At 36.6% G+C, this 57,671-nt stretch carries 58 protein-coding genes and 1 pseudogene (1 of these 59 only partly in view); 49 read left to right on the top strand and 10 right to left on the bottom strand.

Features of this window, described 5'->3' with window-relative positions:
* On the bottom strand, positions 1 to 2,527 hold the 5' portion of the coding sequence (locus tag ACXAGJ_RS16535) for a VCBS repeat-containing protein (RefSeq protein WP_474841237.1). Its footprint begins 782 nt before the window's first position; the window shows 2,527 of its 3,309 coding nt (coding positions 1-2,527); it begins with the start codon at positions 2,525 to 2,527; the stop codon falls past the left edge of the window.
* Positions 2,528 to 2,814: 287 nt separating this feature from the next.
* Between ACXAGJ_RS16535 and nagB the strand changes: the two genes are divergently transcribed.
* The 12 genes from nagB to ACXAGJ_RS16475 all read left to right on the top strand — a co-directional run bounded on the left by nagB (position 2,815) and on the right by ACXAGJ_RS16475 (position 25,453).
* Positions 2,815 to 4,782, top strand: coding sequence for a glucosamine-6-phosphate deaminase (nagB, locus tag ACXAGJ_RS16530; RefSeq protein ID WP_474841236.1), 1,968 nt, complete (start codon positions 2,815 to 2,817; stop codon positions 4,780 to 4,782).
* 27 nt (positions 4,783 to 4,809) lie between these two features.
* Entirely contained in the window at positions 4,810 to 6,837 is a 2,028-nt protein-coding gene (locus tag ACXAGJ_RS16525) for a beta-N-acetylhexosaminidase (protein WP_474841235.1), read from the top strand.
* Between the two features lie 180 nt (positions 6,838 to 7,017).
* Positions 7,018 to 12,885 carry a glycosyl hydrolase family 18 protein gene (locus ACXAGJ_RS16520; protein WP_474841234.1) on the top strand — a complete coding sequence of 1,956 codons (5,868 nt, stop codon included), beginning with the start codon at positions 7,018 to 7,020 and terminating at the stop codon, positions 12,883 to 12,885.
* Between the two features lie 103 nt (positions 12,886 to 12,988).
* Positions 12,989 to 16,621 (top strand): cellulase family glycosylhydrolase, encoded by a 3,633-nt coding sequence (locus tag ACXAGJ_RS16515; RefSeq protein ID WP_474841233.1) that lies wholly within the window; start codon positions 12,989 to 12,991, stop codon positions 16,619 to 16,621.
* A gap of 28 nt (positions 16,622 to 16,649) precedes the next feature.
* A complete protein-coding gene (locus tag ACXAGJ_RS16510) occupies positions 16,650 to 18,347 on the top strand; it encodes a carbohydrate-binding protein (protein WP_474841232.1) in 1,698 nt (565 codons plus the stop codon).
* A 65-nt stretch (positions 18,348 to 18,412) separates the two neighbouring features.
* Positions 18,413 to 20,506 carry a beta-1,3-glucanase family protein gene (locus ACXAGJ_RS16505; RefSeq protein ID WP_474841231.1) on the top strand — a complete coding sequence of 698 codons (2,094 nt, stop codon included), beginning with the start codon at positions 18,413 to 18,415 and terminating at the stop codon, positions 20,504 to 20,506.
* Positions 20,507 to 20,591: 85 nt separating this feature from the next.
* Positions 20,592 to 21,896 carry a lytic polysaccharide monooxygenase gene (locus tag ACXAGJ_RS16500; protein ID WP_474841230.1) on the top strand — a complete coding sequence of 435 codons (1,305 nt, stop codon included), beginning with the start codon at positions 20,592 to 20,594 and terminating at the stop codon, positions 21,894 to 21,896.
* A 169-nt stretch (positions 21,897 to 22,065) separates the two neighbouring features.
* Positions 22,066 to 23,085 carry a M12 family metallopeptidase gene (locus ACXAGJ_RS16495; RefSeq protein ID WP_474841229.1) on the top strand — a complete coding sequence of 340 codons (1,020 nt, stop codon included), beginning with the start codon at positions 22,066 to 22,068 and terminating at the stop codon, positions 23,083 to 23,085.
* A 138-nt stretch (positions 23,086 to 23,223) separates the two neighbouring features.
* Positions 23,224 to 23,583: a DoxX family protein gene (locus tag ACXAGJ_RS16490; RefSeq protein ID WP_474841228.1), complete on the top strand. Its 360-nt coding sequence runs from the start codon at positions 23,224 to 23,226 to the stop codon at positions 23,581 to 23,583.
* A 95-nt stretch (positions 23,584 to 23,678) separates the two neighbouring features.
* On the top strand, positions 23,679 to 24,212 hold the full coding sequence (locus ACXAGJ_RS16485) for a DUF4442 domain-containing protein (RefSeq protein WP_474841227.1): 534 nt from the start codon (positions 23,679 to 23,681) through the stop codon (positions 24,210 to 24,212).
* A gap of 52 nt (positions 24,213 to 24,264) precedes the next feature.
* Positions 24,265 to 24,789, top strand: a complete 525-nt coding sequence (locus tag ACXAGJ_RS16480) for an STM3941 family protein (protein ID WP_474841226.1) — start codon at positions 24,265 to 24,267, stop codon at positions 24,787 to 24,789.
* Between the two features lie 205 nt (positions 24,790 to 24,994).
* Positions 24,995 to 25,453, top strand: a complete 459-nt coding sequence (locus ACXAGJ_RS16475; protein WP_474841225.1) for a hypothetical protein — start codon at positions 24,995 to 24,997, stop codon at positions 25,451 to 25,453.
* Positions 25,454 to 25,484: 31 nt separating this feature from the next.
* On the opposite strand, the gene ACXAGJ_RS16470 is transcribed toward ACXAGJ_RS16475, so the two are convergent.
* Complete coding sequence (locus ACXAGJ_RS16470) at positions 25,485 to 25,664, bottom strand: type II toxin-antitoxin system antitoxin (protein ID WP_073314726.1); 180 nt, start codon at positions 25,662 to 25,664, stop codon at positions 25,485 to 25,487.
* 2 nt (positions 25,665 to 25,666) lie between these two features.
* Entirely contained in the window at positions 25,667 to 26,521 is an 855-nt protein-coding gene (locus ACXAGJ_RS16465) for an SPFH domain-containing protein (RefSeq protein ID WP_474841224.1), read from the bottom strand.
* A 167-nt stretch (positions 26,522 to 26,688) separates the two neighbouring features.
* Here ACXAGJ_RS16465 and ACXAGJ_RS16460 point away from each other — a divergent pair, with 167 nt between their 5' ends.
* Together ACXAGJ_RS16460 and ACXAGJ_RS16455 are read left to right on the top strand one after the other, a co-directional pair.
* A complete protein-coding gene (locus ACXAGJ_RS16460; protein WP_474841223.1) occupies positions 26,689 to 27,084 on the top strand; it encodes a hypothetical protein in 396 nt (131 codons plus the stop codon).
* A gap of 115 nt (positions 27,085 to 27,199) precedes the next feature.
* Complete coding sequence (locus ACXAGJ_RS16455) at positions 27,200 to 27,598, top strand: DUF4345 domain-containing protein (RefSeq protein WP_474841222.1); 399 nt, start codon at positions 27,200 to 27,202, stop codon at positions 27,596 to 27,598.
* 44 nt (positions 27,599 to 27,642) lie between these two features.
* Here ACXAGJ_RS16455 and ACXAGJ_RS16450 read toward each other — a convergent pair whose 3' ends face one another.
* A complete protein-coding gene (locus ACXAGJ_RS16450; RefSeq protein WP_474841221.1) occupies positions 27,643 to 28,818 on the bottom strand; it encodes an alpha/beta hydrolase-fold protein in 1,176 nt (391 codons plus the stop codon).
* A gap of 206 nt (positions 28,819 to 29,024) precedes the next feature.
* On the opposite strand from ACXAGJ_RS16450, the gene ACXAGJ_RS16445 reads away from it, so the two are divergent.
* The 4 genes from ACXAGJ_RS16445 to ACXAGJ_RS16430 all read left to right on the top strand — a co-directional run bounded on the left by ACXAGJ_RS16445 (position 29,025) and on the right by ACXAGJ_RS16430 (position 31,687).
* A complete protein-coding gene (locus tag ACXAGJ_RS16445) occupies positions 29,025 to 29,543 on the top strand; it encodes a GNAT family N-acetyltransferase (RefSeq protein ID WP_474841220.1) in 519 nt (172 codons plus the stop codon).
* A 391-nt stretch (positions 29,544 to 29,934) separates the two neighbouring features.
* Entirely contained in the window at positions 29,935 to 30,519 is a 585-nt protein-coding gene (locus ACXAGJ_RS16440) for a Crp/Fnr family transcriptional regulator (protein ID WP_474841219.1), read from the top strand.
* A 97-nt stretch (positions 30,520 to 30,616) separates the two neighbouring features.
* Positions 30,617 to 31,165 carry a carboxymuconolactone decarboxylase family protein gene (locus ACXAGJ_RS16435; protein ID WP_474841218.1) on the top strand — a complete coding sequence of 183 codons (549 nt, stop codon included), beginning with the start codon at positions 30,617 to 30,619 and terminating at the stop codon, positions 31,163 to 31,165.
* A gap of 12 nt (positions 31,166 to 31,177) precedes the next feature.
* Positions 31,178 to 31,687: a DUF1440 domain-containing protein gene (locus tag ACXAGJ_RS16430; protein ID WP_474841217.1), complete on the top strand. Its 510-nt coding sequence runs from the start codon at positions 31,178 to 31,180 to the stop codon at positions 31,685 to 31,687.
* Between the two features lie 123 nt (positions 31,688 to 31,810).
* On the opposite strand, the gene ACXAGJ_RS16425 is transcribed toward ACXAGJ_RS16430, so the two are convergent.
* On the bottom strand, positions 31,811 to 32,200 hold the full coding sequence (locus ACXAGJ_RS16425; protein ID WP_474841216.1) for a Fur family transcriptional regulator: 390 nt from the start codon (positions 32,198 to 32,200) through the stop codon (positions 31,811 to 31,813).
* A 269-nt stretch (positions 32,201 to 32,469) separates the two neighbouring features.
* Between ACXAGJ_RS16425 and ACXAGJ_RS16420 the strand changes: the two genes are divergently transcribed.
* The 5 genes from ACXAGJ_RS16420 (at position 32,470) to ACXAGJ_RS16400 (ending at position 36,552) form a co-directional block, all read left to right on the top strand.
* Entirely contained in the window at positions 32,470 to 33,378 is a 909-nt protein-coding gene (locus tag ACXAGJ_RS16420; RefSeq protein WP_474841215.1) for an NAD(P)/FAD-dependent oxidoreductase, read from the top strand.
* 67 nt (positions 33,379 to 33,445) lie between these two features.
* Positions 33,446 to 34,405, top strand: coding sequence for an alpha/beta hydrolase (locus tag ACXAGJ_RS16415; RefSeq protein WP_474841214.1), 960 nt, complete (start codon positions 33,446 to 33,448; stop codon positions 34,403 to 34,405).
* Between the two features lie 128 nt (positions 34,406 to 34,533).
* On the top strand, positions 34,534 to 35,367 hold the full coding sequence (locus ACXAGJ_RS16410) for a sigma-70 family RNA polymerase sigma factor (protein ID WP_474841213.1): 834 nt from the start codon (positions 34,534 to 34,536) through the stop codon (positions 35,365 to 35,367).
* Positions 35,368 to 35,424: 57 nt separating this feature from the next.
* The gene (locus tag ACXAGJ_RS16405) at positions 35,425 to 36,042 is read left to right on the top strand and encodes an FMN-dependent NADH-azoreductase (RefSeq protein ID WP_474841212.1); all 618 of its coding nucleotides are present in this window, start codon (positions 35,425 to 35,427) and stop codon (positions 36,040 to 36,042) included.
* On the top strand, positions 36,043 to 36,552 hold the full coding sequence (locus ACXAGJ_RS16400) for a cupin domain-containing protein (protein WP_474841211.1): 510 nt from the start codon (positions 36,043 to 36,045) through the stop codon (positions 36,550 to 36,552).
* Positions 36,553 to 36,677: 125 nt separating this feature from the next.
* Here ACXAGJ_RS16400 and ACXAGJ_RS16395 read toward each other — a convergent pair whose 3' ends face one another.
* A complete protein-coding gene (locus ACXAGJ_RS16395; protein ID WP_073314698.1) occupies positions 36,678 to 36,869 on the bottom strand; it encodes a cold-shock protein in 192 nt (63 codons plus the stop codon).
* 317 nt (positions 36,870 to 37,186) lie between these two features.
* Positions 37,187 to 37,387, bottom strand: coding sequence for a 30S ribosomal protein S21 (gene rpsU / locus ACXAGJ_RS16390; RefSeq protein ID WP_474841210.1), 201 nt, complete (start codon positions 37,385 to 37,387; stop codon positions 37,187 to 37,189).
* Between the two features lie 362 nt (positions 37,388 to 37,749).
* Between rpsU and ACXAGJ_RS16385 the strand changes: the two genes are divergently transcribed.
* On the top strand, positions 37,750 to 38,382 hold the full coding sequence (locus ACXAGJ_RS16385) for a LysE family translocator (protein ID WP_474841209.1): 633 nt from the start codon (positions 37,750 to 37,752) through the stop codon (positions 38,380 to 38,382).
* A gap of 21 nt (positions 38,383 to 38,403) precedes the next feature.
* Here the strand turns inward: ACXAGJ_RS16385 and ACXAGJ_RS16380 are convergent, their stop codons facing one another.
* On the bottom strand, positions 38,404 to 39,087 hold the full coding sequence (locus ACXAGJ_RS16380; protein WP_474841208.1) for an ArsR/SmtB family transcription factor: 684 nt from the start codon (positions 39,085 to 39,087) through the stop codon (positions 38,404 to 38,406).
* Positions 39,088 to 39,156: 69 nt separating this feature from the next.
* Here ACXAGJ_RS16380 and ACXAGJ_RS16375 point away from each other — a divergent pair, with 69 nt between their 5' ends.
* The 16 genes from ACXAGJ_RS16375 to ACXAGJ_RS16300 all read left to right on the top strand — a co-directional run bounded on the left by ACXAGJ_RS16375 (position 39,157) and on the right by ACXAGJ_RS16300 (position 49,933).
* Entirely contained in the window at positions 39,157 to 39,555 is a 399-nt protein-coding gene (locus ACXAGJ_RS16375) for an amino acid-binding ACT domain-containing protein (protein ID WP_474841207.1), read from the top strand.
* Between the two features lie 8 nt (positions 39,556 to 39,563).
* Positions 39,564 to 40,052 (top strand): OsmC family protein, encoded by a 489-nt coding sequence (locus tag ACXAGJ_RS16370; RefSeq protein WP_474841206.1) that lies wholly within the window; start codon positions 39,564 to 39,566, stop codon positions 40,050 to 40,052.
* Positions 40,053 to 40,070: 18 nt separating this feature from the next.
* On the top strand, positions 40,071 to 40,541 hold the full coding sequence (locus tag ACXAGJ_RS16365; RefSeq protein WP_474841205.1) for a DinB family protein: 471 nt from the start codon (positions 40,071 to 40,073) through the stop codon (positions 40,539 to 40,541).
* Positions 40,542 to 40,762: 221 nt separating this feature from the next.
* Positions 40,763 to 41,857, top strand: a complete 1,095-nt coding sequence (locus ACXAGJ_RS16360; protein ID WP_474841204.1) for an L-dopachrome tautomerase-related protein — start codon at positions 40,763 to 40,765, stop codon at positions 41,855 to 41,857.
* A 61-nt stretch (positions 41,858 to 41,918) separates the two neighbouring features.
* Positions 41,919 to 42,779, top strand: coding sequence for a DUF4437 domain-containing protein (locus tag ACXAGJ_RS16355; protein WP_474841203.1), 861 nt, complete (start codon positions 41,919 to 41,921; stop codon positions 42,777 to 42,779).
* Between the two features lie 105 nt (positions 42,780 to 42,884).
* On the top strand, positions 42,885 to 43,757 hold the full coding sequence (locus ACXAGJ_RS16350) for an RNA polymerase sigma factor (RefSeq protein ID WP_474841202.1): 873 nt from the start codon (positions 42,885 to 42,887) through the stop codon (positions 43,755 to 43,757).
* A 125-nt stretch (positions 43,758 to 43,882) separates the two neighbouring features.
* Positions 43,883 to 44,395 carry an SRPBCC family protein gene (locus tag ACXAGJ_RS16345; RefSeq protein WP_474841201.1) on the top strand — a complete coding sequence of 171 codons (513 nt, stop codon included), beginning with the start codon at positions 43,883 to 43,885 and terminating at the stop codon, positions 44,393 to 44,395.
* 53 nt (positions 44,396 to 44,448) lie between these two features.
* Positions 44,449 to 45,063 (top strand): SRPBCC family protein, encoded by a 615-nt coding sequence (locus ACXAGJ_RS16340; protein ID WP_474841200.1) that lies wholly within the window; start codon positions 44,449 to 44,451, stop codon positions 45,061 to 45,063.
* An 8-nt stretch (positions 45,064 to 45,071) separates the two neighbouring features.
* Positions 45,072 to 45,428 (top strand): SnoaL-like domain-containing protein, encoded by a 357-nt coding sequence (locus tag ACXAGJ_RS16335; protein ID WP_474841199.1) that lies wholly within the window; start codon positions 45,072 to 45,074, stop codon positions 45,426 to 45,428.
* 18 nt (positions 45,429 to 45,446) lie between these two features.
* Entirely contained in the window at positions 45,447 to 45,953 is a 507-nt protein-coding gene (locus ACXAGJ_RS16330; protein WP_474841198.1) for an SRPBCC family protein, read from the top strand.
* Between the two features lie 93 nt (positions 45,954 to 46,046).
* The gene (locus ACXAGJ_RS16325) at positions 46,047 to 46,343 is read left to right on the top strand and encodes a DUF1905 domain-containing protein (RefSeq protein ID WP_474841197.1); all 297 of its coding nucleotides are present in this window, start codon (positions 46,047 to 46,049) and stop codon (positions 46,341 to 46,343) included.
* A gap of 15 nt (positions 46,344 to 46,358) precedes the next feature.
* The gene (locus ACXAGJ_RS16320; RefSeq protein ID WP_474841196.1) at positions 46,359 to 46,706 is read left to right on the top strand and encodes a VOC family protein; all 348 of its coding nucleotides are present in this window, start codon (positions 46,359 to 46,361) and stop codon (positions 46,704 to 46,706) included.
* 32 nt (positions 46,707 to 46,738) lie between these two features.
* Positions 46,739 to 47,239 carry a GNAT family N-acetyltransferase gene (locus tag ACXAGJ_RS16315; protein ID WP_474841195.1) on the top strand — a complete coding sequence of 167 codons (501 nt, stop codon included), beginning with the start codon at positions 46,739 to 46,741 and terminating at the stop codon, positions 47,237 to 47,239.
* Positions 47,240 to 47,357: 118 nt separating this feature from the next.
* A complete protein-coding gene (locus tag ACXAGJ_RS16310; RefSeq protein ID WP_474841194.1) occupies positions 47,358 to 48,215 on the top strand; it encodes a helix-turn-helix domain-containing protein in 858 nt (285 codons plus the stop codon).
* Between the two features lie 67 nt (positions 48,216 to 48,282).
* Positions 48,283 to 49,152 (top strand): SDR family oxidoreductase, encoded by an 870-nt coding sequence (locus ACXAGJ_RS16305; RefSeq protein WP_474841193.1) that lies wholly within the window; start codon positions 48,283 to 48,285, stop codon positions 49,150 to 49,152.
* A 7-nt stretch (positions 49,153 to 49,159) separates the two neighbouring features.
* Positions 49,160 to 49,933, top strand: coding sequence for a hypothetical protein (locus tag ACXAGJ_RS16300; RefSeq protein WP_474841192.1), 774 nt, complete (start codon positions 49,160 to 49,162; stop codon positions 49,931 to 49,933).
* Between the two features lie 81 nt (positions 49,934 to 50,014).
* On the opposite strand, the gene ACXAGJ_RS16295 is transcribed toward ACXAGJ_RS16300, so the two are convergent.
* Positions 50,015 to 50,971: a nucleoside hydrolase gene (locus ACXAGJ_RS16295; protein WP_474841191.1), complete on the bottom strand. Its 957-nt coding sequence runs from the start codon at positions 50,969 to 50,971 to the stop codon at positions 50,015 to 50,017.
* Positions 50,972 to 51,050: 79 nt separating this feature from the next.
* On the opposite strand from ACXAGJ_RS16295, the gene ACXAGJ_RS16290 reads away from it, so the two are divergent.
* From ACXAGJ_RS16290 to ACXAGJ_RS16250, 9 genes and pseudogenes are all read left to right on the top strand, one after another.
* The gene (locus tag ACXAGJ_RS16290) at positions 51,051 to 51,623 is read left to right on the top strand and encodes a Crp/Fnr family transcriptional regulator (RefSeq protein ID WP_474841190.1); all 573 of its coding nucleotides are present in this window, start codon (positions 51,051 to 51,053) and stop codon (positions 51,621 to 51,623) included.
* Between the two features lie 120 nt (positions 51,624 to 51,743).
* Entirely contained in the window at positions 51,744 to 52,655 is a 912-nt protein-coding gene (locus ACXAGJ_RS16285; protein WP_474841189.1) for a hypothetical protein, read from the top strand.
* A gap of 121 nt (positions 52,656 to 52,776) precedes the next feature.
* Positions 52,777 to 53,841 carry an alpha/beta hydrolase family protein gene (locus tag ACXAGJ_RS16280; protein ID WP_474841188.1) on the top strand — a complete coding sequence of 355 codons (1,065 nt, stop codon included), beginning with the start codon at positions 52,777 to 52,779 and terminating at the stop codon, positions 53,839 to 53,841.
* 38 nt (positions 53,842 to 53,879) lie between these two features.
* Positions 53,880 to 54,443, top strand: a complete 564-nt coding sequence (locus ACXAGJ_RS16275) for a Crp/Fnr family transcriptional regulator (RefSeq protein WP_474841187.1) — start codon at positions 53,880 to 53,882, stop codon at positions 54,441 to 54,443.
* Between the two features lie 133 nt (positions 54,444 to 54,576).
* Positions 54,577 to 54,993: a DoxX family protein gene (locus ACXAGJ_RS16270; protein ID WP_474841186.1), complete on the top strand. Its 417-nt coding sequence runs from the start codon at positions 54,577 to 54,579 to the stop codon at positions 54,991 to 54,993.
* A gap of 18 nt (positions 54,994 to 55,011) precedes the next feature.
* Positions 55,012 to 55,206 (top strand): 2-hydroxymuconate tautomerase family protein, encoded by a 195-nt coding sequence (locus tag ACXAGJ_RS16265; protein ID WP_473286237.1) that lies wholly within the window; start codon positions 55,012 to 55,014, stop codon positions 55,204 to 55,206.
* Between the two features lie 3 nt (positions 55,207 to 55,209).
* Entirely contained in the window at positions 55,210 to 55,578 is a 369-nt protein-coding gene (locus ACXAGJ_RS16260) for a nuclear transport factor 2 family protein (protein WP_474841185.1), read from the top strand.
* A gap of 121 nt (positions 55,579 to 55,699) precedes the next feature.
* A complete protein-coding gene (locus ACXAGJ_RS16255) occupies positions 55,700 to 56,548 on the top strand; it encodes a helix-turn-helix domain-containing protein (protein ID WP_474841184.1) in 849 nt (282 codons plus the stop codon).
* 82 nt (positions 56,549 to 56,630) lie between these two features.
* A pseudogene (locus tag ACXAGJ_RS16250) lies at positions 56,631 to 57,186 on the top strand (YbhB/YbcL family Raf kinase inhibitor-like protein).
* Positions 57,187 to 57,280: 94 nt separating this feature from the next.
* On the opposite strand, the gene ACXAGJ_RS16245 reads toward ACXAGJ_RS16250, so the two are convergent.
* Complete coding sequence (locus tag ACXAGJ_RS16245; RefSeq protein ID WP_474841458.1) at positions 57,281 to 57,616, bottom strand: winged helix-turn-helix transcriptional regulator; 336 nt, start codon at positions 57,614 to 57,616, stop codon at positions 57,281 to 57,283.
* Positions 57,617 to 57,671 lie beyond the last annotated feature (55 nt).

The raw sequence follows: 57,671 nt of genomic DNA, 5'->3' as shown, positions 1-57,671 counted from the left end.
TTTCTAGAATTGTAGGCGGAGACCATTCGCCAACAACCATAAGATCTAGATCACCATCATTATCATAATCAGAAAATAGTGCATCATTGATTTGATTAAGGTTTGACAAGTCTTTTGCTATATCCTGAGTAGCATCAATAAACTTTCCGTTTTCGTTTTTCAAAATATAGGAAGGATAAGCAGAAGGATACTTACCAGGTATAAAATCTCCTCCGATGAAAATATCTTCATCTTGATCGTTGTCAAAATCTCCAATAGCAATTCCTCCTGATACCGTTTGAATTTTAGGTAATAGATTTTCTTTTCGTGTAAAATGACCTTGACCATTATTCTCATAAATTCTATCCTGCAGATAAGAACTATTGATAGCGTCTTCATAACTTCCGGAGGCAACATACAAATCTAAATCTCCATCGTTGTCATAATCAAAAAACAGCGCTTTTCGATCTTCGAAATAACTATCCTGCTCAAAAGTGTTTTGACTCATGATAGAAAAAGAACCCGAATTATTTTGGATATAGAGCATGGCACTAGCTCCCTTTGCATTCCCTACAAAGAAATCTTCTAAGCCATCGTTATTTACGTCGGCTACTGCAATTGGAGTTCCTTTTTCGCTTTGTTTTTGGGGGAGCAATAATTGTAGTGTATAATCATCAAATTGGGTTTCCTGATGTTTGTAGGTTACTCCAAATGCATTACTGAGGTGGACTTTGATTGCAACCGTCTCTGTCGTTTGTGGTTTTGAGAATGCTTCTTTCTTTTTATAGTCAATATTAAGTTTTTGATTCGCCGCAACATTTTTTAGAAAACTGGATTGGTCGTTAGGCCAATCAATCACAATACTGTCTACTATTTCAGTTTTGCCCAAACCAAAATGTAGTCTGTTGGTTACCGAAGATTGAAAACCTCTACTGGTATAATACGCTTTCATCTGTTGATGTTGATTGGTGTATACCTTAATGCGAGTTCCGAAAAGTGTATTCTTGTTTTCAGGATTAGACAATGTGATACTTATATAATTGTTGGATTGTTGATTCTGGTAAATACTGGCAATGTCATCTTGATTGTTTAATACAATATCCAAATCACCGTCGTTATCAAGATCCACATAGGCAGCACCATTTGAGTTTATTTTGTGATGTAACCCCCATTCTTGATTTTTGTTTTGAAATTGATACGTGCCAGCATTCGAAAATATTTTGTTTTCCAAAGTGACTTTCTTTTGATTGAGGATATTGTTTCGCATACGATTTCTAAAATCCTGATTAGAAAGATCATGTTTGATACCATTGGTAACCAAAAGATCGTTGTGCCCATTGTTGTCAAAATCCGCAATCAAAGGTGCCCAACTCCAGTCGGTTTTGGCCATACCTGATAACTGCCCAATTTCACTATAAGATCCATTTCCCAGATTCAACTGAAGCATATTAGACATGTATTGATGATGATATCCAATATCCACCAAATACTTGAAGTTATCAGTGCTCATGGTTGCCATGTTTTCTTTACTTCTTTGATGATCTTCGGCAAGCATGTCTAAAACGATAAGATCTGGTTTTAGGTCATTATTGATATCTGCATAGTCTGATCCCATGCTATTGGCAGAAATATGGTCAAAAGTTTCAAGAATCCGATTAGTAAAAGTTCCATCCTTATTGTTGATATAAAGGAAATCAGGTTCCAAAAAATCATTGGCCACATAAATATCCGGCCATCCATCTTCATTGAAATCACCAATTGCTGCGCTGAGTCCCCAGGCTTTATTTAGAATTCCGGAGGTTTGTGTGACGTTTTTAAATTTTCCGTTTACATTTTCAAAGAGCTGATCTGTACTTTCTGGATCAATATTATTCTGTATTCTGGGATCAACAACCACATTGTTGTTAAAATCAGCACGATGATTGACCAAGTATATATCGACATCACCGTCTTTATCGTAATCCAGATAGTAAGCTTGAGTAGAATAGGCTTCGCTATCCAATCCATAGAATTTTGCTTGCTCTAGAAAAGTTCCGTCTCGTTGATTGATATATAATTTGTTTTTCCTTTTTTCAGAATCATGTAATGAACCCGATTTGCATACATAAATATCCATCCAGCCATCATTGTTGATATCTATCATCGATACACCGGCAGTCCAACCAGTAACATCTTCAACTCCAGCTTTTTCAGTAATGTCTTCAAAAACAAAATTGCCTTTGTTTAGGTATAATTTGTTACTGTTTTGATTAGAGCTAAAATACAGATCTTCTAATCCATCATTATTGATATCTCCCACTGCAATTCCTCCACTGTTGTATATGTACGCATAGTTTAAGAAGTTAAATGATAAGGTTTCGGACACTTCATTTTTGAAATAAATTTTAGAAACAGAAGGATCAATCATTTTGAATAGTGATTCCTTTTCTTGGATTTTCTTATCATTACTGTTTTGATATTCTGTATTGCAATGTGCAAGAAGTAGGAATAGTAAAATCCAGAATTTTCTAAAGACCATTTTCGAAGACAAATTTCTATAAGAATTCAAAGTAATCAACTTTGTGTCAATTCCCGAATTTATGCTCTATATAGCATGTTTTTGTCGACATACAACCAGATTTTGAATATAGGTGTTTTTAAGGGGAAAGAACCCCGTTTGCACAATCATAGAGTATCTAAGGAAGTATTGGTGTTTTTTTGCTTCACCATCTGGTGCAATTTTATTGTCATTTGTGATTGCTTTCATGTCATCTGTCGAAAAACTTTTCATAAAAGCCATATAGGTAATAGTTTCATTTTCGATAAGCCATTAAACAACATAACTTAAGTTACGCAATGAGTACACAAACAAAGTACGATTCCTCGATCAATAATAGCAACGGACCTTACTACAAGGATATTAGCTATCGCGAAGCCGGAAAATTTGAAGAAACACGGTTTGAAAAAATCCATAATGTAATTTTTAAAAGTTCGGATTATGCTTCGATTATTATTGCACAAGAAATAGCAGGATTAATCAAAGAAAAACAAGTACAACAAGAATCTTGTGTTTTGGGATTAGCTACGGGTTCTTCACCAATAAAAGTATATGAAGAACTAGTACGAATGCATAAGGAAGAAGGTCTAAGTTTTGCCAATGTGGTTACGTTTAACCTGGATGAGTATTTCCCAATGGAAAAAGGCAATGTACAGAGTTACCACTATTTCATGCACGAACACCTGTTTAATCATGTAGATATTTTACCAGAAAATATTCATATCCCTGATGGGACTATTCCTCAAGAACAGATCCACCAATATTGTATCGATTACGAACTAAAAATAAACTCTTTTGGTGGATTGGACTTTCAATTATTAGGAATCGGTAGAACCGGGCACATTGGATTTAATGAGCCAGGGTCTCATTATAATTCTGTGACTCGAAGTATCACTCTGGATCACCTTACACGATCGGATGCTGCTCCCGCTTTTTTTGGTATCGAAAATGTTCCGAAAAAAGCGATTACGATGGGTATTGGGACCATTAAAAAAGCAAAACGCATTGTCATTATGGCTTGGGGACATAAAAAAGCCGAGGTGGTAAAGGAAACTATAGAAGGAATGGTTTCTTCAGAAGTACCTGCTTCGTATTTGCAGCGTCATGAAAATACCACATTTGTTCTGGATAAAGAGGCTGCAGAAGAGCTCACAAGAATCAAAACTCCTTGGTTAGTTGGCCCTTGCCGTTGGAACGAAAAAAACAAGAATAAAGCCATTATCTGGTTGAGTCAAAAGGTGCAAAAACCAATTCTAAAATTAACGGACAAGGATTATAATGACCATGGAATGTCAGGGCTTTTGGCAGAAGAAGGTTCGTCATATGAACTAAATATCAGAATGTTTAACACGTTACAGCATACCATTACCGGATGGCCAGGTGGAAAACCAAATGCTGACGATACTTATAGACCAGAGCGAAATACTCCACATAAAAAGAGGGTGTTGATCTTAAGCCCTCATCCCGATGATGATGTGATTTCTATGGGGGGAACATTTCTTCGGTTAATAGAACAAGATCATATTGTACATGTAGCGTATCAGACCTCAGGGAATATTGCAGTGTCTGATGAAGAGGCCATAAAATATGCAGAGGTGATACAAAATATGTTACCTGGAACTGATAAGGAAAACATCGGTTCAATCATTTTGGAACTCAAAAAGAAACAGGAACGGATGATAGATTCTGAATCAACGAGATCTTTAAAAGGATTGATCCGTAGAGGAGAATCTTATGGAGCGACACGATTTTTGGGCTTGCCAGATGCATATGTACATTTTCTTGATCTTCCTTTTTACGAAACTGGAACGGTAAAGAAAAATCCATACGGACCAGAAGATAAAAAAAGACTAACCGACCTTATCAAAAAAGTCAAACCCCATCAAATCTATGCGGCAGGAGATCTTGCAGATCCTCATGGAACACATAAAGTATGTTTGGATGTGTTATTTGAAGTGTTAAATGATCTGAGAGAAGAAGAATATATGCAGGATTGCTGGGTATGGCTATACCGAGGAGCATGGCAGGAATGGGATATTCATGATATAGAAATGGCAGTTCCTTTAAGTCCTGATGAGGTACTAAAGAAACGCAAGGCCATATTTTTCCATCAGTCTCAAAAGGATGGAGTAATGTTTCAGGGAGATGACTCTAGAGAATTTTGGGTAAGAGCAGAAGAACGCAATCAACAAACAGCAGAAAAATATCACAAATTAGGTTTAGCAGAATACGAAGCCATAGAGGCTTTTAAGCGATATCATTTTTAAAAAAAGTTAATGAAAAAAATATATTGGATGGCCCTAATACTTGGGACAATGCAATTAGTTACAGGACAAACAACGGATCAGTATTCATATAATTTAATGCCTTGGCCAAAAGAAATCCGTCAAGGTGCAGGAAGTTATGTAATAAAAGAGGATTTTACCCTTTTTATAGAAAATGTATCTTCTAAACGATTGCATAATGGGGCTACTCGGTTTTTAAGACGATTAAGTGGAAGAACAGGGGTGTTTTTTGAAGAAGGATTTCCACAAAAAGCAAAAAATGCTCCATCATTTGTTATTGAAGTTGAACGAGAAGGAAGTTTACAAAACTTTGATGATGAGTCGTATTCGCTTCAGATAACAGATAAAACTATTTATCTCAAATCGATAACTGATATTGGCGCTCTAAGAGGCTTGGAAACCTTGTTGCAATTAGTAACCCCCAGTGCTAACTATTTTTATATTCCTGCATTGAATATTGAAGATGCACCAAGGTTTCCTTGGCGTGGTTTGATGATCGATGTAGCTCGGCACTATCAACCTTTGGACGTGCTAAAACGAAACCTTGATGCCATGGCAGCTGTTAAACTCAATGTTTTTCATTGGCATTTGACAGATGATCAGGGGTTTAGATTGGAATCAAAACGACACCCGAAATTGCATGAACTTGGTTCGGATGGAGAGTACTACACACATCAGGAAATAAAAGAGATCATTCAATATGCTGCAGAGAGAGGGATTAGGGTAATACCAGAAATAGATGTTCCCGGGCATGCATCTGCTTTGCTTACCGCATATCCTGAGTTGGGAAGTAAAAAAGATACCTACACTATTGAACGTTATGCCGGTATTTTTGACCCTACTTTGGATCCTACCAACGAGAAGACATATCAAATCCTGGAGGATGTATTTACGGAAATAGCCGAACTATTTCCTGATCCTTATGTTCATATTGGAGGTGATGAAAATGAAGGGAAACACTGGGACGAAAATCCGGTGATCAAAGCTTTCAAAAAGGAACACGGTTTTCAATCAAATCACGATTTACAAACCCATTTTAATCTCAGATTACAAAAGATATTAGAAAAACTAGGTAAAAAGTTAGTAGGATGGGAAGAGATTATGACGCCACAAATGCCAACAACTGCATTAATTCATTCATGGAGAGGCGTAGAGGAAGGGCTACAACCCGGTGAGTCATTGGCTAAAGCGGCGCAAAAAGGACATTATTCTATTTTATCTACAGGGTATTATATCGATCGTATGCATGATGTAAATAACCATTATTTAGTAGATCCATTACCAAAATCATTTAGCTTAACAAAAGAGGAGCAAAAGAAAATTTTAGGAGGAGAAGTTACCATGTGGGGAGAATTGGTAACACCGCTTACTATTGATTCCAGGATCTGGCCAAGAACTGCTGCAATTGCCGAACGGTTTTGGTCACCTGCTACCGTTACTGATATACAACACATGAGAAAACGACTCACTATGATCAGTTTTCGACTAGAAGAACTTGGACTTACTCATCTCAAAAATCAAAATGTGATCCTAAGAAATATCTCCAATGGATATCAGACAGATGCACTTCAGAAATTAACCAAAGTCTGTCAGCCTTTACAAAAATACAGCCGCAATAAGGGAGGAACGGAGTACAAATCGTATTCGCCCTTTACCTTATTTGCAGATGCTTGTACTACAGATGCACCGGATGCTTATCAATTTAATCAGCTAGTGGATACATTTATTACAAATGCTGAAGTAGCTCAAAAACCATTAGAATCCATGTTTCATCAATGGATAGGAAATCACGAAGAATTACTTGTTCTGCAAGGAGAAACGCCTTTGGTTTCAGAAGTATTGAAATTATCATCTGCGCTAAAAGATGTTTCAGCTTTTTTTCTGAAAATTATGAAACAAGAAGGGGTGTCCAAAGCAGATGCAAATGATTTCTCTTCCTTGATGAACACAGTCAAAGAACCTCGAGCAGATGTTGAGATTGTGACTTATGACGCTTTTATGAAATTGTTTGAGCATTTAAAGAAAAATGAATTGTAATACTTGATACGATATTAACCAGTTTCTTCCGGTTTTGTTGAATTTTTGATGTACATGCTATTAGTGATAAAAATAAGGCTGTTTAGCTATTATTTGACTCCCTCCGTATAAAAAATTACACATTGAGTATTAGTGTTAATATTTTTATAAAGACTTAATACAAACACAAATCTTTAACTCATGAAACCAATCAATCTTTGGGACTGGTTAGAGGGGATTATACCCAAAAAATCAATCCGAGTTTTCAACTTTTTAGCGATTATTAGCGTACTTCTTATCGGTAACTTGTGTCAGGCACAAGTGAATACCGGAGGAAGCGCAACTACGTCTAATCACAACAAGCAAATTATTGGATATATTACCAATTGGGATGCTTGGAAAGCCGCTAGTGCGGGAGTACCTTCCGCAGGTGCTTTAACGCAATTGAATATAGATTATTCAAAATACACAATTCTTAATTTTTCCTTTTTTGGAGTGGCAGTCGACGGGTCATTGCATAGTGGAGATTTAAGAAATAAACAGATCTATCAAGAGGGGCAAGTACAGCAACCAGGAGATTTATTATATGGAGATGTCTATAGTAGTTGGGATTTCTATATTCTTTTTGGAGAAATAGAGCCCATTCAGTGGATCAACGAAGATGTCAAACAACGCGCTGAAGCTTTAGGTTTTCAGGTAGAAGTTGGCGGAAATACATGGACACATCCCGAATGGGGATTAAGCGGGGTATTGCCACTTCCATTACCAAAAGAAGGTAGCGGAGCCAAAGGACTCCTAGAACTTGCTCATGACAATGGAGTAAAGGTAATGGCTTCTATTGGTGGCTGGAGTATGTGTAAACATTTTCCTGAAATGGCAGCAGATCCGGTAAAACGAGCTCGCTTTATCGAAGACTGTAAAAAGCTGATCAATATGGGCTTTGATGGTATCGATTTGGATTGGGAATACCCAGGCCCTTATGCTGGGATGAACTTTACAGGTACCAATGCTGATTTTGCCAATTTTGCAACTCTGGTTCAAGAGATTAGAACGGCTATTGGCCCAGATAAATTAATCACCGCAGCAATGTCTGCAGATCCTGTAAAATTGGATGGATTCAACTGGCCTCAATTAGTGAGTAGCATGGATTACTTCAATATGATGACTTATGATTTTAATGGAGGATGGTCAAATATTGCAGGACATAATGCACCTATCTATCCATATGATGGAGCCGAAGCGCCAGATTTCAATTGGCAATCTACACTTAACAAACTACTTTCTTTAGGAGTTCCATCGACTAAAATCAATTTTGGGATTCCTTTTTACGGTAGAGGAGTAGTTACCGAAGGTACAGCTACTCTCAACGCACCTACTTCTAAAAGAAATGTAACTATACAACCTGATGGACCAGTAAGTACATCTGCAGATTATACCAACTGGCCTTTGGATGTATATGATGGAACACCAAACCACTTTTTTATCAAACAAAAAACTGGAGCAGGTAGTGGATGGACCCGACAATGGGACGATCAGGCCAAAGTACCTTATATGACCAAAGGAAATTTCTTTTTGAGTTATGATGATGAAGAGTCTATTGGAATTAAAGCACAATATATAAACGAAAATAACCTCGGTGGAACTATCGTATGGACTGTTTTTGGAGACCTCGAAATATCAGGTACAGCCCAGTCTTTTGGAAATAAACTAAAACGATGGTCAAATGTGAAATCACCTTTAGTGAATAAGGTAAATGAAGTTTTTGCTACTGGTGGAGGAAATATTAATCCTACGGTATCTATAAAATCCCCAGCCAACAATACCGAGTTTTCTGCTGGAGATGATATTGCAATAACTGCCAATGCTAACGATAGTGATGGTAGTATTACTAAAGTAGAGTTCTATGCGGGTACAGTTTTGTTAGGAGAAGATTCGTCTGCTCCATATGCCTATACATGGCAGAACGCACCACTGGGACCTAATTCAATCATTGTAAAAGCTTATGATAATGACGGAGCGAGTGCAACAGCAACCGTATCTGTTATTGTTGGTGATATCGACGTAGAAAATCAACTGCCTCAAGTAGCTATTACTGCTCCTCAGGATGGGGCTTCATTTGCATCTGGAGCTACAATTGGTATTACTGCTAATGCTTCAGATTCTGATGGTACCGTAACCAAGGTGGAGTTTTATGATGGCAATGTGCTTTTAGGTGAAGATAAAACAGCGCCATATAGCTATGATTGGACAGGAGCTTCTTCAGGAAGTCATACGATACAAGTAAGAGCTACTGATAATAGAAATGGAACAAGCCAGGTAGCAGTTGCTATTACGGTTACCGGAGGAGACAACTGTTCTGTACCAGCATATGTTCCTGGTCAAGTGTACACAGGAGGGGATAGAGTGTCTTATCAAGGAAATGAGTACGAAGCCAAATGGTGGACACAAAATAATGATCCCGTAACGAATCGCGAAAATGTTTGGAAATTGATTGGTCCATGTGGAGATGGTCAAGCGGCCCCACAGGTATCCATCACCTCACCTTCAAGCGGACAAACATTTACCGAAGGTAGTACAGTAACCATAAATGCTACCGCATCTGATGCGGATGGAAATATTACTAAAGTAGCATTCTACGTAGATGGAAATTTGATTGCCGAAGATACTACGGCACCATATACTACAAACTGGAATAGTACTCTGGGAAGTCATAGCATCACTGCTATTGCAACAGATAATGCTAATTTATCGACTACTTCATCCGCAGTATCCATTTCTGTAAATACCGATGGAGGTTGCGGAAACAATAATTTTAAAGTTGTAGGGTACATGCCTAGCTGGCAAGGAGCAGCAAACGGAATTCAATATGATAAGCTAACTCATATTAACTATTCTTTTCTACTACCAAACAGTGATGGTAGTTTACGACCACTCGAAAATGCTGCAAAAATGCAAGAAATCGTTACTTTGGGGCATGCACAAGGTGTAAAAGTATTGATTGCTGTAGGAGGATGGATGGATGGTAATGACTCTCCATTTACTACATTGGCAGCAAATCCAACTACGAGAACAGCTTTTGTAAATAATCTGGTCAACTTTGTAAATCAATATAATCTTGACGGAGTTGATATGGACTGGGAATATCCTCGAGAAGGGAATGAACCACAACACTTCGAATTGTTAATGCAAGAATTAGGTCAGGCTATGCATAGTCGTGGAAAACTATTGACTGCTGCAGTTGTGGTTTCCGGATGGAATGCCGATGGCGTACTTAACGGTGTTTTTGATGATGTAGATTTCTTAAATATCATGGCCTATGATGGTCCGGAGCACTCTACAATGGCTCAAGCCGAAGGAGGGTTAAACTATTGGTTAGGCAGAGGATTACCAAAAGAAAAAGCAGTATTGGGAGTTCCTTTTTACAGCCGCCCACAAGCGCAGAGCTATGCTTCATTATTAGCACAAGGTGCTAGCCCGAATAGTGATTCTTTTCAAGGAAATAATTATAATGGAATTCCAACCATCAAAGCGAAAACGCAAATGGCATTAGATCGAGCAGGAGGAATCATGATGTGGGAGCTATCTCACGATACTTCAGATCCGAACACCTCTTTATTGGCAGCTATCAATCAGGTAGTTGGTGATCCATGTCAGCCCGATAATGTAGCACCACAAGTATCTATTACTTCTCCTCAGTCCGGAGCAACATTTGTAGTGGGTAATGCTGTTAATATCGCTGCAACGGCATCAGATAGTGATGGTAGTGTCGCAAAAGTAGTGTTCTATGTGGATGGAAATATGATTGCAGAGGATACAACAACACCTTATGCGGCCAATTGGACGGCGGTTCAAGGCAATCATACGCTTACTGCAATCGCCACCGACGATAAGGGAACTTCAACTACATCTTCTACGATAAACATCGTAGTAAATGCTGATGGAAATACCGTTTCTGGAGGAACAATAAGTGGTGGGCCCTTTGTGTTTACAGTAGGAGATGGTATTGCTGATAATGTTTCGGGAGTTACTCTAAGCGGAAATAGCGGAACCAACTCTCAATGGGTGGTTACCGATGATATGGGGATTATACTTGGGTTACCTGCAGCTCCAGAGGATGTGAATTTCGACGAAGCCCCTGCGGGGATCTGTTTGATCTGGCATTTAAGCTATGAAGATGGATTAGTAGGTCTTGCTGCCAACAGTAATACTGTGAATTTACAGGGAGATTATGATTTCTCAAACTCGATAACTGTTACTAGAAATCCAGCTGATGGAGGCGAGTGTAATGACCCACAATATGTAGAAAATGGTGGGTACGAAGCAGGTAGTGTGGTGCAGAACAATGGTAATTTGTATGAATGTAAACCATATCCATTCTCTGGATGGTGTAATGGTGCTGCTTGGGCATATGCTCCAGGAGAAGGAACGTATTGGGAAGATGCCTGGACCTTGGTAGGAGCATGCGATGGAGGTAATCCTCCGGGTAACGAAGCACCAACAGTTACGATTACACAACCGGCAAACGGACAAACATTTACAGCAGGAAGTACTATAACTATTAATGCATCTGCATCAGATAGTGATGGTACAGTGACCAAGGTTGAGTTCTTCAGTAATGGCACCAAAATAGGAGAGGATACCAATAGCCCTTACAGTTATACCTGGAGTAATGTGTCTACAGGGAATTATACCTTAACTGCCACAGCAACTGATAATGAAAATGCTACAGGTGATGCCACTGCGGTAAATATTTCTGTGGGATCTACAAATTCACCAAATCCAGGAGGAGATTTACCAAGAAGGATTTTGGTAGGGTATTGGCATAATTTTGACAACGGTTCTTCGATACCAAAGCTAAGAGATGTATCTGATAAATGGGATGTGATCAATGTATCTTTTGCCATCCCGACGGTACCTAATGGAGCTACAATGGTTTTTACTCCGGATCCAGCGATCTATTCAAGTGTTCAGGAGTTTAAAGATGACGTTGCTTTATTACAAAGTCGAGGTAAGAAAGTATTAATCTCTATGGGTGGTGCAACCGGAGCTGTAGATGTAGATAGCCCGGCAGATGCTCAAGCTTTCAGTAATTCGATGATCAGTATTCTCAACGAATATGGTTTTGATGGAATGGATATTGATTTTGAAGGTTCTTCAATTTCGTTGGCCGCGGGAGATACTGATTTTAAAAATCCAACATCTCCTAAGGTGGTTAATTTAATCAATGCCTTTAGAACAATCCTAAGTCAATATAACTCTGATTTTATATTGTCTATGGCTCCTGAAACGTTATTTGTACAAGGAGGATTTAGTGGATATGGAGGACCAAGTGGAGCTTATCTTCCATTAATCTATGCACTCCGAAACGATATGGATTATATTCATGTGCAACATTACAACACTGGATGTATGTTAGGGTTGGATGGATTGTGTTATGGATCAGGAAATGCAGATTTCCATGTGGCCATGGCCGATATGTTGCTGCAAGGATTCCCAGTAGGGGGTGGACAACAGTTCCCTGCTTTGCGTCCGGATCAGGTTGCTATAGGATTACCAGCAAGCCCATCTGCAGCTGGTAGTGGATATACAGAGGCTTCAGAGGTGCATAAGGCATTAGATTATATTATCAAGGGGCAATCATTTGGAGGACGCTATACGTTGCGTAACCCTTCTGGATATGCTAATTTCAGAGGATTGATGACTTGGTCCATCAACTGGGATATTGTAGCAGGTTTCGGATTCTCTAATCCACACAGAGCGTATCTGGATGGTTTGGATACCAGAGCAAGCCTCGTTCAAGAAGAGGAAACTACCGAAGTTACCCTTTCTCCAAACCCAGTTAAAGGAGATGTGATCAACTTAAAATTAGATAATCAAGTATCTAACAGCACTTTTGATCTACAAATTTTTAATGCCACAGGTATACAGGTATTACAATACCAGAATACTAAACTACAAAAGGGAAGTAACCTAGCCACTTTTGATGTAAGTCAACTAGAAGAAGGATTATACTTCTATACGATTACCACCACAAAAGGTAAGACCACAGAAAAGCTTATTAAGCGTTAAGCTCTCATTTTTTTGATCACCCGATGATATTAGAATTGCTGTCATCGGGTGATTTTTTCTTTCTCTATTTGGGAATCCTAATTCCCCTCTTAAAACATCAACTATGAAAACACAAAATATATTAGCCAATTATATTGTTTTGATTACTCTTGTGTTCTGCATATTGTTTAGTACAAAGACCATCGCTCAAAACACCCCTGTATCCCAAAATGGTCAACTAAAAGTATGTGGAACACAACTTTGTAACCAATATAATCAACCCGTACAACTGCGTGGAATGAGTACCCATGGTATACAATGGTATGGATGGGGAGATTGTTTAACCGAAGCTTCGCTGGATGCCTTGGCATACGATTGGGAAGCAGATATCCTTCGTATTTCTTTATATGTACAGGAAGGTGGATATGAAACCGATCCGGCTGGATTTACCGCACAAGTAAGTCGACTGATTAATGAAGCAACAGAAAGAGGAATGTATGCGCTAATTGATTGGCATCAACTCAGTCCCGGAGATCCAAATGTCAATCTCGAAAATGCTAAAAGATTCTTTACTGATATAGCCAACGAACACAAGAATAAGAATAATATTATATATGATGTGTGCAATGAACCCAACGGTACTGGGGTGAACTGGAATCGTATCAAAACATACGCAGATCAGATCATCCCGGTAATTCGTGGGATTGATAACGATGCAGTGGTTCTGGTAGGTACTCAAGGATGGGCAACATTTGGAGTGTCTGGAGAAGGGAACCTACAGGATGTACTCGATAACCCGTTGTCTTTTGATAATGTCATGTATACATTTCATTTTTATGCAAAGAGTCATCAGGATGCATATCTAAATGTTTTGGATCAAGCTTCTAGTCAATTGCCTGTTTTTGTCACCGAATTTGGAAGTCAGGAATTTACAGGAGATGGACCGAATGATTTTGTTATGACCCAACGTTTTATTGATTTGATGCGCCAAAAGAAAGTTAGTTGGACCAGTTGGAATTACTCTGATGATACCCGTTCTGGAGCTGCATGGCAGGCAGGAACATGTTCTGGAGGTCCATGGACTACCAATCGATTAAAAGAAGCCGGTAGTTGGATACGTGATAAAATTAAATTTCCGGCCGATGATTTTCCAGGGGGTGATCCGGGAGAAACCCAAAGTCCGTATTTAGGGACTCCAGCTGTAATTCCTGGAATTGTAGAGGCAGAGAATTATGATCTTGGCGGTTCTGGTATTGCCTACAACGATCTTAGTTCTGCAAATCAGGGAGGGTCATATCGCACTGATGAGGTCGATGTAGAACCCTGCTCCGAAGGAGGATATAATGTGGGGTGGATCAATGCTGGCGAGTGGTTGGAGTATTCTGTAGATGTACAAGAGACAAAAACGTATGCTCTTGAAGTTCGTGTAGCTGCTATATCCACAGGGGAACAATTTCATTTGGAAGTCAACAATCAAGATGTTAGTGGCCCTATGATTGTTCCTAATACAGGAGGGTGGCAAGTTTGGCAGACTATTTCAGCTAATGTTTCCCTTACTGCAGGACCACAGATTATACGGGTAGTTATGGATAGCGGTGATTTTAATATTCATCGATTTACATTTACTTCTGAAACAACCCCCGATAATCAATTGCCGATTGTCACGATTACCGCACCCCAACAAGGAGAGACATATACAGCAGGACAAACCGTAACTATTTCTGCAAATGCATCCGATGCAGATGGTAGTGTAACCCGTGTAGAGTTTTTTGTCGATGGAAATAAGATAGCAGAGAATACTTCGGCTCCTTTCGATGCTAGTTGGGTATCAACTACAGGGAGTCATTCAATTTCCGCAGTAGTTATCGATAATGATAATGCCAGTAGTACATCTTCTGCTGTTACTATTTCCGTAGAAAACGATACTGGGGGTACGACCTGTACTGATCCACAATATATTGAAAATGGAGGTTATGTTGCAGGTAGTGTGGTTCAAAATAATGGAAATACATATGAATGTAAACCTTATCCGTTTTCGGGATGGTGTAATGGAGCCGCATGGGCCTATGCACCAGGAGAAGGAACCTATTGGCAAGACGCCTGGACTTTGATTGGTGAATGTGGTGGAGGGAATCCACCAGATGGAAATGAAGCTCCTACCGTAACTATTACACAACCTAATATTGGGCAATCTTTTGTTGCGGGAAGTACTATTAACATTACGGCTTCAGCTTCAGATACGGATGGAACAATTAGTTTGGTAGAGTTTTTTAGAAACGGTATTAAAATAGGAGAAGATTCTACAGCACCTTATGAATCGACTTGGACCAATGCCACTACAGGCACTTATACGCTAACCGTCAAAGCAACCGATAACAATAATTCAACCACTGAATCTACAGCGGTAACCGTCACAGTAGGTACTATTACTCCACCACCTACCACAGGATTACCGGCCAGAATTTTGAATGGATATTGGCATAATTTTCAAAATGGATCTGGGTTAATCAAATTACGAGATGTATCTGCTAACTGGGATGTGATTAACGTATCCTTTGCAGTGTCTAAAATTTCTCCTACCGATGGTGAAATAGGTTTCGAGTTGGATCCTGTTTTTGGGACTATTAATTATGATGTTAATGAATTTAAGTCCGATATTCAATGGTTACAAAGTCAGGGTAAAAAAGTAATCATCTCTATCGGTGGTGCTGAAGGACAGGTGCAATTGAATACCACTTCGGCAAGAGACAAGTTCATTACCTCCATGATTTCGATTATTGAAGAATACGGATTCGATGGGATGGATATTGATTTTGAAGGACAATCTCTTTCATTTAACCTGGGAGATACTGATTTTGAAAATCCCACCACCCCGGTAATTGTGAATACCATAAATGCGGTGAGAGATGTATGCAACTATTTTGGAGACGATTTTATCCTTACGATGGCACCAGAGACCTTTTTTGTGCAGTTAGGGTATTCTTTTTATGGAGGAATTTCTGCAGGAGCAGATCGCAGAGTAGGGGCTTATTTGCCGTTAATTCATGCGTTGCGTGATAAGCTTACTTTTTTGCAGGTACAGTATTATAATTCTGGGTCGATAACCGCATTGGATGATCAGTTTTATGGTATGGGTAATTCAGATTTCTATGTGTCTTTGGTGGATATGTTACTCAAAGGTTTTCCGATCACCAGAGATCAAAGTAAGTTCTTTCCGGCCTTAAGACCTGATCAGGTTTTGATTGGAGTTCCTGCAACAGTAAATGCTGGTAATGGTCACACAGGAGCACAAGGTGTAATTACAGCTCTTGATTACCTGATCAAAGGAAATGGATTTGGAGGGCAATACAATCTTACACAAACCTATCCGGCGTTGCGCGGTGTGATGAGTTGGTCTATCAATTGGGATGCGTTCGAGAATAAAAACTTTTCAAATACAGTAAGAGCCTACCTAGATGGGTTAGGAAGTCGAAGTAATGAAGTAGCTACATCGCTAAAAGTTAGTACAGAAGAGCTTAGCATATTTCCGAATCCAATACAAAGATATGTACACTTCACTCTAGAAACACCAATTCATAATTTCTATATCGAGATCTACAATATGGTGGGGATGAAGGTATATCAAAAAGGTGATTTTAATAATGAGAAAACTAATACATCGGTGAGAATAGATTTGGAACATGTAACTCCCGGAATGTATTTTTATAAGAGTAGGGTAAACGACAAAAGATATACAGGAAGATTGATCAAGGAATAATAGTAAGTAACTCTTAAAACTAACAATTATGAAAACGATCAAAACACAAACGATCCTGCTTTTATTTACATCCTTATGTTGCCATTTGGCAATTGCCCAAAACTGGACTTTGGTTTGGCAAGACGAATTTACAAACGGAATGAGTACAGACTGGGTTTTCGAAACCGGAAATGGAAGTTCTGGATGGGGTAATAATGAACTTCAGTATTATCAACAACAAAATGCAACTGTTGAAAATGGCAATCTGGTCATAACGGCCCGGCAAGAATCTGTAGGAGGTTACACTTATACCTCGGCAAGAATGAAAACCCAGGGAAGAAAATCCTGGAAGTACGGTAAGGTTGAAGCTCGTATTGCAATGCCTTCTTTTACGGGTTCCTGGCCTGCGTTTTGGATGTTGGGAGATAGTATTTCATCAATAGGCTGGCCTGCTTGCGGTGAAATAGATATTATGGAGCATGTAAATACCGAAACACAAACTCATGGAACCATCCATTGGCAGGATCATAATAATCTATATGCTAATTATAGTGGGGCTGCTCCTGTCGGCAATGTTACCGATTTTCATGTGTATACCATAGAATGGGATGCCAATGCTATCAAATGGTATGTGGATAACACCCTGTATCACGAAGCTAGTATTGCCAACGGAGTAAATGGAACCTCGGAGTTTCATGAAAATTTTTTCATTTTACTCAATATGGCGATAGGAGGAAATTGGCCTGGATTTGTGGTGGATAATACCGCTTTTCCTGCCAGGATGTTAGTAGATTATGTTCGGGTGTATCAACAAACAAATGCTCCTTCAGGACCTGTAACTCTTTTTCAGCATTGTGATTACGGTGGTTATAGCATACCTCTAAATGAAGGTAACTACTCTATGAATCAATTGCAGGCACTTGGGTTGGTGTATAATGATATTTCCTCAGTTCAAGTTCAGGAAGGATATCAAATTACCATGTATGAGCACGATAATTTTACGGGAGTATCTTTGCTAAAAACAAGTGATGATAACTGCTTGGTAAATGAAGAGTTTAATGACATCATGAGTTCGGCAATCGTTTCCAAAATTCAACCTTCTTGGTCTACACGTATCGAAGCAGAAAATAACGTCGTACAGTCTGGGACTCAAACAGAACCTTGCTCTGAAGGTGGACTTAATGTTGGATGGATTGATGTTAATGATTGGTTGGTTTGGGATGTAACTATTCCAAGATCCGGAAGTTATTCTGTTGAATATCGGGTGGCGAGTCCCAATGCCGGAGGTAGACTTCAATTTGAAAAGGCAGGTGGAATTCCTGTTTATGGCGCATTGGATATTCCTAATACAGGAGACTGGCAAAACTGGACTACTATAATGCATACGGTCAACTTAGAACAAGGAGCTCAGCAAATTGCAATAAAAGCTCTTTCGGGAGGATGGAATATCAATTGGCTCGAGATACGATCTACGACCAATACACTTACTTCCAAGGTAAAATTAAATCCAAGTAAAGAAGAACACTTAATCATTTACCCTGTTCCTGCTACGCATGAAATTCGATTGGAAGGTGTAAAAGCCCAAACTTCTCTTGGTATTTATAACCTAGATGGGGATCTACTGCTAACTACTAAAACGAAGGCGGATGATACCTCTTTAATTATAGATGTGCATGAATTGCCTTCGGGAATGTATGTAGTAAAAGACTTTAAAACCGGTAAAACCAAACGTTTTACAAAACAATAAAGAATGTAACAATGAAAACCAACATCAATAAAAACCACTACAGGTGGATATCAAAAACAATTTGTATGATATTCATACTGATGCAATACTCAATAATTGCACAAACACTTCCCTATCAAGTAGAAAACAATTCAGATTATCCTGATGATGAGGTATATATAGCTATCGTAGGGATAACAGATGGTCATGTATGGGTAGATCCGGTAACAGGTCAGGTCAACCCTATGCAGGTTTCAGATAATACGATGGCAGGACCAATCATTGACGGCAATATGGGGCCGGGAAACAATGGCTTGTACGCCAATTGTTTTCGAAAATTAAGTGATATTCCTGGTAAGACGATTAACATCCCCAAAATAGCAGGATGTAGGATCATGATTTCCTTTCAAAGTCAATTGTATTTGTACTTTTTTGGACATTCAGGTTCACCAAGTGGATATGCTGCACCCAACTTATCTAGTCCTACAGATCCTAATCAAGGAATCAAGTATGAACTGATAGAACTTACGTTCAACGATTTTGGACTTTGGTGCAATACGACAAGAGTTGATTCATATCAGTGTCCTATGGGGCTAGAAGTCTGGGGGACTGATTTTTACAAAAGAGTTGGCGAGTTAAAAACACATCAGGAAATATTGACAGCGTGGCAGACAACGGCTCCTTCAGCATATCAAAGTCTTTTGGATACCAATCAAGGAATTATTCATTTTCCGACCAAAACCAGCACTTTCCCTGTTAATTTTTTTGATGATTACATTAACGCCATTTGGAACAAGTATCGCACAGAGACTTTGGTTTTTAATTCTGGTCAAGCCGGTGTTTGGAGAGGTAGTGTTGTAGGTAATGAGTTTATCTTTACCAGAGATGGTGATGGACAGCCAGCAAAAATCCCTGGCAAACCTACTACGATCGAAGCTATGGAAGGAAGTGGAGTATTGGCTACTGGACCACAATGGGATTTAGTGGTACAAGCACAATTTGTTGCCGCTATTACTCGCCATGCTATTAATTTAAATACACCTTCTGGAGTATTACAGGATTTTGGAGATACTACTACTTACTATCAAACATGGCCGTATAATTGGTATTCAAAGTTCTTTCATAGATCAGATATCAGTCAAGATAGCCAAACGTATACTTTTGCTTATGATGACGTGTTTGACCAGTCGGCAACTGTGCATACACCAAATCCTAATCGAATAACAATCACTATCGGTGGTTTTGCAGGAAGTACTCCTCCGGATACCCAGGTTATTTCTCTATTTCAACATTGCAATTATGGAGGATATCGAGTTGCTCTTGACGAAGGAAGTTATACGCAGAGTGAGTTACAGAACCTGGGGATAGTAAATAATGATATTTCGTCCATACGGGTACAGGATGGATATCAAATAGTGATGTATGATACTGATAATTTTACAGGTGCTTCAATAATTAAAACTGTCAATGACCTTTGTTTGGTTGATGATGGATTTAATGATAGAGTTACTTCACTAATCATTTCAAAAACAAATAACCCCGAATCTATTCAAATCGAAGCCGAAGACTATGTAATAGAATCTGGGATACAAACCGAAGTCTGTAGTGAAGGAGGACTTAATTTAGGTTGGATTGATGCTAATGACTGGTTGGTTTGGGATGTAAATATCCCAAGCACGGGAAGTTATTCTATTGAGTATCGAGTGGCAAGTCCAAATACAGGAGGTAGATTACAACTAGAGAAAGCAGGTGGCGCAACGATTTATGGCGCCCTAGATGTTCCTAATACTAGTGGATGGCAAAACTGGACCACTATACAGCATGTTGTTAGTTTAGAAAGTGGAGAACAACAAATAGCAATCAAGGCACTTACAGGCGGTTGGAACATCAATTGGCTACGAACTACTAAAGTGGAGAGTAAAGTGAGATTGAATCCAGAGAATTTGACCGCTCAAGATCTTATTGTATACCCTGTTCCCGCTGGAGACGTGTTAAATTTAAAAGGAGTCTCATATACATCTACCATAGGAATTTATAATACAAGTGGAAGACTAATTCTCAAAACAAATGTAAAGGGAAAAGCAGATGCTATGGTTTTGGATATACGCCATTTAAAATCAGGGACCTATGTTATAAAAGATTTTAAAACTGGCAAGATCACCAGGTTTACAAAACAATAACCCACAAGAATATAAATAAGGCCCTGCCTGGGCCTTTACTACCCCTAGCACTTTTTAAAATAATACTAATCTAAATTTTGATATTATGAAAAAAATTAAACTGTGCTCATTTTTCCTGTTTTTATTGAGTTTTTCTCAACTTGTTTTTTCGCACGGGACCGTCATTTGGCCCCCCAGTCGAATTTATAATTGTTACAACAATCCAACAACTAGTATATGTCAACCTTGTGGTGATGCAGTTTATAATTGGATGGGAGTTCTACAACCGGATACTAATTTTGGTAGACACCAGGATTTTGTGCCCGACGGTCAAATTGCCAGTGGAGGTAATGGTAGCGCAATAGATTTTAGCTGCCTGGATGCGTTAACGAATGTCTGGCCGGCAACAACAGTTAACCATGGATATATAGATGTGCAATGGCAAAATACAGCCCCGCATAAAACACAATACTACAAAGTATATATTACCCCTTTGGATTGGAACCCTTCCCAACCATTACGCTGGAATGACTTGTTAGAAATTGGTCATGTCGGTCAAAGCCCGGCGGCAGCATTTACTACAATTAGATCTTTTATTCCAGATTCTTATGCTGGTAAACGAGCTGCTCTGGTAAGTGTTTGGCAACGGGATTATAACGAAAGTCACGAAGCATTTTATTCGGTAAGCGATATAATGGTCGATGGTGCAACCGGATGTAATACGGGAGATTCAGTAGCTGTTACTTTTAATAACACCACGGATTGCACACTTCAGTATTTTCAAGATAATACTCTTATGGGAACAGCCACTGCTGGCAATGTATATGATACAAATACGACAGTAGGTAGCCAATGGCAGGCAAAAGATCTTTCTAATCATCTAATTAGTGAATTTACTGTGAATTGTGAGCAACTGGTCTACACTTCTGTAGGGAATTGTGAAGGTACTGGAAGTGATGAATGTGGTGGTTTGACTACTTGGTTGCCTACAACAATTTATATAGGCGGTGATGAAGTGGCATATAATGGAATAGCATACCAGGCAAAATGGTGGACCCAAGGAGATCATCCAGAAGCTAATTCAGGTCAATGGGAGGTGTGGAGAAATATGGGCGACTGTACTAGTGCTATTAGTAATAATGTCAAGCAAAAGTTTGAAATCAAAAGCGTTTCGAATGCATTTGGCAATGTTTTAGAAGTAACATACCAAGTAGATATACCCAGAAAGTTAACAATGACGATACGAAGTTTATCCAATCAAAAAGTGTTAACGGTATTTGAGAACGAACTCAAAATACCTGGATCAAACCAACATTATTTTGATACCAAGTATTTGACGCCGGGAATTTATTTATGTGTTTTGGAGGATCAAAATGGGATCTTTGTTACCTACAAAATCGTTGTTAGATAGTATAAAGTAAATCGTTAGAAATATGATCTATCGAATACTAAATCAACGCCTTCGGATACTAGTTTAGTACTGGTCAATAAGCAATGTAGGATGTACTTTTGGGAGGTCAAAAACCAAACGACCACACCAAAACCAATTTATATCTAAACCTAATACAAACTCAACTAATATGAAAAAGACAATCGCAAAGTCATTGTTTTTAGGGCTTTTGGTTACTGCATGTACCCATGAGACCTTTGACGATACGATTCTTAATCAATCGTCAAAAGAAGAAACCGTAGAAGTAGCTTTCCCAAATGAAACGGGTAAAGTAAGTGAAATGTACCACGCCGGAGAAAAATTGGCCATAGAAGAGATCAATGGACAGTTTGTTATGGAAGGGGATATTATTTTCGAAAAGGACATGTTGACTCGAGATCCAGAAAAACTTGTTTTTGAGCCGGGTGAAAGCGGGGCAACCAAAAGTGTAGGTAGAACTGGAGCGCGTTGGCCCAATAACACCGTCTATTATACTGTCGATGCCGATTTACCAAAGCAGTATCGAGTTACAGATGCTATAGCTCACTGGGAAGCAAATACTGCATTAACCTTTGTACGTCGTACTAACCAATCTAATTACATTCGATTTAGAAAAGGGTCGGGGTGTTCTTCTAGTGTAGGAATGATTGGAGGTCGTCAGAATATCAATTTGGCTGATGGTTGTTCTACTGGAAGTACAATTCATGAGATTGGCCATGCAGTAGGGTTATGGCATGAGCAGAGTCGAGCGGATCGAGATGACTGGATCACTATACAATGGCAAAACATCCAATCGGGGAAAGAACATAATTTCCAAACTTATGTACAACGAGGACGAGATGGAGATGAATACACCAATAGCTTGGATTTTGGTTCGATTATGATGTATAGTTCAAGATCATTTTCAAAAAATGGGCAACGTACGATCACCAAAAAAGACGGTAGTGGCTACAGTACACAACGTAATGGATTATCTGCCGGAGATTTGGCAGGGATCAATAAAATGTATCCAGCCGACGGAGGAGGAGAAGAGTACGAAAATGGAAATTATTACACTATCCAAGGAGTACGTGTATACCGTTGGAATGACCAATGGTGGTATTACGATCGTAATCAAAGCCGTTGGAGACGTGTAGAATTAAGAGGTACCACTTGGTATTATATCAGTTAAGCATACGTTTAACAATCGTCATTGAGTTATCCCTGGAATCTTTAAGAATCTGGGGATTTCTTTTTTCAGAATGCTTATTTTAGTTGTTTGGATCAAGATCTTAGAATCGTCAACATTAAGTTTTTGAGCATATCATTTATGAAAGCAATCTATTGGACATCAACCCTATTATTATCAGCAATTTTACTGTGGAGTGCAATTGCCTATTTGATCAACAAAGAAATGATTGAAGGGGTCAAGGCTCTTGGTTTTCCTGATTTTTTTAGGGTTCAACTAGCAATTCTTAAAATTATTGCAGTATTGTTACTATTGATCCCGCAAGTCCCACTACAAGCCAAAGAGTGGGCTTATGCGGGGACAGGGTTGTTTTTTATCACTGCGATTGTAGCCCATATTGCGCATAAAGACGGTTGGGGAATTACCCTTCTCAACCTTGTATTTATTGTGGTATTGATCACTTCAAATGTATATTTACACAAACTATTGGCTACTCGTTAAACATTGAAAAAAATACTTCTCAAAATAATGTAGTATAATTTGTACAGCAATGCCTAGTTTTGTCGATACAGACGAAATTGCAAAAACAAAATGTAATGTCCATTTACCAAAAAATAGCTGCAGTAGGCACCAAATATTTAGGAAAAGATATCCTTTTTAAATACGGATTCAATTTGTCACCCATGTATCGGCGCAGTACTGGTCGTGTAATCCAGGCATCAAAAGATCTGTTGCATATTCGGATACGTATTAAGATCAGTTATAAAAACAAAAACTATGTAAGCTCTATTTTTGGAGGAAGCATGTTTTCTGCAGTAGATCCTATTCCTATGGTGCAATTAATGAACCTAATCGGAGATGATTATGTGGTATGGGATAAATCTGCTCAGGTATTTTTTAAACGACCAGCCAAAGAACATTTGTATGCTGATTTTACTTATACAGTAGAAGAATTGAATGATATCACTCGCAAAGTACAGCAGGAAAAAGAGATCGAGATCGAAAAAATAACTTATCTCACTAATAAGGACAACAATAAAACCTTTTGTGAGGTAAGAAAGATCATCTATATAGCAGATAAGACTTTTTACAAAGAAAAACGAAAGCAAGCCAAACAGCATCAACATTAGCCATTATTGGCTTTTTATTTCTTACATTTATAATAACCAATACCAACCAGTAATGCAAGAAATAAAGATCTATAAATCTCCTTGGAAAGCGATAAAACTAATGCTTTTGTGTTCCATATTTGTCGTACTTGGGATTTGGTTATTAACTACAGATGCGCCTCGTTGGGTATCCTGGTTGGGGATAGGTTTTTTCGGGTTGGGTTATCCTGTGGGGATTTATAATTTATTAGATCGCAGACCACAAATTATTATCAATACCATTGGAGTTTTTGATCGTACTGCGCATAATGAATTTATCAACTGGGAGCTAATACAAGATGCCTACCCCATAAGCATTAGCGGGCAGGAATTTGTGTGTTTAGTGATCGATGAACAATTTAAACCTTCACATAAGCAAAGCCGTTTTAAACGTAATGTAGTGCGATGGAATGAAGCTTTGGGCGCGCAAGAACTGAACCTGAATCTAGGTCAGGTAAAAATAGATGCAGTAAAGTTGACCTACCTTATTGTTGCTATGATACAGGCCGAGGTAGATCATCGTGAGCAACTCTTAAAAACCTTACCTTCTCCTACCTAAAAATAAGCTTATTTTGTTTATGATTCCTATTTATTTTTTAATGAAAAAGGAGTATATTGGTATTGATAAATTGGTTAACCAAATCTGAAAAGCCATAGCTCTTTACCGGATATTAAAATTGTTAGTTTTTTAATCTAAAGCGTAATAAGAACAGATGTTAACCATTAATCAATTGAGACCAATACTCACCTAAAACCTAAACAACATGAATACTCAAAAAGAAGTCAAACTATCTTCAAATTGGACTAGTTTTGGATTGTATGCGGCCGGTATATTTACATTATTTCTTTTGGCTATAGGTTTATTCGCGGTAATAGAATATGAATTCAATGAACGAATGTTATTAGGGGGAGTATTATTACTCTTACTGGTAGTATTAGTAATTTATCAATTTCTGTATGCATGTGATGCACGAATTGTAGGAGATAAAATTGTTTTAAAAAAGAAATTTAGACGGGCTAAATCGTATTCTTTTGATAAAATCGGGTATCCTGATTCATTTCAATTAAAAAAGACAAAATACATAACAGTAGAAATGAGAAATGATGATGGAAAATTTGAGACTTATCTTATTATTAATACTAGATCCTTTCTATTTCCTGAAAATAAAGATGCCGAACGAGTATTGATAAATCTAAGGAATATTGCCAGGATGCAAAAATAATAAGAGTTATCTATATTGATAATTTTTCGATCTAAGCATCATCATCTTTATCTCGCCCCTTTTTTGGTAACCGTTTTGCTTCTTTTAAGCTTTTATGGATCATCCATTCGATTTGGCCATTAACACTACGAAACTCATCATCAGCCCATTTTTCGATTTGTTTAAATAGCTCTGGGTCAATACGAAGTACAAATGATTTTCTTTTACTCACAATTAAGAATTTAGAGTTCCGGTATTCACTACAGGAACCGCCTCTTTATCACCACACAAAACTACCATTAAATTGCTAACCATAGATGCTTTTTTATCATCATCAAAATCAATGATATCGTCGGTAGATAATTTATGCAAAGCATCTTCAACCATACCTACAGCACCTTCTACAATTTTCTTTCTGGCGGCTACAATGGCAACCGCTTGTTGACGTTTTAACATCGAGCTTGCAATTTCCGGAGCATAGGCTAGGTATCCAATTCGGGCTTCCATTACTTTGATTCCTGCAATAGCGAGACGTTCGGTAATTTCATTTTCCAAGGCTTCGTTTACCTCGTCCATACCAGAACGTAGGGTAAACTCTGCCTGTTCATCATCAAAATTGTCATAAGGATACGATCCGGCAAGTTTACGTACTGCGGCATCGGTCTGTACCTTTACAAATTCTTCATAGTTGTCTACATCAAAAGCTGATTTGTAGGTGTCAGAAACTTGCCAAACCAGAATCACATTAATCATAATGGGATTACCAATTTTGTCATTGACCTTTACACGTTCACTATCAAAATTTCTAGCACGTAACGAAATTTTTTGTCTAGAAAAAAACGGATTGGCCCAAAAGAAACCATTGTCTCGGACTGTTCCTTTATAAGCACCAAATAATACGAGTACTTTAGAACTATTAGGATTAACAATAAAGAAGCCTTTAACAATCAGAATAATGAGTAATCCAAGCAGTAAGAAAAGAGGATTGTCGAAAATGATCAAACCTGTCATCATACCTGTAATGGTTACGACTAGTATAAATAGCATTATATATCCATTGGTCGCTTTAAATTCTGTTTCTTTTTTCATTTTGATATTGTTTTGATATCATAATAATACTAATTATTTTTTAGATTTAAAAATTAGAATGGCATTTTTCGATAAAATTTTAGTTTGGGTTGTATATTGGAGTTATGAAACATATGTGTGATTTAGTTGATGTTTTTAGCGTATTTTTTTAAGAATCAATATCGAAAATGAGCGTACTTTTTATAATAATCGGAATCTTTCTAGGAATCATTTTTTTATTGATTGGAATTATTTACTTAAGACATTTTATACCATTGCGTCCTGAAGAAAATGGATTTAAATTTGTTTATATTAATGATGATGGGACAGTACGAGAATTGTATCAAGATGAAATGGAGTACCTCGAAGAGGAATTTCATCCAACTGATGGTGCTAGACCTTACATAAAAAGTAGATATAGTTCTTTGGCGCCTGATGATAGAATGTCAGGTTTCATACCCCGAAATAGAGTCCCCAAAAAGATTATAATCAAACCCGTAGTATCTAAAAATAGAAAAAAAGTGACATATACACTTGATAAAAATGGTGCAACAGGAGTTTTTTCGAAAGTACGAGATTCCTAGATAAATGTATCCTATTTAAACTCTTCTGTGCTATCCCTTTTCGAACAAATCAAAACGCTTTTCAAACAAGTTGACGCTGCTTTTTTGACTCATATTTGTATTAAAATAATAAGTCATGAAAGTTATACATTTAATCAAGGTATTATTAGCTATAGCAAGTTTGGTAGCTTTATGGATTGGAGAAGCTTTGACATTTACTCCTTTAGATTTTCATGCTGCGTCTCAGATTGTTTTTGAATCGCCAAGTGCCAGTTTGTTAAGTGAATTACGATCTCCGGGTGGGGTACTAGTAATTGCTGGATTTCTAATGTTTTTAGGAATATTTCAGAAAAAAATGATAAGGCTATCGTTAACCGTTTCTACTATGGTATATCTTGGGTACGCATTGGGAAGGTTGGTAAGTTGGACGCTTGATGGCACACCAAACCAATCTTTGCTAATAGCATTGGCTATCGAATTACTATTAGGGACACTATCCGCATTGGTTTTATTAAAAAACAAACCTCTAACATAGGTTACTAGGAGAGTCAGACTAAAAAAGGAAGGAGAGTTCCTTTTTTAGTCATAGCCAGCTAACATTTCGTCAATCCATTCAGAAGTGTTTTTATAATAGTTCTCACTAAAATCAGATTTCTGTTCGTCTAATAGTTTTTTGGTTTTTAAAAACATGGTTTTTGCCTGTTCCTTTTTACCCATTTTATCATACAAGTCACTCACATTGGCATGTATTTGTACATGGTTAGGCTTTTTGGCAATAGCCATAGTGTAAATAGCTAAAGCAGTTTCATAATCTTTCAGAGCTTTAAAATCGTTGGCGACAAAATTCAAATACCCAGCACTTGCTTCATGTATATATCCAAAAGTTGCTTTTTGGTTTTTGTTGAAAAGAGTGACTTCTTTAGCTAAATCACTATTAGGTTTTTTAGCCAGATCTTCCATTACCTTTTGATCCGCAAAATAATTGCGACTCATACTAATCAAACCATCGCAAATCGAAGGTCCAACAATTTGCCAATGCCCTACACCTTTGATGGATCGAGGTTGCCAGGCGATTGTTGTATTTGGATATTTGATTAACAAAGAATCAATACTATTCACATACCCTTTGAATTCTTTTTCTCTACGGCCTACATCTCCATGGCTAAAATACAAGTATTTACCAAAGGTAGTTTTGGTTTTTAATAAAGAATCGGCATGTTTTACAATGACATTATCCTTATCTCCAAAAGAAGGACTGATACCAACATAGGCATCAAACATATCACGTTTGTCACTAAATATGGTATTACCTACAAATGCGCCACCCCATGAGTGTCCTACGATAGCCCTAAAAGAGTCTGTTCGGTACTCTTTTTCTATTAACGGGAACACCTCTTTGGCCAAATGTTCCTGCAATTTGGAAGATTTTGGATTAAATTCTGGTCCGCGTTGATCCGAAACCACGCCTACAACAATCATAGGCATTACCGAATAGTTGTCTACCATGTATCCGATGTTTCCTTTAGCGGCATCCCAAAATATCTGATGTTGTGCATCCAGTACGTACGTCACTGCATATTTTGAAATAGAATCCCGATGATACCGATTGGGTAGAAATACTTTTACACTACGTTTCTTTTCAAAAATTTTGGAATCGATGGTATGTTCAATTTCTGATTGGTTTTTATCTTGCCCAAATGCCAGGCAACTCATAAATAAAATACAAAGACAAAGGATGGTTTTAATAAATTTCATGACGGCTAGTGTTTTGTAGAAGTAAATATTAGTTTGTGTTACTCGTAACGTATAGTGTTACTATACGTTAGTAAAGAGTACATTTTTTTTGGATTGTTACACTTGTACAACAAAGTGGAATTTTACAACGTAAAAAGCAACGGGTAAGAATATCTTGCATCTTTAGAGCAAACAGATACATTAAAGAACAATAGGAAATCAATATTATGAATGAAATAACTTATGGTAAAGCCAAATACAAAGATGCTTTACGAATATCGGTATTGTTAAAAACCGTATATATTCAAACTTATGCAGTAGATGGGATCACATTTGAGTTTGCCAATTTTATTACCAAAAGATTTTCTACCGACTATATTGAGCAAGTTATCAAAGAAAACCCAAACCAATTGATTGTGGCTTATCAAAACGGGAATCCGGTTGGAGTTGCCGAAATAATGTATCACAGCACCTGTCCAATTCGAAAAATACAAGTTCCAGAATTAAGTAAATTATATGTATTAGAACGGTTTTATGGCAAAGGTATGGGGTTTGGTTTGCTTCAAGAAGTCGAAAAGGAAATACAAATAAATGGATACAAAGAATGCAATCTAGAGGTATATATTCATAATGCTAGAGCGATTACTTTTTACAAAAGACAAGGCTATGTTGCTATCGGTAATGTAGATTTTCCAATGGAATTTAATACTTATGAAAATCTTGTGATGAACAAAGTAATGGTTTAGAAATGATCCGCAAAGAGGGAAGTAATTTAATGAGTGAATTCCTTTCAATTTTGTTACTTTCATATAGGTAGTAAGGTTTATTTAAGGTTTTTCTGATAATTTATATACCAAATATCAAAGATTTGATATCGGATGAAAGTATGGAGTCTCACCTTTTTAGTTAATTATTATCGGTTAGCTTCAGTAACCCGCCCTCTTTTATCTAGAATATAGCAGGAGGAAGGATTTTGGGACTATAAAAGTTTTCATTTCAATTGAAATTAAAAAGCCTTTGAAGAACGTAAATCATTCGAATATTGTATAAGTAATGTCTTATCCATTGTGCTGTATTTGTCCTTCTATTATATATTTGGTTAATGAAAAGAATGTTACCAATTTAACTCATTCAAAAATGAATATTTCCGTTTTTAGAGAGTATATTAAAAACGTTATTACTCTTTCTGATAGTCAGGAATCTTTGCTGTTTGCTGAGGTAAAAGAAAGAAAATATTTGAAGGGTCAGTACATATTACAACAAGGGGATCCTTGTCATTTTTTAAACTTTGTTGTTTCTGGTGCTACCAAGACTTTTCATCTGGATGATAAGGGTAATGAACATATCTTTAGGTTTGCAATCGAAAAATGGTGGGCTACAGATTTACCTAGTTTTATTCATCAAGATATCTCGAATACCAATATACAATGTCTGGAGAATACAGTGGTTGTTCGAATTTCTTTAGAAAGTTTTGAAAAATTGACTCAAGAGATTCCTCAATTCGAACGTTTTTTTCGCCTGCTTTTTCAGAATGTTTCTATTACTCTGGAAAAGAGAATCATTAATAATTTAAGTTTTTCTGCCAAAGAAAGGTATCTTTTGTTTAGAGAAGAATATCGAGAATTCGAGCAGAGAATACCTCAATACATGATTGCTTCCTATCTCGGGATCTCTAAACAATATTTAAGTGAAATTAGAAATCAATTAACTTCTGAACTATAAAATGTTCAACTAGACGAACCATTTTTCTTCATATAGCTGAATGTACAGCATTTGTTGAGTTTTCATCTTTGTATTGAATTAAATAAATACAAAAAGAATGGAAACAAATTCAAAAATTAAATTCGAAGTCCCACTACGGGAACAAATGTCTGAGCACAATTTACCCGTGTTTGATACTATTGTAAAATCCATTGGTTTTATGCCAAATCTTTTCGCAACCCTGGGGTTATCTGATAATGGATTGAATCGATATATATCTTTTCAGAATGCAAACTCTTCTTTGAGTAATAAAGAAAAGGAAGCTATTAATTTGGTGGTAAGCGAAGTAAACGAATGTGATTATTGTAGAGCGGCTCATACTGCTATAGGAAAGATGAATGGATATACAGAGGAACAAGCTCTTGAAATCAGAAGTGGGCAGGCTTCTTTTGACGAAAAACTGAATAGTATTGTAAAGCTTAGTCAAAACATTGTGGATACAAGGGGGAAGGTAAATTCTAGGTACTTGGAATTGTTTTATGAATCAGGGTACAATCAAGGACACCTAGTGGATGTGATTTTGCAAATTGGAGAGAAAACAATGACCAACTATCTCCACAATATTACCCAGATACCAATTGATTTTCCGGAAGTACCTAAAATCTAAAAAAAGAAAACTATGAATGAGAATAAAACTATTACGTCAGGAACATTTGATGACACACAATCATCAAATCCAACGAAGATTATACTTTGGTCTGGGTTGGTAGCTGGTATATTGGATGCTATTGCAGGAGTGATTGTATATTATATTTATTTTGGATTGAATCCTTTACAAGTTTTGCAGTTTATTGCTGCAGGAGTATATGGTCCAGAAGCTATAGATGGAGGTGTGGGAATGGTAATTGCCGGGATGCTTTTTCATTTTTTGATAGCCTATGTTGTTGCTGTTATTTACTTTATAGCATATCCTAGAATAGGCATCTTACGAAAGAATAAAAGAATAATGGGATTGCTGTATGGTTTTGCAATTTGGTTATTTATGAATCTTTTGGTTTTACCAAATTCTAATATTCCTAAAGCACCTTTTGATATAGGGTTAGCAATTATAGGTGTTGTTTGGCATATGGTATTGGTAGGACTTCCCATTGCCGTGATCACTTCGAACTACCATTCGAAGTTAGAGTAGACAATTCTACACGAATGTGAGTACATAAGAAAAGTAAAAAAGTGTAAACCTTTTGGGTTTACACTTTTTACGAATAAAAACGAGTTATAATTTGTAACTTCTGAATTTTCAGGTTACTCTAATTCATATTTCTTTACCTTGACCACAATCCTTACAAACTCCTGTAATTACGCAATTCACATTCTCTACTTCATATTCTTTGGCCAAAGAAAAGTGCACAGGAATCGGTAAACACTCAATGGTTTCACATATTTTACACCGAAAATGGAAATGATCCTTTAATTGTTGATGATCATCGCATTTCATACATAAAGCAAAATACTGTTTCCCATCATCAGCAACAATTCTATGTAATACGCCATCATCACAAAAACGATTTAATACTCTATAGATGGTAGCTCTATTGATATCGATACCAATTTTCTTCTCAATAGCATCTTGACTCATTGCTTTGGCTGTTGATTCCAGAACAGAAAGCACGGCCTCTTTTGTAGGAGTATTTCTTCGTTTCATCTGTTTTTATTTGTTGTTTTCACTGGTCAGATGGAATCGCCATATAATCAGTTCTGTTGAAGATCAACATAATGGTTATGGCTTATTTCATATGACAAATGTAAATATTTTATTGCGACTTCATTGCAATAATATGAAATAGGTTTATATTTGTACGAATGTTATTGCGACTAAGTCGCAATAAAAAATAAAATAGATGAAAAACGAGTTGGCAAGAGGTTTGGGTTGCGTGAACCCTTTCTATAGCTAATTTTTTAAATGGTAAGAAAATGAATACAGAGAATAATTTTGAAGTCATCATCATAGGAGGGAGTTATGCAGGTTTATCTGCAGCAATGGCATTAGGCCGTTCTTTACGTGAGGTATTAATAATCGATAGTGGTTTACCCTGCAATCGGCAAACACCACATTCTCATAATTTTATTACCCAAGACGGAGTACAACCGAGTGTAATTGCAGAAAAAGCCAAAGCACAAGTATTGCAGTATAAAACTATAAAATTTGTTGAGGACCTGGCAATCGAAGGTAAGAAGTCTAATCAAGGATTTCATGTCTTTACAGAAAAAGGAGAGAAGTTTATTGCTCAAAAATTGATTTTTGCTACTGGAGTAAAGGATTTGATGCCGGCCATAAAAGGCATATCAGAATGTTGGGGGATTTCTGTAATTCACTGCCCATATTGTCATGGTTACGAAGTACATCATAAAAAAACAGCAATTATGGCTAATGGTGAAAAAGGGATGCATTTAGCAACTTTGGTTGCTAATCTAACCGATGATCTAACTATTATCACTTCTGGAAAAGCAGATTTTGATAAAGAAGAGCTCTCAAAACTCAAGCGCAACAATATTGAGGTCATAGAAAAAGAGGTTTTGGAAATAGAACACGAAAACGGGTATGTGAAAAACGTAATTTTTGCGGATCACAGTACAACAAGTTTTGAAGCTGTATATGCTTCCGTTCCTTTTGTTCAGCATTCGGATATTCCAGCTTCTTTGGGTTGTACATTAAACGAGCAAGGCTATCTGGAAGTAGATATGATGCAAAAAACAACCGTAGAAGGCGTATTTGCGTGTGGGGATAATACTACTAGGATGCGTTCTGTAGCTAATGCGGTAGCAGCGGGTAATACAACGGGTGCTGTTGTCAATATGGAATTGGCACAAGAGCAATTCTAGATGTTATGGCGAAGTGGTGATGCACAAAGTTGGTATTGTTTTTGATCCAATGCAGTAAATTTTTAGCATGAAAACAACTACCACTATTATACTGATACTAGCATTTTTTTTCAATATTTTGGCCTCTGCACAATCTGTAAAAACTCATGAAGGTGTAAAAATAGGAGGGATTAAACAATGGATAGGTGCCAAAGGAGAAGATGCAACAAAACCAGTGCTTTTATTTCTGCATGGTGGCCCAGGGTTTTCGTCCAAGGTGTATAGCAAGAAGTTTATAAAAGACCTAAAAAAAGATTTTATTGTAGTACAATGGGACCAGCGAGGTAGTGGTTTTACGGCAGCATGGGGATCCGAAGATGATCCTATCTCCATAGACTTGATGCATCAAGATACCAAAGAAGTAGTGGATTATGTATTGCAAAAGTTTAACAAAGAAAAACTGTATTTAGTTGGGTTTTCGTGGGGAGGTGTCCTCGGACTTCAATTTGCGCATCAATATCCAGAACTATTACATGCCTATATATCGGTAAGTGCTATGATCCATGGAGATGCTTCCGAAGCACAAACTTTACAACTTATTAAAGAAAAAGCGAAACAAACCAATAATACGCAAGCTATAGAAGAGCTTGCCGATGTCACTATTCCATTTTCCTCTTGGGAGGCATTGTATGTTCAAAGAAAATGGACTGCCTATTTCTCTAATGCCAAATCCTCAAAAAGGTACTATCCCAAAGCTTTGTTCAAAGAATGGTCTGCAAAATGGATGTCGATTTTTTTGGAGGCTTCCAGGACGGATTATTCGCAGATTGTTCAAAAAATAGATTGTCCGATTTATTTTTTCTTAAGTAAAAAGGACTTGGTGTCAAATTATGAGGTAGCAGAAAAGCTGATCCAAGATATCGAAGCTGATCAAAAAGAAATTGTTTGGTTTTATAATTCTACACATGAGATCCCAAGTGATGAACCTAAAAAGTTTAGTGCTACAATGATTGATATAGTAAGATCTTTATCCAAAAACGAGAAGTAATGTATTAGATTTTGAGGTTTAAAAATGCACGAATAATCAACGTGTCCGCTGTTTTTGATATTATTTTTCACAATGATGTCACATTTTTATAATTTGAATTGTCTTATTATAAAATATAGCTGCTTGTTTTGAAAAACTATCACGACATCTTATTTCCTTACGCCTATAACATCTTAGGTTCTACCGAAGATGCAAAAGACACTATTCAGGATATTTTGATAAAGTATCTATCCATAGATAAATCATCTGTAGAAAATGAGATTGGATACTTAGTCAGATCTGTAATTAATCATGCCATCAATCTAAAAAAGAGGAGAAGTAAAATTACCCGGATGAATGAAGTCTGGTTACCAGAACCTTTTTCTACCGAAAATACGGATGATAGTATTCATAAAGAGGAAATATTATCCTATTCGATGTTGGTGCTTCTTGAAAAGTTAACGGTAAAAGAACGCGCAGTTTTCATTCTAAAAGAAGCATTCGATTATTCTCACAAAGAAATAGCAGAGGTGCTCAGTTTTTCAATAGAAAATTCTCGAAAATTACTGAGCAGGGCAAAGGAAAAAGTCCGGAATACCCAGATCAATGAAAATAGAAATACGGTGTACGATACGTATCCTTTAGAAAATTACGTCAAAGTCATACAAAGTGGGGATCTTATTGCCTTAGAAAACCTATTGTCTAATGATATCGTGGTGGCAGCAGATGGAGGAAAAGATATCAAAGTGGTAAGAGCATTAACTACAGGAATAACAAGTGCTTCTAAACTATTGATTTACGTATACAAAGCGTTTTTGGCAGGGTTAACAATCGAAATGAAGTTTGTAAACCACCAACCGGCTATTTTGTTTTTTCAAAACGGTACCCTATACAACTGCCAGGTTTTTGAGTTAGAAGGGACCAAAATCAAAAGTATCTATTCTATAGTTGATCCAAAGAAATTACGGTCTTTTTTGTTATAAATCAGTCACGTTTTAAAGGGCAGTATTGTCATTCTATTGAATGTAAAAAATCAATAGATGAAAACATTATTAAGAATAGACGCAAGCCTCAGAACCGATGGTTCTCACTCCAGGAATTTAGGCGATTTTTTTGAAACCCATTGGGGAAAAGCAAACCCAGGAGGAAGAGTAATACATAGGGATCTAACCCGAATCAATATTCCGCATTTACAAAATGAAACGGTACAGGCTTTTCATATTCCTGAAGAAAACTATACTCAACAAAACAGGGAGGCGATTGCCTTGTCTGATGCTTTGATACAAGAACTCAAATCAGCAGATCAAATTTTGGTAAGCAGTCCACTGTATAACTTGAATGTACCTTCAGCTTTAAAATCATATATGGATCATGTGGTTAGGTCTGGACATACTTTTATGGTTGATAATGATGGGAATTATAAGGGATTACTGAAAAAAAAAGAAGTTTTCATCATTACTGCCAAAGGGGAGGTTTACAAAAACACGGTTATGGAAGCTTTGGATTTTCAAGAGCCATATTTAACCACCATTTTCGGTTTTATGGGGATAAAGCAAAGGGCCATTTTCTCGCTAGAAGGGACGGCGCATCCAAACATTCTTCAAGAAAATCTAAACCGTCAAAAAGAACAAATACTAGAAATACTAAAAACAAGATAAATGAAAAAGACAGATTATTTTAATGATCAACTGGAAAATGAAGCAGTGATTGTAGCTCCAGAACAAGGAGAAAAACTTGAACTCGAAACCATTTCGATAACCTTCAAAGTGACTAGCGAAATGTCTAATGATCAATTAGGAATTTATGAAATCACCTTACCCCCAATGGCTATTGGTGCAAAGCTGCACTATCATCGATTTATGGACGAAACTTTTATCATAAACGAAGGAGTGTTAACGATGCAAGTGGGAGATAAAGAAATGCAGGTACATCCAGGTACAGTGGCTTACATTCCCAGGTTTACACCACATGGATTTAAAAATGATACTGATGAGACCGTGAAACTGAGTCTGGTTTTTAACCCATCACAAAAACGAGAAGGATTTTTTAGAGGGTTATACGAAACCTTAAACGAAGTTCCTATAGACCCCAAAAAGTATTTGAAATTATATAATAAATACGATAGTTTCCCGGTAGATACTTCGGATATGTTGCCAATAAGAGAATAAAAAATATGAATTACTATATTTCTTAATATTATAAAATACAGACAGTCATATAAACAACAAAGATTGTCTTTGGAAGACAATCTTTGTACTATTTTTCACTTTTTAAAATGATTAGATAATTTGAATTATGAAATCACTTTAACATTAACAGCGTTTAATCCTTTTTTTCCTTGTTCGGTTTCGAATTCAACTTTGTCGTTCTCTCTTATTTCATCTATCAAACCAGTTACATGTACAAAAATATCTTGTCCTGATTCTGATGAAATGAACCCAAATCCTTTTGAGTCGTTAAAAAATTTTACTGTGCCTTCTTGCATCTTACTAAATTTTAAATTATTAAATGTTATAGTGTTCAAACAGTTCTTCTTAATAAAATTTAGAGCTAATTATAATAGTTATAACGTCATCCTAAACACTTAAAAAAATAAAGTAATAATGAAATAAAAAAGGCAAGAAGAGAATAAACTCAAAAAACTAATTACTAAATAATACCTTAAAATCAAAAAGCAGTTCTATTTGAACGCTGCAAAAATAGCATATTTATTCCCAAAATAACCATGATCAAATGAAAAATTATTTTGATAACATTAAATTAATATACAGTAAATGAAGTGCTTGTGTTTTATGATCTTAGCTAGAATTCGTCACTATGCTCTCGAAGATACTTTGCCCTATGTTGCGCTTTTTTCATTTGTTCACGCATTTTAACAGACTTTTTTACGTATTCTTGGCGTGACCTTATTTCTTTTACAAGCTTAACGTTTTTGCATTTTCTCTTATATCGTTTAAGAGCCCTGTCAATACTTTCTCCTTTTTTAACCTGGATTATTAGCATAATTTTAGTTTTAATAGTTATCACCTAAAAGTTCGTAATGATCTCGATTTTTTCGATCTTATTTAAGCATCAATTAAAACAAGCTATATTATCCTCTTAAAGATTTTGTAGTACTGCGATTGATGAATCACAAACGCATATGCATAGATAAGGTATTATTATAACTTATCGCTTATTATTTGAGTTTATTTTTAATTCCGTGAAATCAGTTGTTCTTTAACCATAGATACTCTGATTTATAACAACAAGAAATACTGGATTATCGTATTTTTACAAAGAAAGAACAATGCTTAAGGAAATGCTATGAATGCCGAAATCCGAAATAGGATGATGACTTTAATATAAATGATAATATATAAACTATGATACCCATAACTGATATACTAGTATTTGCGTTAGCAGCTTTACTTATGGTACTGTCACCAGGACCAAATATGATTTATTTAATCTCTCGTTCTCTATCTCAAGGAAAAAATGCGGGGATCATCTCTCTATTTGGAGTAATGTGTGGGTTTTTATTTCATATTCTTATGGTCTCATTTGGACTTACAGCCATATTTTTTGCAGTACCCTATGCATTTGTTGTCGTAAAGTTTCTTGGGGTAGGATATCTGCTTTATCTGGCATATAATTCGGTAAGATCAAAAAACAAGATTTTTAATGCGGATCAAAACCTTAAAAAAGACAAACCCTTCAAGTTGTTTAATATTGGGTTAATGACGAATGTTTTGAATCCCAAAATGGCGGTTTTTTACCTTTCTTTTTTTCCGCAGTTCGTCAAACCAGAATATGGTTCGATTTTAAGTCAGAGTTTTCAGTTGGGAGTAGTACAGGTGATCATCAGTTTTATTGTTAACCTTTTGATCGTGTTATCTGCTGCCAAAATGGCTAGCTGGTTTTCAAAAAAACCAATTTGGTTACGAGTTCAGAAATGGTTTATGGCATCGGTACTCACAGGACTGGCAGTAAAAATGGCATTTGCTAAAGTAAAATAGTCTAAGTGAGATCGAGAGGGGTTAAAGTTTGATTCCCAAATGATCGTATAAAGATTGATTTCCTTTGGAAGTAACTACAAGCTCTCTGGAGAATTCTACTTTTTTAAACCAGTGTTGTTCCAACATTTTGTTCAATAGTACAGCACCCAGGTGCCCTGCCAGATGAGGGCGACGTTCGGACCAGTCCAGACACTGACGGGTTAGGGGGCGACGGCTTTTTGAAAAATCATCTTGAGAAATACCAAGTTGAGAAAACCATATCCATCCTTTTTGGGTAACTAGATAATGGTTCTCACTTTTTTGAAGGTATCCCTTCTTTTCCATGGCTTCGGTTATGGTTACGCCTAGGTACCCCGCCATATGATCATAGCAGGTTCTGCAATATTTGACTCCGATTTTTTGGTTACGCTGATTTTCTGTATCTGGTAATTTTTTATTCGCCAAATAGGCCATAGATTCTACGGCATAGGCGACTTCACTAGAAGCAAAAGAGTAGTATCGATGTCTACCCTGTACATCTACTTTTAGTAGGTTGCCTTTGAGTAGTTTTGATAAGTGGTTACTCACCGAAGTAGTTGATAAATCGGCAGCAAGTGCTAATTCTCCCGCGGTGTAGGCTCTTCCATCCAATAAATTCCATAGAATTTTTGCTCTGGAAGGCTCACAAAGCAAAGAGGTCACCGAGACAAAATTAGTTTCTTCCATAGTTCATTCTCAAATGAAATGTAAATGTAATAATTGAATTTACTTCGTCATAAATTAAAACCATATAAAATGAAAGACATAGAAATTATATTCGAAAACAAGCCCGGCCAATTGGCTTTAATGGGCGAAACTTTAGGAAAGAACAACATTAGCCTTGAGGGCGGAGGCGTTTTTGAGAATGGTACTCATGCTATTGCTCATTTTTTGGTGGCTGAAGCCAATAAAGCCAAAATTGTGTTAGAGCAAGAAGGGATAAAGGTTACCCAAATTAATGAGGTGTTGATTCAAAAACTTAGACAGGACGTACCAGGGCAATTAGGAATGTTTTGCAGAGCATTAGCCGAGGCCAATGTCAATATTATCACCCAATACAGTGATCATGACAATCAGTTGATCGTAGTCGTAGATGATTATGATAAAGCAAAAGTAATATCCGATAATTGGATGAAAAAATGGTGGAGCAATTAACAAATAATATGAAAAAAGAACATCAATACCAGGCTACCATAACCTGGACAGGCAATACAGGAAAAGGTACCGCAGCGTATAGCGCTTTTGAGCGTAGCCATAGCATTACGGTTATCAACAAACCGGAAATTTTGGGATCTTCGGATCCTTCATTTAGAGGAGATCCTACCAAACATAATCCAGAAGAGTTATTACTGGCGTCCTTATCCTCCTGTCATATGCTTTGGTATTTGCATTTATGCGCCACGGCAAAAGTCGTAGTGACCAGTTACAAAGATCAGGCAAAAGGTATAATGATCGAAAAGCAGGATGGAAGTGGATATTTTTCTGAAGTACGTTTACATCCCGTAGTAACTGTTGCAGAAGATACAATGATAGAAAAGGCAATAGAAATACATGAAAAAGCCAATGCATATTGTTTTATCGCAAATTCTATGAATTTTAAAGTGACACATCATCCTCAATGTTTTTCTGAGGAAGACAAGAAACATAAATAGTCAACTAAATAACATGAAATGAACCCTATCGAAGTCATCCTATTAAATTTTTCTGAAATCAGAAGACGAAGTATCAAACTCTGGGAAGGTATCCCCGACGAATATCTCAATTGGAAACCAGACCAAAAAGCATTTACATGTATCGAAATGGTCAGACATGTTTTGGAGGCAGAACATCTCTTTCATACCATTATTAAAAATAGAGGAAACCTTGGCGATTATCCATCTCCATGGCGGGAGTTACCCTACTCAGACCTCCAATACGAACTTGAGTTTTGCAAACCGTATCGAACATCCTTTTTAAAGATGATACAAGATATAGATCCGTCGAGTCTCAATAGCATTCGGATAGAAAGAACTGAAGTGGGACAAAGCAAAACCTTGGGAGATTACTTAAACCGTATTGCGTATCATGAAGCGGTGCATACTGGGCAGATGTTGGATTATCTCAGAACTATTGGGATAGAGAGACCTCTGATATGGGATTAATGGAAATAGAGAAGTTGCCGTTGCTGATTGTGAAGTGAATTTTAACGAAGGTTTAACCTAAAAACCAAGACTATCCTTTTTGACCGGTATTGTATGGTAAGCAAGCCCTATGTACTTTTGCATACATAGGTTTATAGGATAAGAATAGGTTAGTAAGATCTGTTTGTCAAGCTAAGAATCAAATTCTATAAAAAGTCAACAAATCATTAAAACTGCTTACTATGAAAAAAATAACTATAATATTTGCCTTTGCTGGAATTTTAAGTGTTTGTACTATGTGTAAATCTCCTGAAAAGAAAGAGGAAAATACCAATGCTACTGAAGTTACTGAGGAGAAAGAAGAAGAAAAGGTATTGCAAAATGTTGCTGAGTTTGATACCCGTCCGGGCAATGTTGCGGTATCCAAAGACGGGCGCGTGTTTGCTACAATGCATCCTTTGGATGCTTCTAACTTTCAGTTGGTAGAGGTGAAAAATGGTAATATAGAACCTTTCCCAAACGCAGATTACCAAAAGAATGGTGCAACTGCTAGTGATGATAAACTCGATACTCCATTAGGAATACGTGTTGCCAAAAACAATGTGCTTTGGATTATTGATATGGGACAAAATCTAGGAAAAACGCGTTTGTTTGGTTTTGATATTGGTACCAAAAAAGAGGTGTTTCGATTCGAGTTTCCACAGGATGTAGCTCCCAAAGGGAGTTTTATTCAAGACTTGGCGGTAGATGAGAAAAACGGTTGGGTCTATCTTGCCGATATTGCTAATCCAGGGATTTTGGCAGTGGATATCAACAACAAAACGGTACGAAGATTCGTAGACAAGGTGGTTGAAGCCGAGGATATCGATATGGTCATCGAAGGTAAAGTGATCCATTTTGGAGGTGCTCCGGCGAGAGTAGCGGTAAATCCGATTACCTTAAGTTACGATAGAAATACCTTGTTCTTTGGAGCAATGAATGGGACCAAATGGTATAGTGTTCCAGCAAGTGTATTTAGAGAAGGAAAGGAAGACAGCGAGATAGCTAAGGCGATACAGGTAGCAGGAGCAAAGCCAATTTCAGACGGTGTTGCTACAGATAGAAATGGGAATCATTACTTTACCAACCTTCAGGAGTATGGTTTAGATGTATTGAATGCATCAGGAGAATTACAACCCGTGATAAGAGATAAGTCTATCGATTGGCCAGACAATGTAGCAGTGGGTAATGACGGATGGTTATACGTGGTAGTAAATCAATTGCATAAAGCACCTGCATTTACCGGGGCCGAAGACTTAGGAAAACCTCCTTATTTCATCAAAAAAGTAAAGTTATAACACGTATCTGGAATCCCATTCGTGTTGGATAAATCCATTAAACAATAAAATTTAGGATACAATGAAGAAGATCTTATACGTAGTTATTGCAGTTAGTATAGCAATTTCTTGTACCGAAGAAAAAAAAACTGTGCAAAAGGTTTCCAATCCTAAAAAAGTAATATTTACAAATAAGGTAGTATTAAGCTCTGAAATCGAATGGGAAAAATTAAATCCGGCTAGAGGAGATAAAAGCCCACTAGCAGGAACGGTTTGGGGCGATAGAAAAGATACCGTGGCTACTGGATTTTTGGCAAAATTTGTAGACGGTTTTTCTTCACCTCCGCACATTCATAATGTTACCTATCGGGCTGTTGTAATCGAGGGTTTAATTCATAATGATGATCCGAATGCTGCAGCTATGTGGATGCCAAAAGGTTCTTTTTGGACACAACCGGCAGGAGAATCTCATATTACTTCTGCAAAAGGAAAAGAAAACATAGCCTATGTAGAAATCGATAGCGGGCCATATTTGGTAAAACCCATTGATCAAGCTTTTGATAATGGAGAACGTCCTGTTAATATAGATACCTCAAACGTAGTTTGGGTAACTAGCGAAGCTACCAATTGGATTAGTGTAGAAAGTAATGCCCAAATAAGTTTTTTGTGGAAAAGTAATAATAATGATGGTCTACAAGGGTTTTTTGTAAAACTACCGAAACAATTTACCGGCGAAATTGTTAGTGATGGAGAAATTTTTCATGCGATTCTTGTACAAGGAGAACTGCATTACACTTTGCCTCAAAATCGAGATGTAAAAATCTTAGATCCTGGTAGCTATTTCACAGCTACAGATGAGGCAATTCATAGAGTAGTCAACGAAACTAGTGACGATAGTATATTGTATATTAGAACTAATGGTGATATCAAAGTAAAGAACTGAAATCATTTCAGTTGGAGTTAAATGACTAGGCAGGGATAGCATATAGATGCATAAATTTGTAACACTAACACGAATTCTGTATCAGAATAATAAAACCTTGTAATTATGAATTTTCCATTTAGCAAAACGTATTCTGATAGTGAACAACAAGAATTAGTAAAACAAGCTATCCAAGGCGATCGAAAAGCGCTCAACGATCTTATCGGATATCACCAACCTTTTATTTACAACCTAGCCTGGAAATTATGTCATGATCCTAACGATGCTCAGGATCTTACACAAGAGGTGTTAATAAAAGTCATAACCAAATTAGCTCAGTTCGGTTTCAAAAGTAAATTTCGTACCTGGTTGTATCGAATTGTGGTTAATGAATTTTTACAGGCCAAACGAAGAAAAGGAGAAGAGAAATTTTCGGACTTTACTGATTATGCCGAACGCCTGGATCAGGTGCCCAATGCCGAATTGACTGTCGAGGAAGATATTGCCTATCAAGAACTTTCTAAAGAAATGCAAATTCAATGTATGAGTGGGATGATTATGTGTTTGAATAGGGAGCAGCGTCTTATTTTTATTTTGGGCGCAAGTTTTGGTATTGACCATAATTTGGGTGCAGAAATATTCAATATCAGTACTCAAAATTTTAGAATCAAACTACACCGAGCTCGTAAAGATCTTTTTAATTATATGAATAACAAATGTGGTTTGGTCAATACAAACAATCCTTGTCGTTGTCCCAAAAAGGCAAAGACCTTAAAACAAATGGGAGTCTTGGACGAAGAAAAGATGGTATTTAATATCAAAACACAAACCAAAGTAAAAGACTTTGTAGAGGAAAACCATGCTGCTGCACTAGATGATTTTTCTGATACGTATACAAAACTGTTTCAGGAACATCCCGTAAAAGACGATTTTGACAAAGATACCATTGTAAATGAGTTGATTAATAATGAAAAGCTTACTGACTATTTCCGTCTGTAATCCCCTTTTTTTCGATTGTATATCAAAGGCTACTTCAACGAGAAGTAGCCTTTTTTGATTTTGTAACACCTATAACTTTCTCGTATCCAAATGATGAATCATTAATTCATTTAATTTTTATCGATATGGAATTTAAGAAAGAAATTATTATTAACCGGAAGATTGCAACCGTGTGGGATATCTTGGGGAATCAATTTGGGGATGCCTACAAATGGGCTTCAGGACTCAATCATTCCAAAGGGTATGGTGCACCAACTATCATCGAAGCTCCTTCTAATAACAGAGCTTGCGAATTACCATCAGGTAAGATCAAAGAGGTAATACGAACTTTTGATCCACAGAACTATGAGTTAGAGTACGAAGTCATAGAAGGTTTTCCATTTTTTGTTGATACCGCGATTAATAATTGGCAGTTGAACGAAATAGGAAGTGATACGACCAGAGTAAATATGCATCTGATAGTGACTACCAAAGGTTTTATTGGACGCATAATGGCTCCTATGATGAAGATACAATTAGCCAAACAGATTGCTAGTATTCCAAATGACTTAAAACACTTTGTAGAAACAGGACAACCTAGCCCTAATAAAACAAAAGAATTACAAAAATTATCAAAGAAGGTGGCTGCAGTTTTGTAACACCGCTTGAATTGATGTATCCAAACTATAAACCTTTAAAAATCTAAAAACATATGAAAAATGTAATGCGTACAGTAATGATCGTTTTGGCTTTTGGATTAGCAAGTCATTCGATCCTGGGACAAGAACGGATGACAAAAAAGTTCAAAACCCTTAATACCGAAATTGTAATAAACGCTTCAGCAGAAAAAGTCTGGGAAACCATGGTATTAGACTATGGTAAAGTGGGAAACTTTTCTCCCTTTATCTATTCTTCTCATTATGAAAGTGGTTCCTTAAAAGGAGAAGTTGGAGCAGAAAGAAAGTGTTATTTCAGTGAAAATAAAAAGAGATGGGCACACGAGACTATTCTTGACATTGATGCGCAAAATATGCGTATGACCAATATCATTAAAGATGCAGCTAAATTTCCTTTGGACAAAAACAATTCTCAGGCCATTTACTATGTAAAAGATAATGGAGATGGTACAGCAACAGCAGGCTATAAGTTTCAGTTTAGAACTAAACCCGCTTTTATGGCTGGATTAGCCAAGGGTAAATTCAAAAAGTTATTGGGAGAGACATTAGTGGGATTAAAACATTATGTAGAAACCGGAGAAGTAGTAAATGCCTCTAACAACAAATTCAAAGACATTAAAAATACTTATAACTACACCGTGTTAAAATAATATATAATATGACAACAGAAGCTATAGCCGAAGAACTAAAAACACTGCTGGAAGAAGGAAAATTCGCAGACATTTATGACACCCTTTTTCATCAAGAGAAGGTAAAACACATCGAACCACAATCTCCTCATTTTCCCGAATTAGTTGGAGTAAAAGCCATCAAAGAAAAGGATACAGTTATGACGGGAAATATTAAGGAAGTAACGTCCTTAGAAATTGGAGATTATGTGACGAGCAAGAACTTTATTGCTATTCCGTATAAGATTTCTTTAACACTCAAAAATGGAGATGAAATGACGCTTGATGAACTTATTATTTATCAAGTCGAAGATGGTAAAATCATTCTTGAACAATTCTTTTATTAACAATAAACACATAACAAAATGAAAAAAAAGATCAAACAAGTTGTAATAATAATAGTTACCGTAGTAGGAACGTTTCAGGTACAAGCACAAAATCACAAATCAGATTTGAGTTATGTATCTCATGTAGATTTTTCTGCGGATAAGGTCTGGGAACAAATACGAAAAATGGATAATATTGATAAGATATCCTCTTTTGTGGGTAAAGTAGAATGGATAGGTCCAAAAGGAGTAGGGGGAACCAGAGTCTGTACTGCGCCCGATGGAAAGGGAAAGTTTAAAGAAAAAATCATGAAATTTGATGATAGTGACCGAACCTATACTTGGCAAGTGGTAGAAGGAGTTCCGGCAAAGAAGGTAGAGAATAGTTTTCGGGTCGTAGATATGGGATTAAATAAATCGATGATTGTATGGACGTCTAATTATGAATTCCTGAAAAACCCGAATATGACCGAGATTCAATTCAGAGCCTTTTTACAAGGTGCTGTAACCGAAATGGTAGAAAATATGGTTGGATTCATCAAATAATCTGTAATCCATATATTGGTGATAAGTAATAAAGCATAGGGGTAAAGGCCTATGCTTTTTTTAATATTTTTATAGTTCAATAGCAAAATACGGATGGCAAAAATTGAATATACTTTTTCAGCCAAATTATGGAAACACGATGCCCCAGGAGGTTGGTTTTTTGTATCTATTCCCAAAGAGATGTCAAAAGAAATTAGAGAACATCTACAGTGGCAGGAAGAAGGTTGGGGAAGAATGAAAGCTTCTGCTATTATTAAGGAGATCCAATGGGATACTGCTATTTGGTATGATACCAAGAATGAGAGCTATATCCTACCGGTAAAAGCGGCGATTAGGAAAAAGACTCATATCCAAATCGATGAAGAGATCAAAGTATATATTTTATTATAAACATACCTTTCAACAATGAAGCAACAAGACAATCATATCAATTACATAGAGTTTAAAGCAAAAGACCTAGAGGCTGTAAAAACCTTTTATATAAAAGCCTTTGGTTGGAAGTTTACTGATTATGGACCAGATTATACCGCATTTGCAGATAGTGGACTGGAAGGTGGTTTTGAAAAATCAGATGATCCTATAGTTAATGGCGCTTTGGTGGTATTGTATCATGCAAATTTGGAAGAAATACAAGAAACCGTATTGCAGTCCGGAGGAAAACTTGCGCAAGAGATCTTTTCGTTTCCCGGAGGGCGTAGATTTCACTTTTTGGATCCAGCGGGCAATGAGTTGGCTATTTGGTCTGATCAATAATGAAATAAGAAGACTCGACTATTATTTGTATTATGATTTCACTACGTGCCGCTACAATACATGACCTCGAACTACTGAAATATTGGGATACCAAGCAACATGTAATCGATTGTGATCCCGATGAGGATTGGAATTGGGAAACAGAATTACAGCATACTCCTGTTTGGAGAGAACAACTCGTTGCCGAATTAGATGGCAGACCAATAGGTTTTATTCAAATTATTGATCCATATCTAGAAGAGACTCATTATTGGGGAAAGGTTGCACCCAATAAAAGGGCGATCGATATTTGGATAGGAGAAGAAACGGATCTTAATAAAGGATATGGTACTCAAATGATGAAACTTGCCATACAAAGATGTTTTGAAGTGCCAGATGTAGATGGAATACTAATCGACCCTTTGAAAACAAATACCAAAGCACATCGTTTTTATAAAAGACTCGGTTTCGAATTTGTTGAAGAGCGAGATTTTGATGCCACTAGCTGTTTCGTTTTTGAATTAAAAAGGAAAACATACCAAGAGATGACTTAGTACTAGATTTCTAGATCAATGGACACTTTAACTTGGTTTGACCCGAATTGACAAATGCTTGGACTAATTTTAAAAGAAAAATACAGGGATAACATGTATTTTTGATAGAAAATGAAGGATGATACAGGATTATAAAACCATAGACTTATTTGGTAAATTGCTTTTTGAGACCATTATTCTGAAACCTCCTTATAAGAAGCCTACCTTAATGCCTAATGAGGCTTGTTTCCTGTATATTTTGCAAGGAGAATATAATTCCATTTCTGAGACACAACGTGTCACCATCGAGGCAGAAGAATCCTTGTTGATGAAATGTGGGAATTACACTTGTAATATGCTGCCTTCGGGAGAATCTGATACTTATCAAGCATTGGCGGTGCATTTTTATCCAGAAATTTTATTGAAGATCTACGAAAATAAACTACCAGAGTTTCTTACAAAAAAGATACCCTTGGATACAGGCATGTCCAAACTTAAAAGTGACATTTTAATCCGAAAGTATATCGAAGGTATTTTGTTTTATTTTGAAAATCCAACTTTGGTTAATGAAGAAATTTTAATTCTAAAACTGAAGGAAATAGTTTTATTGTTGAATCAAACACAAAATGCACCCGATATACAATCCATCCTTTCAAATTTATTTGAACCCAATACCTATTCCTTTAGGGAAATTATACAAGCTCACCACTATTCTAATATTACTTTAGAAGAACTGGCCATATTGAATAATCAAAGTTTGTCAACATTCAAAAGGGAATTCAAAAGGATATACAATACTTCACCGGCAACCTATTTAAGAGATAAAAAATTAGAAAAATCCAAAGAACTACTGATCTCTACTGATCTAAGAACTACCGATATTGCCTACGAATGTGGTTTTACAAGCGTTTCTCATTTTTCTAAAACTTTTAAGCTTCGGTATGGAACTTCTCCTACTACTTATAAATTGACCTATTTGGGCAAATCATTGAACTAATCGTAAAACGATTCCTTCTCTCCGGTTTCGATCTTTGTTTCATTATTAATCGAAAAATAAATTACTAATGAAAAATGTATTGATTACGGGAGCAAGTAATGGGTTTGGTTATTTAACAGCACTCGCGTTAGCTCGAAAAGGGTACAAAGTCTGGGCCACGATGCGTGACTCAAGTGGAAAAAACAAAGAAAAAAGGGAAGCATTAGCATCTATCGCAAATAGTGAAAATATTGCTATTAGGGTAGCAGATTTGGATGTAACTAGTGATACCTCCGTAAATGCGGTAGTAGAAAAAATTACCAAAGAAGATGGAGGGATAGATGTTTTGGTAAACAATGCCGGAGTAATGTACGTAGGTATTACTGAGGCCTATAGTTTACAACAGGTAGAAGAGCAGTTTAATACCAATTTCTTTGGCGTAATCCGAACCTCAAAAGCTTTCCTTCCTTTGCTTAAAGAATCTTCAGACGGGTTGATTATAAATATTTCATCATTAGCCGGGAGATTAGTATTCCCATATTTTGGAGTGTATTGCGCAAGTAAGTTTGCTTTGGAAGCCTATTCGGAATCATTGAAGTATGAGTTAAAACCGTTAAATGTAGATGTAACGATTATTGAACCAGGACCTTATCCTTCAGGTCTACTATACAGTGGTCCCAAAGAAGATGATGATGAGGTACTGAAAAGCTACGGAGAAATGCGCGACGTTCCGGCAGCGATGCTTCAAAATTTTGGAGAGTTTTTTAAAAGTGAAGATGCTCCAAATTCTGAAGAGATCGCGGATGCTATTTTAAATGTGATTCAGATGGAAAAAGGAACCCGACCTATACGAGAAGCAGTGGGTATAGATTACAATACGAATGAGCTGAATACCAAAACAGGTCCGATTCAGGAAAGCTTGATCAAGGACACATTACAAATGGAGCATTTAATCTAGACAACAAATGAAAACGATGATAAATCTGGTGGGTGTAGCTTTTACATGTTTTTTGATGATTTCATGCAAAATATCTACCAAACAAGAGCCAGAACAAGCGAATACTAATGTACAAACAGTAGACCCAATGATAGTTAAAAATGAAGAAATAGTAAATGTAGCTTTGGTATATCTTAAAGAAGGAGAAGAAGCACGTTTTGAAGAATACAAACAAAAAGGAGGAACCATATTAGAAAAATATGGTGGAAAAATAGAACGTATTATTGCGCCCAAAATGTTGGCAAAAGGAGAAATAGCATTGCCCGATGAGATTCATTTTGCGACCTATCCAAGTATTGAGGTATTCAATAAATTCAATGAGGATCCAGAATTTATAAAGATTCGAAATGAATATGCAATGCCTGCAATAAAGGACATTTCTATTTTTACCAGTAAGAATACCAGTTTTAAATTTGAAAGAGAAACCGGTGATCATACCAAAACCTATGGTGTTGCTTTGATCTATTTTAAGGAGGGTGAGCGTTATGTAAAACAGTTTGAAGAGTATCACGATGATGTTTGTAAAATCATGCCAGAATTTGGAACCCATTTCGAACGTTTTATAGCGCCTTTTCAATCCAAGGGAAGTGTAGAAATGCCGGATGAGATTCACCGATTTTACTTTGACTCCATGGATGGATTGCAACAAATGGGCACAGATGAAAGAATGCAGGCGCTATTCCCCAAAAGAGATGAAGCCCTTCAGAATTTATATTTCTTTATAGGTGAAGCTTCTTTATAAGCACAGGTGATTTGTAGTAGTCTATTTAAAAAAGCAGTGAAGAATCTAGCATATTCTTTTCTGCTTTTTTTATTACTAGATTTAATGGAGTCGCTCCTCAATAAGCTGTAAAACAGTATCAGCATCTACATCTACACAGATAGTTATTTTAGGACGATTTTTCCAGGGCAAGAGTTCATTTCCATTCTCATGATCCGATTCACCGATCGAAGGCCATGTTTTACCAAGGCTAGTAGAATCAGTAGTTTCCACTTTTACAGGGAAATCTCTGGTTTCAAAAAGAGCTCGTTTCAAAACATATACCACTGCAGTAGAATCATGAACATATATACCATCGATTTGATTTACTTTTTTAAAGAAGTCTCTATAAAAATGAAAGGTAGTTGAGACATACTGGTTCAAAGGACTTTCGGTTTTGGCAATTCGATCAAGTTGCTCGCTGGTCATCAAAACTTTGTGAGTAACATCTAACCCTATCATATGCACTTTCCAGTTTGCTCCCAAAACAATATCCGCCGCCTCTGGATCAGAAATGATATTAGCTTCTGCTGCAGGAGTAGCATTTCCTGGACAAAAAGCATTACCTCCCATAATAACAATTTCTTCTACCTGTTCTTCAATCCCTGGGTATTCTTGCAGCAATAGTGCAAGGTTGGTTAACGGACCAATAGCAAGAATAGTAACTCGACCCGGATGGGATTTAATCTGTTCTGCCATAAACTCGTGAGCCGATCTTGGATCTGGTTGTAATTTACTTTTAGGGTGTTCGATATTTCCTTTACCATCTTCTCCATGTACTTGAGGAACGCCTCCAGCAAATGGTCTTTCGAGAGGTTTGTTGGTACCTTTACAAACAGGAATACTGGTTCGATCTGCAATTTCTAAAAGTCGCAGGGCATTGGCTGTAGTAAAGTCGATTGATGCGTTTCCAAAAATGGTGGTTAAACCTAATATGTCTAATTCCGGACTGTGCAAGGCTAACTGTATGGCCATTCCGTCGTCTATGCCAGGATCAGTATCAATAATTATTTTTTTCATTGTAGTTGTGTACCTTTAACGAGAAGCAAAGTAAGCATGCTGTATCGAGAATTAAAAGGACATTTGTCCGAGCTATATCATGATTAGAATTAATAAAGAGTTAGTAGACTATTTCAAGGATTTAAAAACTTCGAACACTGTGGATTGCATACACAAAGAAGTTTTTTCTCCAGGTGATTTCTTAATTCATCAGCACAAAAAGGGCAATACTATTTTCATCATTGAAAGAGGAATTGCCAAGTGTTTTGTAAATGAGGATAATGGTAGAGATTTTATTCAAGAATTTGTAGGAGAGGGAGAAATACTGGGTGAAATTGAGGTGTTTACAGATACCTTGAGCTTTAGCAATGTACAAGCTATAACAGAGATTACTGCTTTCAAAGTATATAAAAGTGATTTTTACAAATTGCTCGATGCACATCATGCCTTAAACCAAATTGTAATAAGAGCGATAGCCATCAAATTACGCAACACAGCTATGAGAGCTTCTCAACAACAATTACATCCTATTGACTATAATTTGAAAAAGTTTATGGCTTTGATAGCTAACCAACAATTAAATGTTTCAAAACAAGATATTGCCGATTACCTCGGGATTACGATTCGAAGTTTAAACAGAGCATTAAAAAATAATACTGAAAACAACCTATAAAAGTATGTTGTAGGAAAGGGCAAGGAGTTGTTATTGAGTGTGTTATATGGATTTTTGTTATCTTAGAGTGCTCTTCTACCAAATAACGGCCTATTTCAATATCATCTAGAATTTATAGTTATGAAATCAGCCTATCTTCTCTTGTTTGTTTTTCTATTCATCTCATGTGGTAAATCTAAGCAGCAGCCAGTTTTAGACACAGCTAAGCATGAAGGGCTTATACAATTGGAAACCAACTATGTATTTCAAACCTTATATAGCGAAGGAGAAATAAATCATGCCGAAAAACAGTCCATTTTGGTCAATGAAGCTTATCAGTTCTTATCTGAAATAATGGGACCTAAAGATAATTTTTGTGTGCTGGTGGTTGCTCCTCAAGATTGGACTAGAAACGCATACTCTCCGGTAGTAGGGATGCCAGAGTATTATCGAGGAAACCTTATTGTTGGGGCGGGACAAAATCATATGGCTTCTGGATACGAAGAAATGATTCAAAGTTTCCCCAAGGACATGACACAGGATTTGGTAAGTACCTATACCAATACTAATGATCAACTAGACATGCGCCTTTTCTTTGATAAGTTAGTAATACACGAATTAACGCATAGTTTTCAGGATCCTGAAAATCAGGAAAACTATTCTATGAGTAGATGGCTAGAAGAAATACATGCTAATATGGGTTTATATGCTTTTTATAAGACCAAAAAACCAAAAGAACTGAAGTATATTATGGAGTTGGTAGATTTTAGTTTAAAGAATCCTCCACCAGATTTGCCCTATACAAGTCTATTAGATTTTGATGCGCATTACTATGAAATGAGTCCTGCAAATTATGGACAGTATCAAATGAGATTTACACAAAAAGCAAAACAATTAATTGACTCTTTGGGGAATGATATTTTAAAACCCTTAAATGATTTTTTGATCAAATATGATGATTCCTGGAAAGGAAAAATGACCGAAGAAGATTTCGGAAATAGATTGGCTACCGAAGTAAATCCGTATTTTCTGAAAATAATGGATGATTGGTAGTAGACTTTTTAAGAATTCATCGGTATTGCCTACCTTTACTCATAGCAAGAATTCATCCTATACGAGATTGGAAGTAAAAGTTGCCTACTTAATTTCATTTCCTTAAGAAACAACTAACCCTATGAATAAAACTCTTTCGTTTTTTCTTTTCATTACTGTATCATGTATATACGGACAAAATAGACCACAAGAACCCAAAGAACCATTTGATTATCATGTCGAAGAAGTAGTTTTTAAGAACGAAACGGATAGTGTTGCTCTTGCAGGTACATTTACATATCCCAAAACAGGTTCTGATTTTGCAGCAGTAATTCTTATCAGTGGGAGTGGAGCGCAAAATAGGGATTCAGAATTGATGAATCACAAACCTTTTCTGGTTATCGCTGATTATTTAACAAAGAACGGCATTGCTGTATTGAGAGTAGATGATCGAGGTGCTGGAAAATCTGAAGGGAGTCATAATGATACAGCTTTAGAAGGATTGGCAAGGGATACCCAAAGCGCAATTGCATATTTGAAGTCTCGAAAAGAAATTGACACAAATAAGATTGGTTTGGTAGGGCATAGTTTGGGTGGTGTGATCGCTCCGATGGTCGCTAGTCAATCAAACGATGTTTCTTTTGTCGTCTTACTTTCTGGTTCTGCTTTACGCGGAGATCAATTGATGCTATTGCAAAAGGAAAAAATTGAAAGAAAGATGTTGGTTCCAGAACCAATGATCTCACTTGGGCAACAAAACATGAAAGGCGCCTATGACATCATTTTGGCATCATCAGATAGAACACAACTGGAGGTGGATTTAAAAAACTATTTTACCAAAGTTTTTGGAGCGGCGCTACCAGAAAATCAGCTCAATTTACTTTCAGAGCAGTTAGCAATTCCTTGGTTGGTAGATTTTATCAAATTTGACCCTGCAATAGCGCTTGGTAAAACCAAATGCCCAGTGCTTGCACTTAATGGTAGTAATGATCTACAAGTACCCGCAACAGAAAACCTCGAAAGTATCGAAAAGAATCTTAAAGAAGGCGGTAATGTAGATGTAGAAACCATGGTATTAGATAATTTAAATCATTTATTTCAGGAGAGCGAAACGGGTTTGCCAAATGAATATGCATCGATAGAACAAACATTTTCTCCAACGGCTATGGAGATTATGCTCAAATGGATTCAGAAAAAAACAAAATAGGGGCGTCCCGAGTTATCTTTTTGTAGAAATAACTTCTTATGAAACATCCTCTTAGACAGCATATAGAAGAAATTATTACTCTTACTGATGAGGAGTTTGATTTTGTACTCGGTCATTTTACTCCCATCAAAAAGAAAAAGCATCAATATATTGTGCAGGAAGGAGACTATGTGGATAAAGAATATTGGATCATCAAAGGGTGTTTAAAAAGCTATTTTGTAGATGATCAGGGGAAAGAGCATATCTTACAATTTGGTATGGAAAATTGGTGGATTACTGATTACGAATCCTTTGTAAAACGTGTAAAATCCAAAATATATGTCGATTGTATTGAAGATAGTGAACTGCTTTATATTACTTATGAAAATAGAGAGAAACTCACTGCCGAGATGCATAAAATGGAACGTTTTTGGGCAAAAAAGAGCAAAATGGGACGTATAGCTCTTCAGAATCGAGTTTTGGCATTATTAAAAAGTTCTACCAAAGAACAATATGAAATGCTCCTAGAACAATACCCAGCTCTTTTTCAACGAGTTCCAAAAAAAATGATTGCTGCTTACTTGGGTGTTTCCCGAGAAACCCTAAGTAGATTAAATTCTTAACCCAATATTTTTCCGGTTATTTTCTTCCACAATGTGATGTAGATCACTTCAAAAAGGTGATCTAGGTCCTGTTCATTCATTCTAATATCCCACAACTTTGCTTCATAAATAATTTTAACCTAAAAAATTAAATATGAATGCATTACAAAAAGAAGAAAGTAATAACAAAGGATTTTTATTGCTTCGAATTACGATCGGAGTGCTAATTCTATTTCATGGGATTGCCAACATGAATTCGGGTTACGCTTTTGTCAAAGAACTACTTGATGGATACGGAATTCCTAGCCTTTTGGCATACGGAGTTTTTGTTGGAGAAATAATAGCTCCAATTCTTATGATTATTGGATATAAAGCTAAACTGAGCAGTTTGGTAATAGCCTTTAATTTTCTAATAGCCATTTTATTAGCACATGGAGCAGATATTTTTTCGCTAAATCAGTTTGGTGGATGGGGAATAGAGCTTCAGGCACTTTATTTATTAGGATCAGTAACTATATTTTTTCTGGGAGCAGGGAAATATGCAGTATCCACAACTTCAAAATGGGATTAATCAATAAAAATAAAAATTATGCCATACGTAAACATCAAAATCACAGACGAACAGGTTACCAAAGAACAAAAGCGCTTATTAATCGAGGGAACCACTAAGGTACTGGTAGATGTACTTCAGAAAAACCCAAAAACTACTCATATTGTTATCGACGAAGTACCCATAGATAATTGGGGATATGATGGTAAACAATATGAAGGAACAAAAAAGTAGTTTATGTTTACTTCAAACCACAAAGCAATTGAGAAGCTCATCCATAATTATTTTGAAGGAATCTTTTATGGCGACATTAGTAAACTAAAAGATTGTTTTCATCAGGATGCGGTTCTTTATGGAGATATCTATGGAACAGATCGTATTCAAAATACAGAAGCCTATCTCGAAGCTGTTGGAAATAGACAAAGTCCTAATGACCTGGGTGAATCATTGAGAATGAAAATTATAGGAGTGGACATTTTAGGAAAAACAGCGATGGTAAAATTACATGTGCCGATGTTACAATATAATTATTATGATTATTTATCACTATTTAAAAGTAAAGAGGGATGGAAAATCGTTAATAAGTTATATACACATGTGAATTAAAAACCATAAGGTAAATCGAGTTTTGGAGATAATGATAAGGGCAGTTTGCCCTTATCATTTTATGGAATACCTAGTAAATTGTACTTTTATGAAGTATTAGACTGTTTTTAATTAAACGATAATGAAAATAATTACGTTACCAGATGAATTGTATCAGGATTCGTCGATTGTTATCGAGGTTTACGATTATGAGAGTACCCAGGAAATTTCAAAACAACAGGTGGTCCTAACCAAAAACACCTTTAGTTTCCTTCAAGAAGGGAATAAGGAAGTATTTTTTGATAACTCATCTTTTGCAATTGATAATCATCAGTTTTTATTGATGAAATCTGGCCATTGTTTGATGACCGAAAAACTGTCTAATGTCAAGAATTATTATCGTAGTGTATTATTCTTCTTCTCTAATGAATCCGTACTTAAGTTTATCCGGAAATATGACTTCGATACTCCTAAAAGTTTAGAGTATCATTCTACCTACTCATTTAGTTATGATGGGTTTATCAGTAGGTTTGTAGAAAGTATTCTTGATGTTTCCAAACTCCCCAAGGATACTCAGAAGAATATACTCGAAGTTAAGTTTGAAGAAATAATGCTGTATCTGATTCAAGTTAAAGGAGTAGCATTTCTGTATGCCCTGTTACATGATACTGATAATGATAGCCAAAAATTTATTCAGACTATTGAGAGTAATCGCTTGAATAAATTGACGATCAAAGAACTTTCATTTTTATCTAATATGAGTGTGTCTACTTTTAAAAGAGAATTTGAAAAACACTTTCATAGCTCGCCCAGCAAATGGTTTCAGGATCAACGATTAGAACATTCTGCATTTCTCTTAAAAAATAAATCCAATAGACCCTCAGATATTTTTGAAGAAATAGGTTATGAAAACCTATCCAATTTTATTCATGCATTTAAGGTGAAGTTTGGAATTACACCAAAACAATACCAATCAAAAATGAACTTTTAGCACTACTTTTTGAGCTAAAGGAAACATCTCTTTTCTAAAGGTCATCAATACATTTGCACCTATAATTTTAAAAGTACAACTGATGAATAAGACGAATTTTATTTTAGGAATTATACTTGCATTTTCAACTACGGTTTTTGCACAAAGTACCTTTACCTTATCCAGTACGGATTTGGGTGGAGAAGCGACAATTAATGAAGAATTTAATGGTTTTGGGTGTGTAGGTAAGAACCAATCTCCTCAATTATCATGGAAAAATGCTCCCGAAGGTACCAAGAGTTTTGCTATTACCATGTATGATCCGGATGCTCCCACGGGCAGTGGATGGTGGCATTGGGTGGTTTTTGATATTCCGGCGGATGTTAACGAATTGGTATCCAATGCAGGAAATGTAGCATTAAATTTAGCCCCAAAAGAAGCTATTCAAAGTATTACCGATTATGGAGCCAATGGATATGGTGGTCCTTGTCCACCAGAAGGACATGGATTGCACCAATACATTATCACTGTACATGCATTAAAAACGGATAAATTGGGGTTAAGCCAATACCAATCCGGCAGTAGTAGGCTACTATTTATGGAACAATACGTTGGCCAAAGCTAGTTTGTTAACGTATTACCAAAGAACAGCAAAATAATACATTTGGTTAAGTGGTATGATAAGCGCAAACTCTCGGGTTTGTGCTTTTGTTTTTTAAGGAGATTTACAATCTCCTCTGAAAACCGTTACCCTTAGTTTGAATAGTTTTCTAATACAAAATCTCCCCAGTCGGCTATAGATTGCACAATAGGGATTAGTGTCTTTCCAAAGTCGGTCAAAGAGTACTCCACTTTTAGAGGAGGTTTTGAAGTATATACTTTCCTGTTGATGATTCCATCTTCTTCCAATGTTTTCAACTGTAAACTTAAGGTACGTTCGGTTACCGTAGGCATTTGTTTACGGAGCTCACTATAGCGAAGTGTTCCGTGCATTAAATGAAATAAAATTACTGTCTTCCATTTACCTCCTATAATGCCCATGGTAAGGCTTGCGAAGCAAGGATATTCCTTTCCTTTAAACGTTAACATTTTTGGTGTGGCTTCTTCCATAATCTATACTATCCTTTTTGACCGTTATTGCAAA

This window comes from Aquimarina sp. AWH4_224 (assembly GCF_056160245.1).
This window is presented reverse-complemented; position numbering and strand designations above follow the sequence as displayed.

Coding starts and splice junctions, on each gene's coding strand:
- nagB (WP_474841236.1), top strand. CDS start 2,815: ATGAGTACACAAACAAAGTACGATTCCTCGATCAATAATAGCAACGGA.
- ACXAGJ_RS16525 (WP_474841235.1), top strand. CDS start 4,810: ATGGCCCTAATACTTGGGACAATGCAATTAGTTACAGGACAAACAACG.
- ACXAGJ_RS16520 (WP_474841234.1), top strand. CDS start 7,018: ATGAAACCAATCAATCTTTGGGACTGGTTAGAGGGGATTATACCCAAA.
- ACXAGJ_RS16515 (WP_474841233.1), top strand. CDS start 12,989: ATGAAAACACAAAATATATTAGCCAATTATATTGTTTTGATTACTCTT.
- ACXAGJ_RS16510 (WP_474841232.1), top strand. CDS start 16,650: ATGAAAACGATCAAAACACAAACGATCCTGCTTTTATTTACATCCTTA.
- ACXAGJ_RS16505 (WP_474841231.1), top strand. CDS start 18,413: ATGATATTCATACTGATGCAATACTCAATAATTGCACAAACACTTCCC.
- ACXAGJ_RS16500 (WP_474841230.1), top strand. CDS start 20,592: ATGAAAAAAATTAAACTGTGCTCATTTTTCCTGTTTTTATTGAGTTTT.
- ACXAGJ_RS16495 (WP_474841229.1), top strand. CDS start 22,066: ATGAAAAAGACAATCGCAAAGTCATTGTTTTTAGGGCTTTTGGTTACT.
- ACXAGJ_RS16490 (WP_474841228.1), top strand. CDS start 23,224: ATGAAAGCAATCTATTGGACATCAACCCTATTATTATCAGCAATTTTA.
- ACXAGJ_RS16485 (WP_474841227.1), top strand. CDS start 23,679: ATGTCCATTTACCAAAAAATAGCTGCAGTAGGCACCAAATATTTAGGA.
- ACXAGJ_RS16480 (WP_474841226.1), top strand. CDS start 24,265: ATGCAAGAAATAAAGATCTATAAATCTCCTTGGAAAGCGATAAAACTA.
- ACXAGJ_RS16475 (WP_474841225.1), top strand. CDS start 24,995: ATGAATACTCAAAAAGAAGTCAAACTATCTTCAAATTGGACTAGTTTT.
- ACXAGJ_RS16465 (WP_474841224.1), bottom strand. CDS start 26,521: ATGAAAAAAGAAACAGAATTTAAAGCGACCAATGGATATATAATGCTA.
- ACXAGJ_RS16460 (WP_474841223.1), top strand. CDS start 26,689: ATGAGCGTACTTTTTATAATAATCGGAATCTTTCTAGGAATCATTTTT.
- ACXAGJ_RS16455 (WP_474841222.1), top strand. CDS start 27,200: ATGAAAGTTATACATTTAATCAAGGTATTATTAGCTATAGCAAGTTTG.
- ACXAGJ_RS16450 (WP_474841221.1), bottom strand. CDS start 28,818: ATGAAATTTATTAAAACCATCCTTTGTCTTTGTATTTTATTTATGAGT.
- ACXAGJ_RS16445 (WP_474841220.1), top strand. CDS start 29,025: ATGAATGAAATAACTTATGGTAAAGCCAAATACAAAGATGCTTTACGA.
- ACXAGJ_RS16440 (WP_474841219.1), top strand. CDS start 29,935: ATGAATATTTCCGTTTTTAGAGAGTATATTAAAAACGTTATTACTCTT.
- ACXAGJ_RS16435 (WP_474841218.1), top strand. CDS start 30,617: ATGGAAACAAATTCAAAAATTAAATTCGAAGTCCCACTACGGGAACAA.
- ACXAGJ_RS16430 (WP_474841217.1), top strand. CDS start 31,178: ATGAATGAGAATAAAACTATTACGTCAGGAACATTTGATGACACACAA.
- ACXAGJ_RS16425 (WP_474841216.1), bottom strand. CDS start 32,200: ATGAAACGAAGAAATACTCCTACAAAAGAGGCCGTGCTTTCTGTTCTG.
- ACXAGJ_RS16420 (WP_474841215.1), top strand. CDS start 32,470: ATGAATACAGAGAATAATTTTGAAGTCATCATCATAGGAGGGAGTTAT.
- ACXAGJ_RS16415 (WP_474841214.1), top strand. CDS start 33,446: ATGAAAACAACTACCACTATTATACTGATACTAGCATTTTTTTTCAAT.
- ACXAGJ_RS16405 (WP_474841212.1), top strand. CDS start 35,425: ATGAAAACATTATTAAGAATAGACGCAAGCCTCAGAACCGATGGTTCT.
- ACXAGJ_RS16400 (WP_474841211.1), top strand. CDS start 36,043: ATGAAAAAGACAGATTATTTTAATGATCAACTGGAAAATGAAGCAGTG.
- ACXAGJ_RS16395 (WP_073314698.1), bottom strand. CDS start 36,869: ATGCAAGAAGGCACAGTAAAATTTTTTAACGACTCAAAAGGATTTGGG.
- rpsU (WP_474841210.1), bottom strand. CDS start 37,387: ATGCTAATAATCCAGGTTAAAAAAGGAGAAAGTATTGACAGGGCTCTT.
- ACXAGJ_RS16385 (WP_474841209.1), top strand. CDS start 37,750: ATGATACCCATAACTGATATACTAGTATTTGCGTTAGCAGCTTTACTT.
- ACXAGJ_RS16380 (WP_474841208.1), bottom strand. CDS start 39,087: ATGGAAGAAACTAATTTTGTCTCGGTGACCTCTTTGCTTTGTGAGCCT.
- ACXAGJ_RS16375 (WP_474841207.1), top strand. CDS start 39,157: ATGAAAGACATAGAAATTATATTCGAAAACAAGCCCGGCCAATTGGCT.
- ACXAGJ_RS16370 (WP_474841206.1), top strand. CDS start 39,564: ATGAAAAAAGAACATCAATACCAGGCTACCATAACCTGGACAGGCAAT.
- ACXAGJ_RS16365 (WP_474841205.1), top strand. CDS start 40,071: ATGAACCCTATCGAAGTCATCCTATTAAATTTTTCTGAAATCAGAAGA.
- ACXAGJ_RS16360 (WP_474841204.1), top strand. CDS start 40,763: ATGAAAAAAATAACTATAATATTTGCCTTTGCTGGAATTTTAAGTGTT.
- ACXAGJ_RS16355 (WP_474841203.1), top strand. CDS start 41,919: ATGAAGAAGATCTTATACGTAGTTATTGCAGTTAGTATAGCAATTTCT.
- ACXAGJ_RS16350 (WP_474841202.1), top strand. CDS start 42,885: ATGAATTTTCCATTTAGCAAAACGTATTCTGATAGTGAACAACAAGAA.
- ACXAGJ_RS16345 (WP_474841201.1), top strand. CDS start 43,883: ATGGAATTTAAGAAAGAAATTATTATTAACCGGAAGATTGCAACCGTG.
- ACXAGJ_RS16340 (WP_474841200.1), top strand. CDS start 44,449: ATGAAAAATGTAATGCGTACAGTAATGATCGTTTTGGCTTTTGGATTA.
- ACXAGJ_RS16335 (WP_474841199.1), top strand. CDS start 45,072: ATGACAACAGAAGCTATAGCCGAAGAACTAAAAACACTGCTGGAAGAA.
- ACXAGJ_RS16330 (WP_474841198.1), top strand. CDS start 45,447: ATGAAAAAAAAGATCAAACAAGTTGTAATAATAATAGTTACCGTAGTA.
- ACXAGJ_RS16325 (WP_474841197.1), top strand. CDS start 46,047: ATGGCAAAAATTGAATATACTTTTTCAGCCAAATTATGGAAACACGAT.
- ACXAGJ_RS16320 (WP_474841196.1), top strand. CDS start 46,359: ATGAAGCAACAAGACAATCATATCAATTACATAGAGTTTAAAGCAAAA.
- ACXAGJ_RS16315 (WP_474841195.1), top strand. CDS start 46,739: ATGATTTCACTACGTGCCGCTACAATACATGACCTCGAACTACTGAAA.
- ACXAGJ_RS16310 (WP_474841194.1), top strand. CDS start 47,358: ATGATACAGGATTATAAAACCATAGACTTATTTGGTAAATTGCTTTTT.
- ACXAGJ_RS16305 (WP_474841193.1), top strand. CDS start 48,283: ATGAAAAATGTATTGATTACGGGAGCAAGTAATGGGTTTGGTTATTTA.
- ACXAGJ_RS16300 (WP_474841192.1), top strand. CDS start 49,160: ATGAAAACGATGATAAATCTGGTGGGTGTAGCTTTTACATGTTTTTTG.
- ACXAGJ_RS16295 (WP_474841191.1), bottom strand. CDS start 50,971: ATGAAAAAAATAATTATTGATACTGATCCTGGCATAGACGACGGAATG.
- ACXAGJ_RS16290 (WP_474841190.1), top strand. CDS start 51,051: ATGATTAGAATTAATAAAGAGTTAGTAGACTATTTCAAGGATTTAAAA.
- ACXAGJ_RS16285 (WP_474841189.1), top strand. CDS start 51,744: ATGAAATCAGCCTATCTTCTCTTGTTTGTTTTTCTATTCATCTCATGT.
- ACXAGJ_RS16280 (WP_474841188.1), top strand. CDS start 52,777: ATGAATAAAACTCTTTCGTTTTTTCTTTTCATTACTGTATCATGTATA.
- ACXAGJ_RS16275 (WP_474841187.1), top strand. CDS start 53,880: ATGAAACATCCTCTTAGACAGCATATAGAAGAAATTATTACTCTTACT.
- ACXAGJ_RS16270 (WP_474841186.1), top strand. CDS start 54,577: ATGAATGCATTACAAAAAGAAGAAAGTAATAACAAAGGATTTTTATTG.
- ACXAGJ_RS16265 (WP_473286237.1), top strand. CDS start 55,012: ATGCCATACGTAAACATCAAAATCACAGACGAACAGGTTACCAAAGAA.
- ACXAGJ_RS16260 (WP_474841185.1), top strand. CDS start 55,210: ATGTTTACTTCAAACCACAAAGCAATTGAGAAGCTCATCCATAATTAT.
- ACXAGJ_RS16255 (WP_474841184.1), top strand. CDS start 55,700: ATGAAAATAATTACGTTACCAGATGAATTGTATCAGGATTCGTCGATT.
- ACXAGJ_RS16245 (WP_474841458.1), bottom strand. CDS start 57,616: ATGTTAACGTTTAAAGGAAAGGAATATCCTTGCTTCGCAAGCCTTACC.